Origin of the sequence: Streptomyces sp. NPDC051136, assembly GCF_044455745.1 — a bacterium.
Taxonomy (GTDB): Bacteria; Actinomycetota; Actinomycetes; order Streptomycetales; family Streptomycetaceae; genus Streptomyces.
Genome location: NZ_JBITFE010000001.1, coordinates 568893 through 623760 on the forward strand (window position 1 = coordinate 568893; position 54868 = coordinate 623760).

General features: G+C 73.9%; 54 protein-coding genes and 1 riboswitch (2 of these 55 only partly in view). Of the genes, 19 read left to right on the forward strand and 35 right to left on the reverse strand.

The window, feature by feature from the left end; genetic code table 11:
* The 4 genes from ACIBCJ_RS02460 to ACIBCJ_RS02475 all read right to left on the reverse strand — a co-directional run.
* Positions 1 to 1705: the 5' portion of a xanthine dehydrogenase family protein molybdopterin-binding subunit gene (locus ACIBCJ_RS02460; protein WP_365978729.1), read on the reverse strand. 425 nt of this gene lie to the left of the window's left edge; the window shows 1705 of its 2130 coding nt (coding positions 1-1705); it begins with the start codon at positions 1703 to 1705; the stop codon falls past the left edge of the window.
* 29 nt (positions 1706 to 1734) lie between these two features.
* Positions 1735 to 2727 (reverse strand): xanthine dehydrogenase family protein subunit M, encoded by a 993-nt coding sequence (locus tag ACIBCJ_RS02465; protein ID WP_362092367.1) that lies wholly within the window; start codon positions 2725 to 2727, stop codon positions 1735 to 1737.
* Positions 2724 to 3287 (reverse strand): 2Fe-2S iron-sulfur cluster-binding protein, encoded by a 564-nt coding sequence (locus ACIBCJ_RS02470; protein ID WP_362092370.1) that lies wholly within the window; start codon positions 3285 to 3287, stop codon positions 2724 to 2726. The genes ACIBCJ_RS02465 and ACIBCJ_RS02470 overlap by 4 nt, the downstream gene beginning before the upstream one ends.
* A gap of 410 nt (positions 3288 to 3697) precedes the next feature.
* The gene (locus tag ACIBCJ_RS02475) at positions 3698 to 4903 is read right to left on the reverse strand and encodes a hypothetical protein (protein ID WP_365978728.1); all 1206 of its coding nucleotides are present in this window, start codon (positions 4901 to 4903) and stop codon (positions 3698 to 3700) included.
* A gap of 194 nt (positions 4904 to 5097) precedes the next feature.
* Here ACIBCJ_RS02475 and ACIBCJ_RS02480 point away from each other — a divergent pair, with 194 nt between their 5' ends.
* Positions 5098 to 5892: an SDR family oxidoreductase gene (locus tag ACIBCJ_RS02480; protein ID WP_362092376.1), complete on the forward strand. Its 795-nt coding sequence runs from the start codon at positions 5098 to 5100 to the stop codon at positions 5890 to 5892.
* 91 nt (positions 5893 to 5983) lie between these two features.
* On the opposite strand, the gene ACIBCJ_RS02485 is transcribed toward ACIBCJ_RS02480, so the two are convergent.
* On the reverse strand, positions 5984 to 7090 hold the full coding sequence (locus ACIBCJ_RS02485) for a YihY/virulence factor BrkB family protein (protein ID WP_365978727.1): 1107 nt from the start codon (positions 7088 to 7090) through the stop codon (positions 5984 to 5986).
* Positions 7091 to 7279: 189 nt separating this feature from the next.
* Between ACIBCJ_RS02485 and ACIBCJ_RS02490 the strand changes: the two genes are divergently transcribed.
* The 4 genes from ACIBCJ_RS02490 (at position 7280) to ACIBCJ_RS02505 (ending at position 9487) form a co-directional block, all read left to right on the forward strand.
* Positions 7280 to 7687 (forward strand): hypothetical protein, encoded by a 408-nt coding sequence (locus tag ACIBCJ_RS02490; RefSeq protein ID WP_362092381.1) that lies wholly within the window; start codon positions 7280 to 7282, stop codon positions 7685 to 7687.
* A complete protein-coding gene (locus ACIBCJ_RS02495; RefSeq protein WP_365978726.1) occupies positions 7684 to 8469 on the forward strand; it encodes a hypothetical protein in 786 nt (261 codons plus the stop codon). Before ACIBCJ_RS02490 ends, ACIBCJ_RS02495 begins: the two co-directional genes overlap by 4 nt.
* A gap of 38 nt (positions 8470 to 8507) precedes the next feature.
* Positions 8508 to 9029 carry a roadblock/LC7 domain-containing protein gene (locus ACIBCJ_RS02500; RefSeq protein WP_362092386.1) on the forward strand — a complete coding sequence of 174 codons (522 nt, stop codon included), beginning with the start codon at positions 8508 to 8510 and terminating at the stop codon, positions 9027 to 9029.
* An 83-nt stretch (positions 9030 to 9112) separates the two neighbouring features.
* On the forward strand, positions 9113 to 9487 hold the full coding sequence (locus ACIBCJ_RS02505) for a hypothetical protein (protein WP_362092389.1): 375 nt from the start codon (positions 9113 to 9115) through the stop codon (positions 9485 to 9487).
* A 113-nt stretch (positions 9488 to 9600) separates the two neighbouring features.
* Here the strand turns inward: ACIBCJ_RS02505 and ACIBCJ_RS02510 are convergent, their stop codons facing one another.
* The gene (locus ACIBCJ_RS02510; protein WP_365978725.1) at positions 9601 to 10965 is read right to left on the reverse strand and encodes an FAD-dependent oxidoreductase; all 1365 of its coding nucleotides are present in this window, start codon (positions 10963 to 10965) and stop codon (positions 9601 to 9603) included.
* A 274-nt stretch (positions 10966 to 11239) separates the two neighbouring features.
* Between ACIBCJ_RS02510 and ACIBCJ_RS02515 the strand changes: the two genes are divergently transcribed.
* The gene (locus tag ACIBCJ_RS02515; RefSeq protein WP_365978724.1) at positions 11240 to 12709 is read left to right on the forward strand and encodes an MFS transporter; all 1470 of its coding nucleotides are present in this window, start codon (positions 11240 to 11242) and stop codon (positions 12707 to 12709) included.
* 22 nt (positions 12710 to 12731) lie between these two features.
* Here ACIBCJ_RS02515 and ACIBCJ_RS02520 read toward each other — a convergent pair whose 3' ends face one another.
* Positions 12732 to 12878, reverse strand: a complete 147-nt coding sequence (locus ACIBCJ_RS02520) for a hypothetical protein (protein WP_166661525.1) — start codon at positions 12876 to 12878, stop codon at positions 12732 to 12734.
* A gap of 161 nt (positions 12879 to 13039) precedes the next feature.
* On the opposite strand from ACIBCJ_RS02520, the gene ACIBCJ_RS02525 reads away from it, so the two are divergent.
* Positions 13040 to 13213 (forward strand): CsbD family protein, encoded by a 174-nt coding sequence (locus ACIBCJ_RS02525; protein ID WP_133884855.1) that lies wholly within the window; start codon positions 13040 to 13042, stop codon positions 13211 to 13213.
* A 116-nt stretch (positions 13214 to 13329) separates the two neighbouring features.
* Here the strand turns inward: ACIBCJ_RS02525 and ACIBCJ_RS02530 are convergent, their stop codons facing one another.
* The 3 genes from ACIBCJ_RS02530 to ACIBCJ_RS02540 all read right to left on the reverse strand — a co-directional run bounded on the left by ACIBCJ_RS02530 (position 13330) and on the right by ACIBCJ_RS02540 (position 19755).
* Entirely contained in the window at positions 13330 to 14175 is an 846-nt protein-coding gene (locus tag ACIBCJ_RS02530) for a chitosanase (protein WP_365978723.1), read from the reverse strand.
* Between the two features lie 134 nt (positions 14176 to 14309).
* Entirely contained in the window at positions 14310 to 17057 is a 2748-nt protein-coding gene (locus tag ACIBCJ_RS02535) for a SpoIIE family protein phosphatase (RefSeq protein ID WP_365978722.1), read from the reverse strand.
* Between the two features lie 121 nt (positions 17058 to 17178).
* On the reverse strand, positions 17179 to 19755 hold the full coding sequence (locus ACIBCJ_RS02540) for a SpoIIE family protein phosphatase (protein WP_365978721.1): 2577 nt from the start codon (positions 19753 to 19755) through the stop codon (positions 17179 to 17181).
* Positions 19756 to 20014: 259 nt separating this feature from the next.
* Between ACIBCJ_RS02540 and ACIBCJ_RS02545 the strand changes: the two genes are divergently transcribed.
* Both ACIBCJ_RS02545 and ACIBCJ_RS02550 read left to right on the forward strand, forming a co-directional pair.
* Positions 20015 to 21367, forward strand: a complete 1353-nt coding sequence (locus tag ACIBCJ_RS02545; protein ID WP_365978720.1) for an endo-1,4-beta-xylanase — start codon at positions 20015 to 20017, stop codon at positions 21365 to 21367.
* Between the two features lie 221 nt (positions 21368 to 21588).
* A complete protein-coding gene (locus ACIBCJ_RS02550; protein WP_365978719.1) occupies positions 21589 to 22020 on the forward strand; it encodes an ATP-binding protein in 432 nt (143 codons plus the stop codon).
* A gap of 3 nt (positions 22021 to 22023) precedes the next feature.
* Here the strand turns inward: ACIBCJ_RS02550 and ACIBCJ_RS02555 are convergent, their stop codons facing one another.
* Positions 22024 to 22389: an STAS domain-containing protein gene (locus tag ACIBCJ_RS02555; protein ID WP_362092413.1), complete on the reverse strand. Its 366-nt coding sequence runs from the start codon at positions 22387 to 22389 to the stop codon at positions 22024 to 22026.
* Between the two features lie 175 nt (positions 22390 to 22564).
* Here ACIBCJ_RS02555 and ACIBCJ_RS02560 point away from each other — a divergent pair, with 175 nt between their 5' ends.
* Entirely contained in the window at positions 22565 to 22840 is a 276-nt protein-coding gene (locus ACIBCJ_RS02560; protein ID WP_362092596.1) for a hypothetical protein, read from the forward strand.
* 128 nt (positions 22841 to 22968) lie between these two features.
* Here ACIBCJ_RS02560 and ACIBCJ_RS02565 read toward each other — a convergent pair whose 3' ends face one another.
* Both ACIBCJ_RS02565 and ACIBCJ_RS02570 read right to left on the reverse strand, forming a co-directional pair.
* Positions 22969 to 24600, reverse strand: a complete 1632-nt coding sequence (locus tag ACIBCJ_RS02565; protein WP_362503542.1) for a glycerol-3-phosphate dehydrogenase/oxidase — start codon at positions 24598 to 24600, stop codon at positions 22969 to 22971.
* A complete protein-coding gene (locus ACIBCJ_RS02570) occupies positions 24597 to 25214 on the reverse strand; it encodes a TetR/AcrR family transcriptional regulator (RefSeq protein ID WP_365978718.1) in 618 nt (205 codons plus the stop codon). The genes ACIBCJ_RS02565 and ACIBCJ_RS02570 overlap by 4 nt, the downstream gene beginning before the upstream one ends.
* A 71-nt stretch (positions 25215 to 25285) precedes the next feature.
* Here ACIBCJ_RS02570 and ACIBCJ_RS02575 point away from each other — a divergent pair, with 71 nt between their 5' ends.
* Positions 25286 to 26884, forward strand: coding sequence for an FAD-binding oxidoreductase (locus ACIBCJ_RS02575; protein WP_365978717.1), 1599 nt, complete (start codon positions 25286 to 25288; stop codon positions 26882 to 26884).
* 72 nt (positions 26885 to 26956) lie between these two features.
* The gene (locus tag ACIBCJ_RS02580) at positions 26957 to 27838 is read left to right on the forward strand and encodes a YegS/Rv2252/BmrU family lipid kinase (protein WP_365978716.1); all 882 of its coding nucleotides are present in this window, start codon (positions 26957 to 26959) and stop codon (positions 27836 to 27838) included.
* Between the two features lie 54 nt (positions 27839 to 27892).
* On the opposite strand, the gene catB is transcribed toward ACIBCJ_RS02580, so the two are convergent.
* From catB to ACIBCJ_RS02685, 21 genes are all read right to left on the reverse strand, one after another.
* Positions 27893 to 30172 carry a catalase CatB gene (catB, locus tag ACIBCJ_RS02585; RefSeq protein WP_362092427.1) on the reverse strand — a complete coding sequence of 760 codons (2280 nt, stop codon included), beginning with the start codon at positions 30170 to 30172 and terminating at the stop codon, positions 27893 to 27895.
* Between the two features lie 130 nt (positions 30173 to 30302).
* Entirely contained in the window at positions 30303 to 30530 is a 228-nt protein-coding gene (locus ACIBCJ_RS02590; protein ID WP_362092430.1) for a hypothetical protein, read from the reverse strand.
* 163 nt (positions 30531 to 30693) lie between these two features.
* Positions 30694 to 32586, reverse strand: a complete 1893-nt coding sequence (locus ACIBCJ_RS02595) for a DUF2264 domain-containing protein (protein WP_365978715.1) — start codon at positions 32584 to 32586, stop codon at positions 30694 to 30696.
* Entirely contained in the window at positions 32583 to 33614 is a 1032-nt protein-coding gene (locus ACIBCJ_RS02600) for a hydroxyacid dehydrogenase (protein WP_365978714.1), read from the reverse strand. The genes ACIBCJ_RS02595 and ACIBCJ_RS02600 overlap by 4 nt, the downstream gene beginning before the upstream one ends.
* The gene (locus ACIBCJ_RS02605) at positions 33611 to 34474 is read right to left on the reverse strand and encodes a carbohydrate ABC transporter permease (protein ID WP_133884841.1); all 864 of its coding nucleotides are present in this window, start codon (positions 34472 to 34474) and stop codon (positions 33611 to 33613) included. Before ACIBCJ_RS02605 ends, ACIBCJ_RS02600 begins: the two co-directional genes overlap by 4 nt.
* Positions 34471 to 35457: a sugar ABC transporter permease gene (locus ACIBCJ_RS02610; protein ID WP_362092441.1), complete on the reverse strand. Its 987-nt coding sequence runs from the start codon at positions 35455 to 35457 to the stop codon at positions 34471 to 34473. Before ACIBCJ_RS02610 ends, ACIBCJ_RS02605 begins: the two co-directional genes overlap by 4 nt.
* 26 nt (positions 35458 to 35483) lie before the next feature.
* Positions 35484 to 36815, reverse strand: coding sequence for a sugar ABC transporter substrate-binding protein (locus ACIBCJ_RS02615; protein WP_365978713.1), 1332 nt, complete (start codon positions 36813 to 36815; stop codon positions 35484 to 35486).
* A gap of 126 nt (positions 36816 to 36941) precedes the next feature.
* Entirely contained in the window at positions 36942 to 38048 is a 1107-nt protein-coding gene (locus ACIBCJ_RS02620; protein WP_362092447.1) for a substrate-binding domain-containing protein, read from the reverse strand.
* A 159-nt stretch (positions 38049 to 38207) separates the two neighbouring features.
* On the reverse strand, positions 38208 to 38510 hold the full coding sequence (locus ACIBCJ_RS02625; RefSeq protein ID WP_365978712.1) for a gas vesicle protein K: 303 nt from the start codon (positions 38508 to 38510) through the stop codon (positions 38208 to 38210).
* Positions 38507 to 38755 carry a gas vesicle protein gene (locus tag ACIBCJ_RS02630; protein ID WP_362092453.1) on the reverse strand — a complete coding sequence of 83 codons (249 nt, stop codon included), beginning with the start codon at positions 38753 to 38755 and terminating at the stop codon, positions 38507 to 38509. The genes ACIBCJ_RS02625 and ACIBCJ_RS02630 overlap by 4 nt, the downstream gene beginning before the upstream one ends.
* The gene (locus tag ACIBCJ_RS02635; protein WP_365978711.1) at positions 38752 to 39591 is read right to left on the reverse strand and encodes a GvpL/GvpF family gas vesicle protein; all 840 of its coding nucleotides are present in this window, start codon (positions 39589 to 39591) and stop codon (positions 38752 to 38754) included. Before ACIBCJ_RS02635 ends, ACIBCJ_RS02630 begins: the two co-directional genes overlap by 4 nt.
* Complete coding sequence (locus ACIBCJ_RS02640; RefSeq protein WP_133884835.1) at positions 39588 to 39929, reverse strand: gas vesicle protein; 342 nt, start codon at positions 39927 to 39929, stop codon at positions 39588 to 39590. Before ACIBCJ_RS02640 ends, ACIBCJ_RS02635 begins: the two co-directional genes overlap by 4 nt.
* Before the next feature lie 24 nt (positions 39930 to 39953).
* Positions 39954 to 40964 carry an SRPBCC family protein gene (locus ACIBCJ_RS02645; protein WP_365978710.1) on the reverse strand — a complete coding sequence of 337 codons (1011 nt, stop codon included), beginning with the start codon at positions 40962 to 40964 and terminating at the stop codon, positions 39954 to 39956.
* Entirely contained in the window at positions 40961 to 41554 is a 594-nt protein-coding gene (locus ACIBCJ_RS02650) for a hypothetical protein (protein ID WP_365978709.1), read from the reverse strand. The genes ACIBCJ_RS02645 and ACIBCJ_RS02650 overlap by 4 nt, the downstream gene beginning before the upstream one ends.
* Positions 41551 to 41829, reverse strand: a complete 279-nt coding sequence (locus ACIBCJ_RS02655) for a gas vesicle protein GvpG (RefSeq protein ID WP_362092467.1) — start codon at positions 41827 to 41829, stop codon at positions 41551 to 41553. Before ACIBCJ_RS02655 ends, ACIBCJ_RS02650 begins: the two co-directional genes overlap by 4 nt.
* 4 nt (positions 41830 to 41833) lie before the next feature.
* On the reverse strand, positions 41834 to 42691 hold the full coding sequence (locus tag ACIBCJ_RS02660) for a GvpL/GvpF family gas vesicle protein (RefSeq protein WP_365978708.1): 858 nt from the start codon (positions 42689 to 42691) through the stop codon (positions 41834 to 41836).
* The gene (locus ACIBCJ_RS02665; RefSeq protein WP_362503510.1) at positions 42688 to 43215 is read right to left on the reverse strand and encodes a gas vesicle structural protein GvpA; all 528 of its coding nucleotides are present in this window, start codon (positions 43213 to 43215) and stop codon (positions 42688 to 42690) included. The genes ACIBCJ_RS02660 and ACIBCJ_RS02665 overlap by 4 nt, the downstream gene beginning before the upstream one ends.
* 36 nt (positions 43216 to 43251) lie before the next feature.
* Positions 43252 to 43569 carry a gas vesicle protein gene (locus ACIBCJ_RS02670; protein ID WP_133884829.1) on the reverse strand — a complete coding sequence of 106 codons (318 nt, stop codon included), beginning with the start codon at positions 43567 to 43569 and terminating at the stop codon, positions 43252 to 43254.
* Between the two features lie 42 nt (positions 43570 to 43611).
* Positions 43612 to 44265 (reverse strand): class I SAM-dependent methyltransferase, encoded by a 654-nt coding sequence (locus tag ACIBCJ_RS02675; protein WP_362092476.1) that lies wholly within the window; start codon positions 44263 to 44265, stop codon positions 43612 to 43614.
* 133 nt (positions 44266 to 44398) lie between these two features.
* Positions 44399 to 45208, reverse strand: a complete 810-nt coding sequence (locus ACIBCJ_RS02680; RefSeq protein ID WP_362092480.1) for an SDR family NAD(P)-dependent oxidoreductase — start codon at positions 45206 to 45208, stop codon at positions 44399 to 44401.
* A gap of 61 nt (positions 45209 to 45269) precedes the next feature.
* Complete coding sequence (locus ACIBCJ_RS02685) at positions 45270 to 45890, reverse strand: TetR/AcrR family transcriptional regulator (protein ID WP_365978707.1); 621 nt, start codon at positions 45888 to 45890, stop codon at positions 45270 to 45272.
* A gap of 113 nt (positions 45891 to 46003) precedes the next feature.
* Here ACIBCJ_RS02685 and ACIBCJ_RS02690 point away from each other — a divergent pair, with 113 nt between their 5' ends.
* The 3 genes from ACIBCJ_RS02690 to ACIBCJ_RS02700 all read left to right on the forward strand — a co-directional run bounded on the left by ACIBCJ_RS02690 (position 46004) and on the right by ACIBCJ_RS02700 (position 51149).
* Complete coding sequence (locus ACIBCJ_RS02690) at positions 46004 to 47017, forward strand: zinc-binding dehydrogenase (RefSeq protein ID WP_365978706.1); 1014 nt, start codon at positions 46004 to 46006, stop codon at positions 47015 to 47017.
* A 121-nt stretch (positions 47018 to 47138) separates the two neighbouring features.
* The gene (locus ACIBCJ_RS02695; RefSeq protein WP_365978705.1) at positions 47139 to 49298 is read left to right on the forward strand and encodes a DUF1996 domain-containing protein; all 2160 of its coding nucleotides are present in this window, start codon (positions 47139 to 47141) and stop codon (positions 49296 to 49298) included.
* Positions 49299 to 49451: 153 nt separating this feature from the next.
* On the forward strand, positions 49452 to 51149 hold the full coding sequence (locus ACIBCJ_RS02700; RefSeq protein WP_365978704.1) for a hypothetical protein: 1698 nt from the start codon (positions 49452 to 49454) through the stop codon (positions 51147 to 51149).
* A 77-nt stretch (positions 51150 to 51226) separates the two neighbouring features.
* Here ACIBCJ_RS02700 and ACIBCJ_RS02705 read toward each other — a convergent pair whose 3' ends face one another.
* Positions 51227 to 51802, reverse strand: coding sequence for a TerD family protein (locus tag ACIBCJ_RS02705; protein ID WP_362092493.1), 576 nt, complete (start codon positions 51800 to 51802; stop codon positions 51227 to 51229).
* 122 nt (positions 51803 to 51924) lie between these two features.
* Here ACIBCJ_RS02705 and ACIBCJ_RS02710 point away from each other — a divergent pair, with 122 nt between their 5' ends.
* The 4 genes from ACIBCJ_RS02710 to ACIBCJ_RS02725 form a co-directional block, all read left to right on the forward strand.
* Entirely contained in the window at positions 51925 to 52311 is a 387-nt protein-coding gene (locus ACIBCJ_RS02710; RefSeq protein ID WP_133884821.1) for a BlaI/MecI/CopY family transcriptional regulator, read from the forward strand.
* Positions 52312 to 52317: 6 nt separating this feature from the next.
* Positions 52318 to 53250 carry a M56 family metallopeptidase gene (locus ACIBCJ_RS02715; protein ID WP_362092498.1) on the forward strand — a complete coding sequence of 311 codons (933 nt, stop codon included), beginning with the start codon at positions 52318 to 52320 and terminating at the stop codon, positions 53248 to 53250.
* A 268-nt stretch (positions 53251 to 53518) separates the two neighbouring features.
* Positions 53519 to 53704, forward strand: a riboswitch (cobalamin riboswitch).
* 63 nt (positions 53705 to 53767) lie between these two features.
* Positions 53768 to 54835, forward strand: coding sequence for an ABC transporter substrate-binding protein (locus ACIBCJ_RS02720; RefSeq protein ID WP_362092501.1), 1068 nt, complete (start codon positions 53768 to 53770; stop codon positions 54833 to 54835).
* Positions 54836 to 54867: 32 nt separating this feature from the next.
* Position 54868, forward strand: a 1-nt sliver of a protein-coding gene (locus tag ACIBCJ_RS02725) for a FecCD family ABC transporter permease (RefSeq protein ID WP_399281855.1). The gene runs 1028 nt beyond the window's last position; only 1 of the gene's 1029 nt is visible here; the start codon is cut by the window's right edge — 1 of its three bases falls inside, at position 54868; its stop codon lies beyond the right edge, outside the window.

The window sequence follows — 54868 nt, forward strand, 5'->3', positions numbered from 1 at the left end:
CGGAGACGGTGTCCACGCTCACTTCGGCGAAGTGGGCACCGAAGGCGTGCCGGGCGTAGGGGCTCTCGGCGTCCACCGTGCCGGAGGTGTCGGCCTCCGCGGCGATCCCCTCGTCGGGCAGGGGGCCCGGGTGCTCCGCCAGCCGCCCGGCCAGCCGGACGCACGCCTCGTGCACGGCCGACCCCCAGGAGGCGGTGCCCGAGGAGCCACCGGCCATCGGGGCGAAGCCGATGCCGCTGTCGGCGACGTCGATCCGCACCCGGTCCAGCGGGGCACCGAGGGCGTCGGCCGCGACCTGCGCGAGGACCGTACGGGCTCCGGTTCCGATGTCGGTGGCGTTGACCCGCACCAGGAAACCGCCGTCGGGCAGCGCCCGGGCCGAGGCGACGCAGGGGGAGACCAGCACCGGGTAGGTGGCCGATGCCACCCCGCTGCCGATCAGCAGGGGGCCGTCCGCGCGGGACCGCGGGCGGGCGTCGCGCCCCTCCCAGCCGAAGCGCCGGGCGCCCTCGCGCAGGCACTCCACCAGGTGCCTGCTGCTGAAGGGCTTCCCGCTGTCGGGCTCGGTCTCCGGTTCGTTGCGGATCCTCAGTTCCACCGGGTCCAGACCGAGTTCGGCGGCCAGTTCGTCCATCGCCGACTCCAGGGCGTACATGCCGGGGCATTCGCCGGGGGCCCGCATCCAGGACGGAGTGGGCACGTCCAGCGCGGCCACGCGGTGCGCCGTACGCAGGGCGGGGGTGCCGTACATGACCCGGGCGGGGACCGCCGCCTGCTCCACGAACTCCTTGACCCGGGAGGTGTACGTCGTCACCTCGTGCACGAGGGAGGTGAGCCGGCCGCCGCTGTCCGCGCCCATCCGCAGCCGGTGCAGGGTGGGCGCCCGGTGCCCGACGACGGCGGGCAGGTAGCGGCGCGGCAGCGCGACGGTCACCTGCCGCCCGGTCTCGCGCGCCGCCATCGCGGCCAGCACCACCTCGGGACGCGGGGTGCCCTTCGAACCGAAGCCGCCGCCCACGTGCTCGGCCCGCACCGTGATCCGGTCCTCGGGCAGTGCGAACAGGCGCGCCAGTTCCTTCTGCACCGCCGTGGTGCCCTGGCTGGAGGAGAGCACGGTCAGCCGGTCGCCGTCCCAGTGCGCCGTACTGGTGTGCGGCTCCATGGGGTGGTTGTGCAGCGGCGGCACCGTGTACGCGACGTCGATCCGGGCCGCGGCCGAGGCGAGGCCGCCGTCCGGGTCCCCGTGCTCGGTGACGGCCGGGAAACCCCCGTTGGCCGACTCGGGGACGTACGCCTCGGGGTGCGAGGCGGTGAGCGTCACGTCGTGCGCCTCGGTCTCGTACGTGATCCGGACGGCGGCGGCGCCGGCACGGGCCGCCTCCAGCGTCTCGGCCACCACCACACCCACGAACCAGCCCCGGTGCGGGACCTGCGGGCCCTGCAACAGGGCCAGGGTCGGGTCGTCGGGATCGCCGAGCCGGGGTGCGTTCTCGTGCGTGAGCACCGCGAACACCCCGGGCAGCGCGAGCGCGGGGGCGGCGTCGACGCCGGTCACCCGCCCGCGTGCGATCGTCGCCGGGACGGGCCAGGCGTGGGCGCGACCCGGCGCGTCGACCTCGGCGGCGTACCGGGCGGTGCCGGTGACCTTCTCCCGCCCCTCCCGGCGCTCGACGGGAGCGCCCAGGACGGCGTCGGTTGCGGTCATGGGGGTCCTCCTCGTGGACGCGGGAGTCGTCAGGTCGTGGCGGGCGGTGCGAGCCGGCCCAGGACGTCCAGGGCCAGCCGGCGGGCCAGCGGCACCTTGTAGGCGTTGTCGCGCAGCGGCTCGGCCGCGGCCAGCTCCAGGTCGACGGCGTGCTCGAACGCCGCCGTGGTGGGCGCCGCCCCCACCAGCGCGTCCTCCGCCCGCCGGGCGCGCCAGGGCCGGTGCGCCAGCGCCCCGAAGGCGATCCCGGCCCGCTCCACCACTCCGTCCGCCACGTGCAGCACGACGGCGACGGAGGCCAGCGCGAAGGCGTACGACGCCCGGTCGCGGGCCTTGCGGTAGGCGGAGGGGAGCCCGGCGGTGGCCCCGGGCAGGACCACGCCGGTGATCAGCTCGCCCGGGTGGATCTCCGTGTCCCGTTCCGGGTGCATACCGGGGAGCCGGTGGAAGTCGGCGGCCGGCACGCTCCGGGTGCCCTCGGGGCCGTGCAGCTCCACGCGCGCGTCGAGGGCGGCCAGCGCGACCGCCATGTCGGACGGGTGGGTGGCGATGCACCGGTCGGAGTGGCCCAGCACGGCGTGGTCGCGGTGCACGCCCTCCAGCGCGCCGCAACCGGTGCCGGGCTCCCGCTTGTTGCAGGGCTTGGACACGTCCTGGAAGTACGGGCAGCGGGTGCGCTGGAGCAGATTGCCGCCGGTGGTGGCGGCGTTGCGCAACTGCCCGGAGGCCCCGGCCAGCAACGCCTGGGACAGCGCGGGGTAGCGGTCGCGCACGGCGGGGTGGGCCGCGAGGTCGCTGTTGCGGACCATCGCGCCGGCCCGCAGTCCGCCGTCGGGCAGTTCCTCCACGGTGTCCAGCGGCAGGCGGGTCACGTCGACGAGTGCGGCCGGCGTCTCCACGCCCAGCTTCATCAGGTCGACGAGGTTGGTGCCGCCGCCGAGGTAGCGGGCGCCGGGGTGGGCCGCGAAGGCGTCGGTGGCCTCCTCGACGCTGCCGGCGCGTACGTAGGCGAAGGGCTTCACGGGATCACGTCCTCGACCGCGTCGGCGATCCGCGGATAGGCGCCGCACCGGCACAGATTGCCGCTCAGCCGCTCCCGGATCTCCTCCCGGTCCAGCGCGACCGGCTCCCCGGAGGGCGCCGCCGGGTCGGTGACGTGGGACGGGTGTCCGGCCGCGGCCTCGGCGAGCGCGCCGACCGCGGAGCAGATCTGGCCCGGCGTGCAGTACCCGCACTGGAAGGCGTCGCGGTCCAGGAAGGCGCGCTGCAACGGGTGCAGTTCCTCGCCGTCCCCGGCGAGACCCTCCACGGTGGTGACGTCGCAGCCGTCCAGGGCGACCGCGAACAGCAGGCAGCTGTTGACCCGCCGCCCGTCGACCAGCACCGTGCAGGCGCCGCACTGACCGTGGTCGCAGCCCTTCTTGGCGCCCGCGAGACCGAGGTCCTCGCGCAGCAGGTCCAGCAGGACACGACGGTGGTCGACGGCGAGCGTGTGCGGTTTGCCGTTGACGCGGAGCGTGGTCTCCGAACGGGAGGACTCCGGTGGGCGGGAAGCGGGGGCGCTCTCGTGCTGGCTGTCCATGGCGTCGCTGACCTTCCGGGACGGGCCGAGTCGTGCCGTCCGCGTATCCACCTCACGCCGGATGACACGTGAGGCTGCCCTCAGCACGGGGTGGCCCCGGCCCCGTCACCCCGGATCCGGGCTACGGGGTTGCGCGCGGGTCCGGACCCCGCGTCCGGTCTGCGGGTTGTGCGCGGGTCGGCCGGCGCGGCGGCGCGGGCGAGCGGGTCGGCCGGTCCGCGTCCCGGGTCGCGATTCACCCTGCCGCCGGTCCACCGCCGGTCCACCGCTGGGAGGAACGGTCCGTCGGTGCTCCGGTCGCGCAGCGGCCGGGGGAGGTCGCCGGCCGGAGCGCCGGGCACTTCGGGGTGCCGGGTCCCGTACCGCGCCGCCGGGCTCGCGGCCGGGCGTGCACCGGCACCCCGCGGCCCTCAGTCGCCGGGGCGCGGGGCGGGGTCCGTGGTGTCCTGGCCGGTGGAGTCGTTCGCGGGTGTGTCCGGGCGGGGCGGCCTGGCGGGGTTGCGGAACCGGTCCAGTGTGCGGGTCAGGCTCCGCAGGGGGGACGGCGCCGGGGTCCGGGGCGGCGGGGGGCCGGCCGGTGCCGCTGCGGCGGACTCCCGGTACACGGCGAGGGCCTCGGCCGCCCGTTCCGCCGCCTCCCGGTACAGGTCGCGGGACTGGGTCATGGCTTCGAGGGCCTCGGCGTACATGGCCACCAGCCTGCGCTCGCGCTCCAGCTCCTCCTCCAGCGTCAGCAGCCGCCAGTCCTCCCGGAGCGACCCGAGGGCCGCCACCGCGTCGTCGGGCAGCGGCCTGGGCAGCGCGGCGAAGGACGTCACCGCCGCGATCAGCGCGGTGGGCTCGGAGCCGTCCAGGAACACGGTGCGCACGGAGAAGTCACCGGCCGCGTAGTCGGCCGGGGCCGGTGAGCCGGGCAGCACCACGGCGCCGCCGCGCGGCACCTGGACGCCGAAGTCCTCCAGGGCCCAGTTCACCGTCCGCAGCTGCTGCGGCGCGGCGCGGTGCTCGACCACCCGGTGCCGCAGGCCGGGCGGCAGCCGCCGCGCCAGGGGTACCCGGCCGCGGTGGTCCGGAGTCATCGCCTCGTGCACCACGACGTGGATGTTCCACGGACTGCGCCCGGCGTCCTTGAGCAGCCGCCGTACGGCCTTGTCGTCGTCCGGCAGTGTGTTGAGGCCCCGCAGCCGAAGGCCGGTGGCGACGTCCCGGTCCCAGGTGACGTCCGGATCGTCCGGCCAGAACATCGTGGCGGGGGAGGGCCAGCCCAGGTCCCAGGCCTCCTCGGCCTCCGCGAGCAGCGTCCACTCCTGCCCGCCCGCCGAGGCGGGCTCCAGGACCAGCCTCGCCCGCACGGTCACGTCCCCCGCTTCCCCGGGAACCTTCCAGCGCGCCTCGAAGGTCCGGCCGGCGGCGGTGCCGGCGGTGCCGGCGGTGCCGGTGGCCTCGGCGGGCGCCGGGTCGTCGGGCGGGTCCAGGAAGTCGTCCAGGACGTGGTCGTCCTTGAGCCGCTGCAGCCTCTTTCGGACGGCGTCCTCGGCGGCGGAGCCGACGTGGCGGCCGCGAGCGGCCCACAGCGTGGGCGGATGCGTGGGGCGGGCGGTGGCAGAGGTCGGCATGAGTCCATCGGGCAGCAGGGGCACGGACGTAGGCAAGTATTGTCGCCGCAGGTCAGCCGAGAGCACCGGGGGTCCGCCGACCGGGCGTGGCGCGGTGCGGCGTGCGGTGCGGGCGGCCGGGTCACGGGTGCGTCGTGAGCGAGGGTGGGCAGGAGCAACCCGACCGACCGTACGGCACGACAAGGAGCGAGACGATGAACCTGGACCTCGGCGGACGCACCGCACTGGTGACGGGCTCCTCGCAGGGCATCGGGGCGGCGATCGCCGCCGGGCTGGCCCGCGCCGGGGCCACCGTGGGCGTCAACGGGCGCGACGCCGGCCGCCTGGAGGAGAGCGTCCGCAAGCTGCGGGCCGACGTACCCGGCGGCACGTTCGTGCCGGTCGCGGCCGACCTCGGCACCGAGGAGGGCGCCGAGCAGGCCCTGGCGGCGCTGCCCGACGTGGACATCCTCGTGAACAACCTCGGCGTCTTCGGCGCCGCTCCCGCGCTGGAGATCAGCGACGACGAGTGGCGCCGGTACTTCGAGATCAACGTCCTCGCGGGCGTCAGGCTGACGCGCGCCCACCTCCCCCGGATGAGGGACCGCGGCTGGGGGCGGGTGCTGTACATCGCGAGCGACTCGGCCGTCGTCGTCCCGGCCGAGATGATCCACTACGGCGTCTCGAAGACGGCACTGCTCGCGGTCGGCCGGGGCTTCGCCAAGGAGGCGGCGGGCAGCGGCGTCACGGTGAACTGCGTCGTCGCGGGCCCCACCCACACGGAGGGCGTCGAGGACTTCGTGTACCAGCTGGTCGACCGCGACCTGCCCTGGGACGAGGCCCAGCGCGTCTTCATGCGCGAACACCGCCCGCAGTCCCTGCTCCAGAGGCTGATCGAGCCCGAGGAGATCGCCAACCTGGTGGTGTACCTCAGCTCCCCGCTCGCCTCCGCCACCACCGGCGCGGCCGTCCGCGTGGACGGCGGCTACGTCGACTCGATCCTGCCGTAGGGGGTGTCGTCCGGGTCTCGCCGACGGCCGCGACAGGGCGCCGTCGGCGAGACGCGACCTGATCCGAACGACGCCCCCTGGCCGCCCACCGTCAGCCGGCTCCGTCGTTCCCGGCTCCGTCCCCGCCCGCGCGCCGCCGGTCCGCGTCGTCCCAGGCCCTGGTGTCACGCGGTTCCACGTACGGCTCCTCCTCGGGCGGGTGGCCGCCGTCGATGACCCGCTGGCGGGCCAGCTCCGCGTCGAACTCCAGGCCGAGCAGGATCGCCAGGTTCGTCACCCACAGCCACACCAGGAAGATGATGACGCCGGCCAGGGTGCCGTACGTCTTGTTGTACGAGCCGAAGTTGGCGACGTAGAAGGCGAACCCGCCGGAGGCGAGCAGCCAGATCAGCAGCGCGACCAGACTTCCCGGGGAGATCCACTTGAAGCCCTTGACCCGGGCGTTGGGCGCGGCCCAGTACAGGATCGCGATCATGAAGGTGACGAGCAGGACCAGCACCGGCCACTTGGCGATCGACCACACCGTCAGCGCGGTGTCGCCGATCCCGAGGGCGGTGCCCGCCTGCCGGGCCAGGCTTCCCGTGAAGACCACGATGAGCGCGCTGACCACCGCGAGCACCAGCAGGACCACCGTCAGGATCACCCTCAGCGGCAGCACCTTCCACACCGGCCGCCCCTCGGGCACGTCGTAGACCGCGTTGGCGGCGCGGATGAACGCACCCACGTAGCCGGACGCCGACCAGACGGCACCGACCAGACCGACCACCGCCAGCACGGAGCCCAGACCCGCCTTGGCCTGAAGCTGCTCCACGGCGCTCGTGAGGACGTCCCGCGCGGAACCGGGCGCGAGCTTCTTCACGTTGTCCAGGACCTCCTGGGTGGCGGACTCCCCGGCGATGCCGAGCAGCGAGACCAGCACCAACAGGGCCGGGAACAGCGCCAGGATCCCGTAGTAGGTCAGGGCGGCGGCGCGGTCGGTCAGCTCGTCGTCCTGGAACTCGGCGACGACGCGCCGCACCAGCGCCCACCACGAGCGTTTGGGCAGTTCGGTGGGGGAGTCCGGGGCGGCGTCCTCGGTGGCGGCGTCCGGACCGTAGTCCTCGGGACCGTCGTTCTCCTGAGAGGGCCGGCCGTCCGGTCCGTCCGCAGGGACGTCTTTCGCGTGCTTCCCGCCGAAGGGGAGATGCAGTCGGGGCATGCCCCCCGGGTTGCCCGTCCCGGCGTCGGCACGCGCGCCCGTCCGCTCCCGGCACGGGCCGAACCCCGAAGTATCCCGCGGCGCGCGCACGTTCCTCTGGAAAATGCCAAAGCGCTCACCGGATGCGCGCACTTTCCGTAGTGTCGTCGTCACGTTCGCGGTACAGCCGTGCAGGGGAGGGGATCCGGCGTGCCCGGAATCGACGAGAGTCTGCTGGAAGCCATGCGACTGCCGGGCGCCCGCGGCGCGGCGCTGGTCGACTGGATCAGCGGGCTCGCGCTCGGCGCCGTCGGCGAGGCGCCGGGCGGCGACTGGGAGGCGACGGCCGCGGAGACGGCCGAGCTGGGCCGGCACGTCGCGGAGAGCGGCTCCCTGGCGGCGGGCGGTCCGGGGAGCGACGACGCCGGTACCGGCAAGGAACCCCCGGTGGAGGACCTGATCGCCACCACCGGCGACGCGTACCACCTGCTCAGGTTCGTCAGCACCCCGTTCGACAGCACCGTCTTCCTCCACCTGTGGCTCGGCCGTGACGACGGGAACCTCGCCCTGGCCCGCATCCGGCTGGCCGAGATGGCGGACCGGCTGGTGCTCGGATGACCCGGGTGACGACCACCTGGACCGCGCACGACACGACGTCGGACGCCCTGGGCGCCCTCGCGGCCGAAGGAGCGACCGGCGCCCTGTCGGGCGAGCGGGGCATCGTCTACCTCTCGGCGGGCCGGGTCGTGCACGTGGAATCGGCCTGCACCCCCGACCTCGGCGCCCTGCTCACCCGCAGCGGCGCGGTGCCGGCCGACGGCTGGTGGGACGCGGTCGACCGGGGCGGGACACAGCACCGGGTCGGCCACCGGCTCGTGGACAGCGGCAGGCTCGCCGCGGGCGCGCTGGAGGTCTGTCACCTGGGCGCGCTGTTCGACGCCGCCTACTTCGTCCTGGCCCACGACACGCGCGCGCAGCGTTTCCGGCCCGGCGCGGTGCACTGGCTCGGCGCCGTCCGCTCCGTGCCGGTCGAGGTCGTCGTGCGCGAGTCCGGACGCCGGCGCGCGCTGCTGGACCGGATATGGCCGGACCCCGCCATCGACACCGTCCCCCTGACCCGGGTGCCGGGCGCCGACGCCGCCGACCTGCCCGCGCGCCGGGGCCGCACCCTGACCCAGGTCGACGGCGTCCGTACCGCCGCACAGATCGCGTCGGCGCTCGCCTGTCGCACCTACCACACCCTCGTCGAACTGCGCCGCCTGGCCGCCGACGGCCTCGTCCGCGCCGCGCCGCCCGCGGTCCCGTCCGTCCCGGCCGACGCCGGGCCGCGGCCGGTGGTGTGGGACGACCCGGACACGGCCCTGCTGCGACGGCTCCGAGACGCCCTGGAGGCCCTGTGATCCGCGCGCGCCGCAGGCGCGACGAAAGGAGACTGCTCATGGCCGTCGAGAGCGACGTCCTGGACGAACTGCACCGGCTGCGCAACCGCGTGCCCCAGCTGACGGGATCGCTCGCGGCCACCGTGGACGGGCTCGTCCTCGCCCACGACGCGCCGGGCACCGAACCCGAAGGCCTCGCCGCGCTCACCGCGGCCGCCCTGGGGGTCGCGCACCGCATGGCGGACGCCACCGCGCGCGGCGGGTTCCGCGAACTGCTGCTGCGCGGGGCGGACGGCTACGTCGCCACCTACGCCGCCGGTCCCGCCGCCGTGCTCACCCTGCTCGCCGACGGGCGGGTCAACGTGGGACGGCTGCACCTGGAGGGCCGGCGCAGCGGCGCCCGGATCGGGGAGCTGGTCGCCGCCCGCATCGGGCCGGAACGCCGCGCCCCGGCAGCCGAGCACGCGGCGACGCTTCCCGCGGACGCCGGCCGGCCCATCGGCACCCTGCCGGTGCGCACGCCGCAGCGGCCCGCACACCAGCCCACCCCCCGGACCGGCGGCCATCACCGGTCCACCTGACACCGGTCGACCTGACACGGGTCCACCCGAAATCACCGATCGCGCACCGATCGCGCACCGATCACGTCCGGAAGGAAACCACCATGTCCAACCTGGAGACCTCGCTCAAGGAATGCCTCAGCGCCATCGACGGGGCCACCGCCGTCGCGCTGGTCGACTACACCAGCGGGATGGCGCTCGGCACGCTGGGCGGCGGCAAGGACTTCAACCTGGAGGTCGCCGCGGCAGGCAACACCGACGTCGTGCGGTCCAAACTGCGCACGATGGAGCTCCTCGGTCTGAAGGACGAGATCGAGGACATCCTGATCACGCTGAACACCCAGTACCACATGATCCGCCTGCTCAAGGGGCGCGGCGGCAACGGGCTGTTCCTCTACCTGGTGCTGGACGCGAGCCGTGCCAACCTGGCCATGGCCCGCCACCAGCTGCGCCGGATCGAGAACGACCTGGAGGTCTGAACCCGGCCGCGCGTCCGTCCGGGGCCGGGGGCCTTCGCCCCGGCGGACCGCACGCCGGATCCCGGCCGGCGCCGCCGCCCTCCGAGGAGGCGCCGGCCGCCGGCCGGGGCTGCTCAGGCGCCGCTCTCCCGGAGCATGTCCTCGCGCTCGACGTACTTCACGCGCTCGCGCCCGTGCGGCTCGCCCTGCGCCTTCTCCGCGGCGTCGAGCCGGTACCAGCCGTCCCAGGTGGTGAAGCGGACGTTGCGCTCGGCGAGGAAGGCGTCCACGCTCTCGGGAGCGGGCGAGGAAGGCGTCTGGAGACGGCCGTTCGCGTAGTCGTCGAGCAGGTTGGACACCGTCTCGTTGGCGTCGCCCTTGGTGTGCCCGATCAGACCGACCGGGCCGCGCCGGATCCAGCCCGTGACGTACGTCGACTGCAGGTGCTCGCCGGACTCCTGGACGATCCGGCCGCCCACGTCCGGGACCGTGCCGGTCTCCAGGTCCCAGGGCAGCTTGGGCAGCTGGTCGGACAGGTAGCCGACGGCCCGGTAGACGGCCTGCACGTCCCAGTCCTTGAACTCGCCGGTGCCCTTGACGTTGCCCGTGCCGTCCAGCTCGGTGCGCTCGGTGCGCAGGCCGACCACCTTGCCGTCCTCGCCGAGGATCTCCGAGGGCGACTCGAAGAAGTGCAGGAACAGCTTGTGCGGCCGGTCGCCGACGTCGCGGATCGCCCAGTTCTCCAGGGTCTTGGCGACCATGTCGGCCTGCTTGTTGCCACGCCGGGTGGCGATCGAGCCCTCGTCGTAGTCGATGTCCTCGGGGTCGACGATCACCTCGATGTTGGGGGAGTGGTCGAGCTCCCGCAGCTCCATCGGGCTGAACTTCGCCTGCGCGGGGCCGCGACGCCCGAAGACGTGGACCTCCAGCGCCTTGTTGGCCTTCAGGCCCTCGTACACGTTCGGCGGGATCTCGGTCGGCAGCAGCTCGTCCGCGGTCTTCGCGAGGACCCGGGCGATGTCCAGGGCGACGTTGCCGACGCCGAGGACGGCGACCTTCTCCGCCTCCAGCGGCCAGGTGCGCGGGAAGTCCGGGTGGCCGTCGTACCAGGCGACGAAGTCGGCCGCGCCGTACGAGCCGTCGAGGTCGATGCCGGGGACGGACAGGTCCCGGTCCGCCGTGGCTCCGGTGGCGAATATCACACCGTCGTAGAAGGCCCGCAGGTCGTCCAGACTGATGTCGGTGGGGTAGTTCACGTTGCCGAAGAGGCGGATCTGCGGCTTGTCGAGCACCTGGTGCAGGGCCGTGATGATGCCCTTGATCCGCGGGTGGTCGGGCGCGACGCCGTACCGGATGAGCCCGAACGGGGCGGGCATGCGCTCGAAGATGTCGATGGAAACACCGGGGTCGGCGGCCACCTCGGACTTCAGCAGGGCGTCAGCGGCGTAGATCCCGGCCGGGCCGGATCCGACGATGGCCACCCGCAGTGGGCGGGGCATGTTCAGGTTCCCTTCGAGCGGTGACAGATCGACTCACCGGGAAGCCTAAGCTAAGGCAAGCCTAAGTCGGTACGCGGGTCCGGTCTATGAGGTCATAAGCAGCTCTTATGGGAAGTCATGGTCCGGGTTTGGGTTCCGGTCCGGGCACCCGACCGTGCCGCGGCGCGGCGCTGGCCGGGCGAGGGCCGGGCGAGGGTTTGAAGCCCCGGTCACGGGTGACGCAGGGCGGGGGACGCGGTGGCACGTCCCGAGCCGTCTCGCGAGGGGAGCCCGAGTGCAGCGTCCGGACGACGAACTGGATCCCAACCGGTGGCGGGCCCTGTGGGTGACCCTGGTCGCCGGTTTCATGACCCTGCTGGACGTGACGATCGTCGCCGTCGCGCTGCCCTCCATGCAGCAGGGCCTGCACGCCTCGCCCGCCTCCGTGCAGTGGGTCGTCTCCGGCTACGCGCTCGCCTTCGCCCTGACCCTGGTGACCGCGGGCCGGATCGGCGACGCCTTCGGCCGGCGCCGTGTCTTCCTCGTCGCCCTGGCCGCCTTCGTGCTCTGCAGCGCCGCGGCGGGCGCAGCCCCCGGCATCGGCCTGCTGATCGTCGCCCGGCTCGCCCAGGGAGTCGCCGCGGGCAGCCTCGCACCGCAGAACTCGGCGCTCATCCAGCAGCTGTTCCGGGGCGCGGAACGCGGGCGGGCGTTCGGTCTCTTCGGCGCCACCGTCGGGGTCTCCAGCGCCGTGGGACCGGTCGTCGGCGGCCTGATCCTGGCGCTGGCGGGACCCGAGGGCTGGCGGTGGATCTTCTACGTCAACGTGCCGGTCGGCCTGCTCGCCCTGTTCCTCGGCTTCCGCCTGCTGCCCCGGGTGGCGCCCGGCGCCAAGGGGCGGCTCGACCCGGTGGGGGTGACGCTGCTCGGTGCGGGCATCCTGGCGCTGATGCTGCCGCTGGTCCTCGCCGAGGGCGGCGGGCTGGCCAAGGTGTGGTGGCTGTTCCCGTCGGGGGTGCTGGTCCTGGCCGCCTTCGCCCGGTGGGAGCGTCGCGTCGCCCGCCGGGGCGGCCAGCCCCTGCTGGAACCGGGGCTGCTCACCGAGACCCGCGGCTACGCGACCGGCGCGGGGCTGGCCGCCCTCTACTTCGTCGGATTCAGCGGGGTGTGGCTCGTCTTCGCGCTCTACTTCCAGAACGGGCTGAACTACTCACCGCTCGTGTCCGGCCTGGCGGTGACCCCGTTCGCCGTGGGCTCGGCCGTCGCCGCGGCCGTGGCGGGGCGGTTGGTGGAACGGCTCGGCCGGCTGCTGACGGTCTGGGGTCTGGTGGCCGTGATGGCGGGACTCGGCACGACCGCGCTGCTGTTCTGGCTCGCCCCCTCCGGCTCGGCCGCCTGGCTCGCCGCCCCGGCCCTCCTGGTCGGCGGACTCGGCAGCGGCTGCGTCATCTCCCCCAACATCACCATGACGTTGCGGGACGTGCCGGTGCGGATGGCGGGCGCGGCCGGGGGCGCCCTGCAGACCGGCCAGCGGCTGGGCGGCGCCGTCGGCACCGCCGCGCTGCCGGGGCTCTTCTACCTGACGCTGAACGCCACCCACGAGGACTACCACGACGCCGTGGCCCTCTCGGTGGGCACCGGTGTCGCCGCCATGCTCTGCGCGCTGACCGTCGCGGTCCGCGACTGGCGCCGGGACCGACCCGACGACGACCGGGACTGCCCGCCGGAGACGTCCCACAGCCACACCCACGCCGGCCAGGGCTGACCGGCCCTCACCACCCGCGGGCTCAGCGCCGCTTGCCGAACCTGCGCAGCATCTCCTGGGCCTGCGCGCGCCGCCGCGGGTCCGAGGCGGCCCGGCGCACCTGCTCGGCCGCCCGGCGACCCTGCGGGCTGCGGGCGAACTCCTTGATCCGGTTCATCACTCCGGCCATGACGTTCCTCGTTCCTCCGAGTCGACGACGTACTGCCTTGCCGTTGCTGTTACCCAGCGGCCTGCCGCACACCCCTGGCGGACATCCGCACGTTTGAGATCTCCGTTCCGGGCGACCCGCCGGACAGGACATCGCAAGCGAACGCCGAGAGGTGAAGCACTGTGGCCGCCAATGAGAAGTCCAAGGCGAAGACGGAGCAGGCCAAGGGCAAGGCCAAGGAAACGGTCGGCCGGGCCGTCGGCAACGAGAGGATGACGGCCGAGGGGCGCGCCGAGCAGTCCAAGGGCGACGCACGGCAGGCCAAGGAGAAGGGCAAGGACGTGTTCCGGCACTGACCCGGAACGCTTCGCACCCCGCGCGGGCCGCGGAGCCGGCAGACGGCCGGCTCCGCGGCCCGCGTCGTGCCGGGCGGCCCCGGAAGGGGCCGGCGGCCTCGCGGTGCCCGTAGGGATCAGCCGATGTGGTAGGCGTCCCCGTAGACGTGCCAGTCCAGCGGCGGATCCAGGTCCAGATTCCCCTCGTTCAGGAAGACGCGCTGCGCCGTGTCGACCCGGCTGGTGTCGCTGTGCGCCTCCTCCTGCCTCATGGCCCACACCCGCTCGTCGAGGAAGGCGTGCAGGTAGGCGACCTCGTCGCCGCCCTGGGCCGGCGGCCGGGCGCGGCCCAGGGCACGCTCGCGGATGCTGCCGAAGCTCAGCGGGTCGCCGCCGTCGCCGTGCATGACGAGCGCGTCGTAGTACGCGAACTGGCCCAGCGTGCGCAACCCGTCCTCCTTGCCGCGCCGCACCGCCGGATCGAAGTACACGCGGTCACGCTCGTCGTCCTGGGCCTGACGGAACCGCGGGTCGTCGTCCGCGGCCCGGCGCCAGTCGTCCGGGAAGGCGGGGTCGAGTCCCTCGTGGGAGTCCGAGCCGTCCACCCGGCGCAGCGCCGGCAGGTAGGGCGCGAGGACGTTCCCGGGGCTGCGCCGGGCGTACAGCTCGACCAGGTCGAGCATGTCGCCGGTGCCCGAGCAGAAGCCGACGACGCCGGCGGTGTAGCCGCGGCCGTCCCCGATGTCCTCGATGTACCGGTACTGCGCCTTCCAGTCGAGCGAGGAGTTCTCGGCGCTCGACACCAGCTGCATGGCGATCTCCTTCTTCGCCGGGTCGTCGAGTCCCGTCGCACGCGCGGACACCGCCGAGGCGCGCGAGGGGGTGAGCAGAGGGACCGTCGCCAGGGACACACAAGCCATGGCGAGCACGGTACGGCGCGAAGGACCTTCAGGGCGCGCCGGATCAGGGATGGGGTGCCGCACGGAATCTCCAGGAGTCGTGGGGGGTCGGGAGTGCCGGGCACTGATAGGAAGGTTTCCTATCAGACAATCGGCATACTGGGCACCCGCCTCGCACAAGATTGGTACGGACCGGCTCCCGCCCCGGCTCGCTCCCCTCAGGGCACCGGCTGCTCCGCCCAGATGACCTTGCCGGCCGGCGTGTAGCGGGTTCCCCACCGCTCCGCGAGCTGCGCGACCAGGAACAGTCCGCGCCCGCCCTCGTCCGTCATGGCCGCGTAGCGCAGATGGGGCGAGGTGCTGCTGCTGTCGAACACCTCGCAGATCAGGCTGCGGTCACGCACCACCCGCACGTGCACCGTCTCGCCCCCGTACCGGATCGCGTTGGTGACCAGCTCGCTGAGGATCAGCTCCGTGGTGAACGCCAGCTCGTCGAGGCCCCACTCGTCCAGCCGCCGGGTGACCTGGGAACGCACCTGGGCGACCGCCGCCGGATCGTTCGGCACGTCCCACTCGGCGACCTGGTCCGGGCCCAGCGTCCGGGTACGGGCCACCAGCAGGGCGATGTCGTCGCCCGGCCGGTCCGGCAGCCGGGCGTCCAGGACCGTCCGGCAGGTCTCCTCGGGAGTCTCACCGGCCGTCTCCAGCGCCCGGCGCAGCTGTTCCAGACCGACGTCGATGTCGTGCTCGCGGTCCTCGACCAGTCCGTCGGTGTACAGCACGAGGCGGCTGCCCTCGGCCAGCCGCAGTTCCGTCGTCTCGAAGGGCAGTCCGCCCAGGCCCAGCGGGGGCCCCGCGGGCACCTCGGGGAACTCCACGGTGCCGTCGGGCCGGATCAGAGCGGGCGGCGGATGGCCGGCCCGGGCGATCACACAGGAGCCGGCGACCGGGTCGTAGATCGCGTAGAGGCAGGTCGCGCCGGTCACCGGGGCGGTGCTGTCGTCGGCCGCCTCGTCCTGGTCGATGCGGCCGACCAGCTCGTCCAGCAGTCCGAGCAGCTCGTCGGGCGGCAGGTCCAGAGCGGTGAAGTTGTGCACCGCCGTCCGCAGCCGGCCCATGGTGGCCGCGGCGTGCAGCCCGTGCCCGACGACGTCGCCGACGACGAGCGCGACCCGGGCCCCGGACAGCGGCAGCACGTCGAACCAGTCCCCGCCCACCCCCGCCTGCGCGGGCAGGTAGCGGTAGGCGACGTCCAGGGCGTTCTGGTCGGGCAGCCTGCGGGGCAGCAGGCTGCGCTGGAGGGTGACCGCCATGCTGTGCTCGCGGGTGTAGCGGCGGGCGTTGTCGATGGATACGGCGGCCCGCGCGACCAGCTCCTCGGCCAGCGCCAGCTCGTCCTCGTCGAACGGCTCGGGCTTGACCGAACGCCAGAAGCACACCACCCCCAGCACCAGGGTCCCCGCACGCAGCGGGACGGTGATCAACGAGTGGACGCCGTACTCCACCACCTGCGCGGAGCGCTCGTGGTCCTGCGCCTGCCAGCCCGGGGCCTCGCCGAGCCGGGGCTCCAGCACGGCCCGGCCGGTGCGCAGCGTGTGCGCCTGGGGCGAGGAGTCCACGTAGCGGATCTGGTGTCCCACCGGATACAGCGGGACCTCCCCGGTGACGCCGCTGAGCGCGGTGCGGCGCAGCGGTGTCACGCCGCCCGGCTGACCGCCGGCCAGCACGGTGTCGAACAGGTCGACGGAGACGTAGTCCGCGAACCGGGGCACGGCCAGTTCGCCCAGTTCCTCGGCGGTGCGCGTGACGTCCAGACTGGTCCCGATGCCCACCCCGGCCGCGTAGAGGATGTCCAGTCGTTCCCGGGCGGTCTCGGCCCGGCCGGACAGGGCGCGCAGCTCGGTGGAGTCGCGCAGGGTGGCGACGCTGCCGGCCGGGCCGCCCCGCACGTCGGTGGGGCGCTGGTTGATGGCGAGCAGCCGGTCCTTGACCAGGTGCACCTCGTCGGTGGCGGCCTGACCGGAGGCCAGCAGCTCCGCCAGGTCCGACGGCAGTCCGAGCGCGCCGACCGGCCGCCCCTCGGCGTCGGCGGGCAGGTCGAGCAGCCGCCGGGCCTCGTCGTTGGAGAGCAGCAGCCTGCCCTCGGCGCCGACGATGAGCACGCCCTCGCGGACGCTGTGCAGGACGGCGTCGTGGTGTTCGTACATCCGGGTCATCTCGTGCGGCCCCAGGCCGTGCGTCTGCCGCAGCAGCCGCCGGCTGACCAGGGCCGTGCCCCCCGTCGCCAGGGCCAGTCCGACGGCGGCCGCGATCAGCACGAGGGGCAGCTGACGGTCGGCGACGCCGCCCACGTTCTCCGTCGTGATGCCCGCCGAGACCGTGCCCACCACTTTGCCGTCGGGGTCCTCGACGGGCACGATGGCCTGGACCAGTGGGCCGATCGTGCCCTCGATCTCCTCCGTCACCGTCTCCCCGGCCAGTGCGGGCTCGATGTTCCCGACGAACTTCTTGCCGATCCGGTCCGGCTTGGGATGGGTGTAGCGGATGCCCTCCGGGTTGGTGACAACCACGAAGTCGACGCCCGTGGCCTTGCGCACCGCCTCGGCGCGGGGCTGGAGCACCGCCGAGGGATCGGGGGCGCGCAGCGCCTCGCGGATGCCGGGGGAGTTGGCGAAGGTCGCGGCCACGGAAACGGAACGGTTTCGGGCCTCCACCGTGCTGTCGTGCCGCACCTGGAGCACCAGCGCCACCGCCGCGGCCACCACCAGCAGCAGCACGATGACCACGTTCATCACGAAGACCTGGCCGGCCACACTGCGTCCGGACAGTGCGGAGCGCAGTGCCGAGGCAGGCCGCCCCGCGGCCCCTCCCCGCCGTGACCGGTCCGCGTCCTGCCGGTGTCGGGCGTGCGGGCCGCCGGGACGACGGGGTGACCGCTCTCCCGATCGACCCATCAGTCGGACCATGTGCTCATGTCTACACTGCCGGGCCCCGGGAGGCGAGGGGCACCCCCTGGGGCAGGACGGACCGCCGCACCGGGCCCGCGCGGGTACGCCGCGCGAGGACGCGGACCGTGCGCCGCCGGCCTCACCCGGTGCTCCCGGGCCCGGCCCGGCGGGTGGCGAGCAGCAGGGCGATGTCGTCGGGGCGGTCCGTGGTGTGCCGGGCGGTCACCACGATGCGGTCCGCGACGCCCGCGAGCGAACGGTTCCCCGGCCGTGCGGCGGGCGCCCCGGCCCGGGCGAGGGCACGGCCCAGAGCGGCGATCCCGTCGTCGATGTCGGCGCCGGGCCGCTCCACGAGACCGTCCGTGTAGAGGGCGAGGACGGCACCGGGCTCCATCTCGAACTCGGTCAGCGGGTAGGGCGCGCCCGGGTCCACCCCGAGCACCATCCCGCCGGGCAGGTCGAGGGTCCCGGTGCGTCCGTCCGGGTGGCGCAGCAACGGCGGCGGATGCCCCGCGCGGGCGGCGCGGGCGCGTCCGGTGGCCGGGTCCAGCCGGATGTAGCAGCAGCTCGCGAACAGGCCCGGGTCCAGATCGGCCAGCAGGTGGTCGACCCCGCTCAGGACCTCGTCGGGCGGACGGTCGCCGAGGGCGAAGGCGCGCACGGCGCTGCGCAGTTGCCCCATGGTGGCCGCGGCCTGCACACCGTGGCCCTGCACGTCCCCGATGACCAGCGCCATGCCGTCCCCGGAGGCCACCACGTCGTACCAGTCGCCGCCCACCTCCATGCCCTGGGTACCGGGCAGATAGCGGCCCGCGGTCTCCAGCAGCGGGTGCGCGGGCAGCCGCCGGGGCAGCAGCACCTCCTGCAGCCCCCGGGCGAGCGCGGTCTCGGACTCGTAGCGCCGGGCCTTCTCCATGGCGTGGGCGATGAGCCCGGCGAGGGCGGTGAGCACCGAGCGCTCCTCGGCGCTGAAGCCCCGGGCCCGTTCGAAGCCGAGGATGCAGGAGCCGACCGGGCGCCCGGACGCGATCAGCGGCAGGAAGGCGCGGGCGCCCTCCGTGGCGTCCAGCGGGATGCCCGGGTACGCGGCGGCGAGCGCCTGCATCGTGTCGAAGAAGAGCGGCCTGCCACTGGTCAGCGTCTCCACGCCGGGCAGCCGGGCATCCAGCGGCACCCCTTCGAAGGGGGCGAGGAAGCCGGGCGGGAAGCCCGTCTCCCAGGCCAGGTGCAGATGGCGGTCCTGGAGCAGGTAGATGGCGAGGCGGCGGCCGCCGAACGCCGACAGCAGCTCCCGTACGACCACGGCGGACACCTGGCGGGCGGTGACCGCCTCGGTCAGGGCCACGGCCAGGACGATGGGGCGGTACTCCGGAGCCGTGGAGGCGACCGGCGGCGCGGGATCACCCGGGTCGGCCGCGGGGTCCGCCTCGGGCGCGCCGTGCTCGGGCGTGAGGCCGGCGGAGGCGTCGGCCACCCGGTTGGCCGGGCGGAGCGTGGCCGTCATGAAGTCGGGCCCGGGATACACGCTGACGGCGAGCCAGTCACCCTCGTAGGGCCGCGGCGCCGTGCGGTGGCCGGTGTCGGGCGGTCGCCGGACATGGAAGCGGACGGGTTCGGGGGAGAGCAGCGCACCGCGCAGGTGGTCCTCGTAGGCGGCCTGGTCCAGCCAGGGCACCGCCTCCCACAGCGAACGGCCGAGCAGCGCCGCCCGCGTCCCGCCCAGCAAGCCGGCGGCGCGGGGGTTCGCGTAGACGACGGTGCCGAGCCGGTCCACGCACAGGACACCCTCCGGCAGCAGATCCGCCGCGGCGTCGGCCACGGTGCCGGCGAAGAGGTCGCGCACGGTCCCCCGCACCGGCCCGCCGACGGGTGGCGCCGGCCGCGGCCGCCACAGCTCCACCAGGCGCGGCGCGCCGTCCCTGGTCCGCACGTGCAGGGGCAGTCCGGGCGGCCGCCCGGCGGCGGTGTCCCGCAGCGCCGCGGCGAGCCGGTGGCCGTCGCCGGGGACCAGGCCGTCGGTGAGCGTCCCGAGCGTGACCGGGGTCCCGGCCGCTTCGGCCGCGACACCCAGCAGGGCGCACAGCGGCTCGTCCGGAGTGAGTGCGCCGGAGTCCGGATCCCAGCCGAAACTTCCGGCGCGCTGCGGCAGCCGCCGCGAGGCGGGCGGCCGTACGCACAGGGGCTCGCCCTCCCAGGAGACCGGTGGCGCGTGCCGGTCGGCCTCCAGCCGCTCCAGTGCCGCGCCCAGGTCCTGCGCCAGGCCGGCCATCGCGTCCGCGCCCTCCAGCACGTCGGCGGCGTCGGGGGCGGGGGGACGCAGGACCGTCAGGACGCCGTAGGTCCGGCCGGCCGTGGCGACGGGCACGTACAGGGACCCGAAGGGAAACGGCAGACCGGCCGCGAACTGGGGATACCGGCGCATCGTCTCGGGGGCGTTGGGCAGCACCACGCGCACGCCCAGCCGGTAGGCGTCGGCGACCGGGAAGGGACTGTCGGCGTGCAGCCGCCACCAGGGGCGGAACAGCGGTCCCGGCAGCCCGGCGAGGACGGCCAGCCGCAGCAGGCCGGGGGTGGGGGAGCGCAGGTACACACCGCCCACATGGCCGCCGGCCGCGCCGATCGCCCGGGTGGAGGCGTCGATCAGCAGCGCCGTCAGCCGTCCGGGCATCCGGTCGGCGTTCTCGGTGTTCCCGGTCTTCCCGGCGCCCGTACTCATCGGCCCCACCTCGTCCGTGCGCCGCCGCGCGGGTGACACAGCAAGAATGCGCCACGACCCGCGGGGCGCGCACGCGGTCGGTGCGCACGGGTGACCGGGAGGTGACCGCGACGAGGGCGTTGACCTCGCGGACGGGAGTCCGTAATCTCCTCCGCGACATTCGGAAATCGCATCGAAACTTTCGACTCTCCCGGGTCGAGTTCGGCGACTTCCGCCCTTCCGAACGGCCCCCGCACACCGATTCGAGGAACGGGATGACATGCGCATGATGAGACGTCTGTCGAGGGCGGCCACCGCCGGTCTCGTGGCCGCGGCCGCGCTGACGGCCGCGGCCCACTCGGCCGAGGCCGCCGACACGCTCGGCTCCGCGGCGGCCGGCCAGGGCCGCTACTTCGGAACCGCCGTCGCGGCGAGCCACCTGGGCGAGGCCGACTACGCCGCCACGCTCGACCGCGAGTTCAGCTCGGTGACGCCCGAGAACGAGATGAAGTGGGACGCCACCGAGCCCAGCCGCGGCACCTTCACCTTCACCTCCGCCGACCGGATCGTGGACCACGCGCAGAGCCAGGGCATGGACGTGCGGGGACACACCCTCGTCTGGCACTCCCAACTGCCCTCCTGGGTGGGCTCGCTGGGCGCCTCCGACCTGCGCACCGCGATGAACAACCACATCAACGGCCTGATGGGCCACTACAAGGGAGAGATCCACAGCTGGGACGTCGTCAACGAGGCGTTCCAGGACGGCGGCAGCGGCGCCCGGCGCAGCTCGCCCTTCCAGGACAAGCTGGGCAACGGCTTCATCGAGGAGGCGTTCCGCACCGCCCGCGCCGCCGACCCGGCCGCCAAGCTCTGCTACAACGACTACAACACCGACGGCGTCAACGCGAAGAGCAATGCCGTCTACGCCATGGTCAAGGACTTCAAGTCCCGCGGCGTGCCCATCGACTGCGTCGGCTTCCAGTCCCACTTCAACCCCAACTCGCCGGTCCCCTCCGACTACCGGCAGAACCTCCAGCGCTTCGCCGACCTCGGCGTCGACGTGCAGATCACGGAGCTGGACATCGAGGGCTCCGGCTCGGCGCAGGCCGCCGACTACACCAAGGTCGTCGAGGCCTGCCTCGCGGTGTCCCGCTGCACCGGCCTCACGGTGTGGGGCATCACCGACAAGTACTCGTGGCGCAGCAGCGGCACCCCGCTGCTCTTCGACGGCAACTACACCGAGAAGCCGGCCTACGACGCCGTCCTGGCGGCCCTCGGCGGCTCCGGAGACCCGGGCGACCCGGACGACCCCGGCGAGCCGGGTGACGGCACCGAGAGCTGCACCGCCACGTACACCAGGACCGCCGACTGGAACAGCGGCTACAACGGTCAGGTCACCATCACCGCGGGCGGTGAGCCGATCAGCTCCTGGACCGCGACGGTCACCCTGCCCGCGCAGCAGACCGTCTCCTCCCTGTGGAACGGCACGCCCACCCGGAGCGGCAACGTCCTGACGGTGCGCCCGAGTTGGAACGGCACCCTGGCGGCCGGCGCGTCGACCAGCTTCGGGTTCACCGTGGCGAAGAACGGCAGCGACGCCGCTCCGACGGTCGGCGGGTGCACCGCCTCCTGACCCGCCGCGCCCTTCGGCCGCGTCCGGCGCCGTCCCGCCTCCTCCCGGGGGCGGGGCGGCGCCGGACGTGGCGGCACAGTGTGCGCCGGCCCGCTCAAAAGCCGGGGCGTCCGGCGGAAGTTGGGGCAAAGGGATCGTGGAGAGCGCCCTGGTGCGTATCGTGAGAGCCGGGGAACCTTCGCTCCCTCCACTCGGCCCCGGACCGGACGGTGAGGCTCGGTATGACCCCGGCGCACGGACCCGACACCGCGGGCTCCTCCTCCCTCGTGTCCTCGGTGGTGGAGTTCAGAGGCGGATCGGCGATGATCCCCGCCGCCAGGGACGTCGTGCACGGCTTCGTCGCGCGACTCGCCGAGCGGGACGTCGACCTGGCGGACACCTTCCCGGACGCCGCCCGTCTGGTGGCGAGCGAGCTGGTGACCAACGCGGTGCGGCACGCGCCCGGCCCCTGCCGACTGGAGCTGACCCTGGTGGGTGACGCCGTGGAGATCGCGGTGTCGGACACCGGAAACGCCTTTCCCACCTTCCTGCCCCGTGATCCCCTGCGGATCGGCCGGCACGGCCTGGAGATCGTGACGCGGCTGTGCGGCGAGGTCATCACCAAGCCGAACGCGACGGGTAAGACGGTCTCCGCGCGCCTGCCGCTCACCTGATACTCAGGCGGCCAGGGCCTGCTCCACACTCGGGTAGCAGGGGATGAGCGTGTCCACGCCCACCAGCCGCAGCACGCGTTCGACGGCGTCGCGCGGGGCGGCGAGCCGGAACCAGACGCCTCGCTCCTCGGCGGCCCGGTGTGCGGAGATGAGCACGTTGATGCCGCTGGAGTCCAGGAACCCCACCTCGCCGAAGTCCACCACCGTGCCCGGTGCCGACTCCACCGAGGCCAGCAGGACCTCGCGCAGCGGGGCGCTGCCGTCGAGGTCGACCTCTCCGGCGAGGATCACGAGGCTCACGCCGCCGCCGGCGGTGGTACGGGTGATCAGCAGCCGCTCCGGTACTGCCGCTCCCTCGGTCTCCGCCACGCTGATCTCGCCTCTCGTGTGGGCCGCATGCAGGCCGGCCGTCGTCGGTGGGTCGATGGTAAGGGTCTTCGGGGTCCGAGTGGACCACTTGGGCGGACCGGAGTGGAACGGCCGGACCCGGCCGCGGCGGGCTCGACGCGCGCGAAGGCGCTCCGCTGACTACCGTCGAGATGTGGTGGCACACACATTCGAGGAGCTCGTGCACAAGCGCCGCGCGGCGGACCTGGCACAGCACCGGGTCGAGGAGCTGCGCGACTCGTACGGGCCGCCCACGCAGCATCAGTGGACCCCGCGGCAGTCGGAGACCTACGAGACGGCCGTGCGGGCCTGGCGCGACCTGGACCGGGACGCGCGGACCGCGATGACCGAGTACGTCAAGGAGGGAGGTCAGTCCCGGCACAAGATCGAGGCGAGACTCCGCAGGGCCGTCCAGGAGGACGACCGCTCCTGACCGGGCGGGCGCCCGCCCCTCCGGGCGCCCGCCGCACCGGCCGGCTCCGCCCGGCCCGACCCGCCCGGCTCGACGCCCCAGCCCGCGAGCCGGGCGGGTCCGGTGCGGGCCGGATCCGGCGGCCGGCTTCAGCCGTGTCCCGCCGCGGCGGAGCCGGGGGCCGCCGCGTTCCCGCCGGCCCCAGCGGTGTCACCGTGCTCACCGACGAGGGCGCGTACGGCGCTCAGGGCCGCCGCCCGGTCCTCGGGGACCAGGCCGATGCGGGTGCGGCGGTCGAGCAGGTCGGCCTCGTCGAGGGCGCCCTCGTGGCGCAGCGCCCAGACCAGTTCGGCGCCGGTGACCGGGTGGCCGGGCAGGACGCGTTCGGCGAGGCGGGGATCCCGGGTGGCGAGTGCCTGGACGGCCGGGGCCTCGGTGCCGTAGAGGCGGATCAGGCGGCGCGGTGCCCGCAGCGCCGACAGGGCGGGCGGGGCGGCGGCGCCGACCAGGGGCAGCGCGGCGGTCGGGGACGGTCCGGCGGCCAGACCGCGGGCGGCGACGGCGGCGTCCACGGCGTCCTCGGCCATGCGCCGGTACGTGGTGAGCTTGCCGCCGACCACCGTGATCACACCCTCGGAGGAAGTGAGCACGGCGTGCCGGCGCGAGACGTCGGCCGTGCGGGGGGCGGCGCCGGGCCGGTCCGCCGGAGTGGTGTCGAGCAGCGGGCGCAGTCCCGCGAAGGCGCCCACCACGTCCTCGCGGCGGACCGGCACGTCCAGCACCGAGCCGAGCACGTCCAGCAGGAAGCCGATGTCGGTCTCGGGCACCTCCGGCACGTCCGGGACGTCCCCGTCCACCGGCTCGTCGGTGAGGCCGACGTAGACGCGGCCGTCGCCCTGGGGCAGGACGAGGACGAAGCGGTTGGTCTCCCCGGGGACCGGTACGTGCAGACCGGCCGGGAGCGGACCGAGGTGCTCGGAGCGCAGGACGAGGTGGGTGCCGCGGGAGGGGCGGACCCGGATGCCGTCCACGAGCCCGCCGGCCCACACCCCGGAGGCGTTGACCACCGCCCGGGCCCGGATCAGCCCCTCCTCGCCGGTCAGCTCGTCGCGCACCCGGGCACCCGACCCGGTCAGCTCCAGCGCCCGGACCCGGGTCAGGATCCGCGCGCCGCGGTGCGCCGCGGTCCGGGCGAGGGCGGTCACCAGCCGGGCGTCGTCGGTGAGCCGGCCGTCCCAGGAGAGCAGGCCGCCGCGCAGCCGGTCCGCGCGCAGTGCCGGGGCGAGGTGCCGGGTCTCGACGGCGGACAGGCGCCGCGGCGCGGGCAGTGTGGCCCGCGCGGTGCGCGCCGCGAGCCGCAGGGTGTCCCCGGCCCGGAACCCCGCCCACGCCAGTGCGCCCTGGGCGCGGGAGACCAAGGGGGTGAGCGGCAGCACGAACGGCTGTGCCCGCACCAGGTGGGGCGCGGTGCGCTCCATCAGCACACCGCGCTCCACCGCGCTCTCGTGGGCCACGTCGAGCTGGGCGGAGGCGAGATAGCGCAGGCCGCCGTGGATGAGCTTCGAGCTCCAGCGGGAGGTACCGAAGGCCAGGTCGTGGGCGTCCACGGCGGCCACGCTCAGACCCCGGGCGGCGGCGTCCAGGGCGGCGCCGGCGCCGGTCGCGCCGAGACCGACGACCAGGACGTCCACGACCGGGCCGCCGACGGTGCCGGTCAGCTCGCGCGAGCGCCGGGCGGCGGACAGGGAGGCCCCGGCGGCGGGGCTGCTGGTGGGGCTCATGGCGTGAGGGTCCTCTCCAGGACGGTGCGCAACTCGGCGAGGAGGGCGGCGGGGGACAGGTCGGCGTCCTCCTCTTCGGTCATGGTCCGCAGCGACAGGGCGAAGGACTGCACGACCAGCAGCACCGACCGGGCCTGGCGCCCGGTGTGCACCCGGCGGACCGACCCGTCGGCGTGGCCCTCCGCCAGCGCGTCGGCCAGCAGCCCCAGCAGGGCCTCCTGGCTGGCTCCGCGCCGGTCCAGGACGTAGGGCAGGAGCAGCTCCGGGTCGACGTCGACGATCTTGCGGAAGAGGGGGTGGGCGCGGAACGCCTCCACCCCGGCCACCAGCCCCTCGACGATGCGCGAGCGGGTGCCGGTGCCCTGCGCGGGAGCGGGCATCGCGCCGGTCGCCACCGCGATCCACTCCCGGGTCATCAGGTCGCCGACCAGGGACCGGACGTCCGGCCACCGCCGGTACAGCGTCATCCGGGAGACGCCGGCGCGGCGGGCGACGTCGGTCATCGTGGTGCGCCGCACCCCGACCGCCATCACGCAGTCGCGCACGGCGTCCAGCACCGTGTCGTTGTCCGAGGGGTTCTGCCTGCTCGCATGGTTGTGACGTTTAGGCGTCATGTGTAACAGTGTAACGCCCAGTGGGGCGGTGCGTACGGCATCCCTCGAAGCGACCGTGAGGACGACAGGCCATGGACATGCTGTGGAACGGCTGGGGCGACCCGGCCAGGGCGACGTCGCTGCCCGACACGGTGACCGGACTGCTGCGCGAGCTGCTCGGCGTCAAGCCCCGCGAGACCGCCGCCCTCCCGCTGGCGGGGATCGACGTGCCCGACTCGCCGCTGGACGCGCAGGCCCGCCGCGCGCTGGAGGCCGCCGTCGGGGACCGTGCCGGGGACGTGCGCACGGACGCGGAGAGCCGCATCCGGCACACCCGCGGCAAGTCCACCCCGGACCTGCTGCGGATGCGTACCGGTGACACCGCCGACACCCCCGCCGCCGTCGTCCTGCCGGACGGCCACGACGAGGTGCTGGCCGTCATGGCGGCCTGCGCGGAACACGGGCTGGCCCTCGTGCCGTTCGGCGGCGGCACCTCCGTCGTCGGCGGCCTCGCCCCCGAGCGCGACGGGACGTTCGTCGCCCTCGACCTGCGCCGCATGAACCGCCTGCTCGACCTCGACGAGGTCTCCCGCACCGCCACCCTCCAGCCCGGCCTGCGCGCTCCACAGGCGGAGGCACTGCTCGCCGAACACGGCTACACCCTCGGCCACTTCCCCCAGTCCTACGAGTGGGCCACCATCGGCGGCTTCGCCGCGACCCGCTCCAGCGGACAGGCCTCCGCCGGGTACGGCCGCTTCGACGAGATGGTCCTCGGCCTCACCCTCGCCACCCCCGCGGGCACCCTCGACACGGGCCGCGCCCCGCGCTCGGCCGCCGGACCCGACCTGCGCCAGCTCGTCCTCGGCTCGGAGGGCGCCTTCGGCGTCATCACCTCCGTCACCGTGCGCATCCGGCCGGTACCGGAGGTCCGCCGCTACGAGGGCTGGCGCTTCGGCTCCTTCGACGAGGGCGCCGCCGCGCTGCGCCGGCTCGCCCAGGACGGCCCCCGCCCCACCGTGCTGCGCCTGTCCGACGAGACCGAGACGCTGATCGGCCTCGCCCAGCCCGACGCCATCGGCGCCTCCCTCCAGCAGCAGGACGCCGGATGCCTCGCCGTCGTGGGCTTCGAGGGCACCGAGGAGGACACCGCGTACCGCCGCGAAGGGGCCGCCGCCGTCCTGCGCGAGAGCGGCGGCACCTTCGCGGGCGAGGAACCGGGTGAGCGCTGGGCCCACGGCCGCTACTCGGCGCCGTACCTGCGCGACGCCCTGCTCGACACCGGAGCCCTCGCCGAGACCCTGGAGACGGCCGCCCGCTGGTCGCACCTCCCCGCCCTGTACGCCGCCGTCCGCGAGGCGCTCACCGGCACGCTCACCGGGGCCGGCACCCCGCCCCTGGTCATGTGCCACATCTCGCACGTCTACGAGAACGGCGCCTCCCTGTACTTCACGGTCGTCTCCGCCCAGGGCGAGGACGCCGTGGCGCACTGGACCCGGGCCAAGCACGCCGCCAACGACGCGATCCTCGCCGCCGCCGGCACCATCACCCACCACCACGCGGTGGGCACCGACCACCGCGACTGGTACGTACGGGAGGCCGGCCCCCTCGGCGTCGAGGCCCTGCGCGCCGTCAAGCGGAGCCTGGACCCCGCCGGGCTGCTCAGCCCGGGCGTCCTGCTGCCCGCGGACTGACCCCGCCCGCCCGGCGCCCCCACCCCCGTGAGACAACAGTCCGGCACCACCCGTCAGCCCGGAGGCACATCGATGCGACAGTTCACCGCCGTCGTCAACCCCACCGCGGGCGGCGCCACCTCGGCCGCCGCACTGCTCGGGGTGGCCCGGCTGCTGCGGCAGGCGGGGGCCGCGCTGGAGACCGAGTACAGCCACAGCCTCGCGCACGCCCGCGCACTCGCCCGGGAGGCGGGGGAGCGGGGCCGGGTGGTGCTCGCCGTCGGCGGCGACGGCATGGCGGGCGGCATCGGCGGCGCCCTCAGCGGCACCGACGCCGTGCTCGGGCTCGTCCCGGCCGGGCGCGGCAACGACTTCGCCCGGGCGCTGGGGCTGCCCACCGAACCGGCCCCGCTGGCCGAGGTACTGCTGCACGGCGAGCCCCGCCCGGTCGACACCGTCGAGGTCACCTCCGCCGTCCACGACCGCACCGTCGTCCTCGGCAGCGTCTACGCCGGTGTGGACGCACTCGCCAACCGGCACGCCAACACCACGCGCCTGCTGCGGGGAGCCGCCTCCTACTACGCCGGGGCGGTCCGGGCCGTCGCGGGCTGGCGCGCCACGCGCTACCGGGTCACGGTCGACGGCGAGGAGCACGCCTTCACCGGCTACACGGTGGTGGCCGCCAACTCCGGCTACTACGGCTTCAACCGCCTCATAGCCCCCTCCGCGCGCGTGGACGACGGCCTGCTGGACGTGGTGATGATCCACCGGGCGCCGCGCCGGCTGTTCTTCGCCCTGATGAACGAACTGGCGACGGGCGCCCACGTCCGCCGTCCCCAAGTGCGCGTCCTGCGCGGCCGGGAGGTCCGCATCGAGGCGGACCGGGCGATCCCCTACGGCGCGGACGGCGAGGTCGAGGCCGTCGTGCCCGTCACGGCCAGGGTGCTGCCCGGCGCGCTGCGCGTCCTGTGCTGAACACACCGCGGGGCCGGACGCCCGTACTGGCGTCCGGCCCCGCGGCCCGGTGGATCAGCCCCGCGGCGTGGTGAAGCGTTCCCACACGCGGTGCGAGCCCATCAGCTCCGTCACCTGCTCCAGGGCGGCGGTGCCGGAGTCGGCGACGATCACACCCGGAGCGTCGGTGGGCACACCCGAGGCCTCCAGCGCCGGCGTGCCGCCCGCCCAGACGCCGATCGCCTTGCCGTGCCGGAACGCCTCCGACAGCAGCAGGCTCACCCGCGGGTCGACCGCCCCCGGCCCCGCGGGCGCCGGGCCCGCCTTGTAGTCCCGCGGAGTGTAGGCGTCACCGCCCATGTCGGGCGTCCCCGCGACCAGTACGGCGTCGAACTCGACGGACCGCGCGGTGACATAGCTGCGCTGCACGGTCAGCGCGGCGTCGCCGGAGCCGAGGGTCCCGCCGGTCGGCGCCACGATCAGCGGCACCATCCCGGCGTTCAGCACCGCCTCCCGTACCGCGCCCACGCCCTCCAGGTCGGCCCCGCCGGTCACGATGCCGACGACCCTGCCGTCCAGCGGCCAGACACCGCCCACCTGGGACAGCGCCGGGCTGGGCTCGACGTCGGCCAGGGGCACCGTCGGCCCCGGGGCGGGCAGGCCGAGGCCCTCGGCGACGCCCGCGCACAGCTCGGGGTCGATGTTGGCCAGGACCTGGAGCGTCCGTTCCCGGATGGCCTGCTCGTAGCACTTGCCCAACTCGAAGGTGTAGGCGCCGATGATGTGCTCGCGCTCCACCGGGCTCATGCTGAGCCAGAACCGGCGCGGCTGGCTGAAGTGGTCCGCGAACGACTCAGGAGCCTCCCGCACCTTCTTCGACTCCGGCACCCGCACGGGCGCCTCGACGAAGGCGCTCATGTCCGCGCCCGCGGTGAAGGGGCAGCCGCCGTCGAGGGAGTTGGGCCGGTAGGGCGCCACGCCCCGGTGCACGGCCGTCTGGTGCATGCCGTCGCGCAGCATGTCGTTGACCGGCGCCTGCGGCCGGTTGATCGGCAGCTGCGGGAAGTTGGGGCCGCCCAGACGCGTGATCTGCGTGTCCAGGTACGAGAACAGCCGCCCCGCGAGCAGCGGGTCGTCGGTGACGTCGATACCCGGCACCAGGTGCCCGACGTGGAACGCGACCTGCTCGGTCTCGGCGAAGAAGTTGGACGGGTTGCGGTTCAGCGTCAGCAGCCCGACCGGCTGCACCGGCGCCAGTTCCTCGGGCACGATGTTGGTCGGGTCGAGCAGGTCGATGCCCTCGAAGGTCTGCTCCGGGTTGTCGGGGAACGTCTGGATGCCCAGTTCCCACTGCGGGTACGCGCCCGCCTCGATCGCGTCCGCCAGGTCCCGGCGGTGGAAGTCGGGGTCGACGCCGTTGATGATCTGCGCCTCGTCCCAGACCAGCGAGTGCACGCCCAGCTTCGGCTTCCAGTGGAACTTCACCAGCGTCGTGGCGCCCTCCGCGTTCACCAGCCGGAAGGTGTGGACGCCGAAGCCCTCCATCATCCGGTAGGAGCGCGGGATGCCCCGGTCGCCCATGAAGAAGAGGGTGTGGTGGGTCGCCTCGGTGTGCAGCGAGACGAAGTCCCAGAAGGTGTCGTGGGCGCTCTGCGCCTGCGGGATCTCCCGGTCCGGGTGCGGCTTCGCGGCGTGCACCACGTCCGGGAACTTGATGGCGTCCTGGATGAAGAAGACCGGGATGTTGTTGCCGACCAGGTCGAAGACGCCCTCGCTGGTGTAGAACTTAGTCGCGAATCCGCGCGTGTCGCGGACGGTGTCCGCCGACCCGCGCGAGCCGACCACCGTGGAGAACCGCGTGAACACCGGCGTCTCCACGTCGGCGGCCAGGAACCCGGCCTTGGTCACCGACGCGGCCGTGCCGTAGCTCTGGAACACTCCGTGCGCGCCGGCGCCCCGGGCGTGCACCACGCGCTCCGGGATGCGCTCGTGGTCGAAGTGCATGATCTTCTCGCGCAGGTGATGGTCCTGCAGCAGGACGGGACCGCGCGGCCCCGCCTTCAGCGAGTGGTCGGTGTCGTACAGCCGCGTCCCCTGAGCGTCCGTCAGGTAGGCGCCGGACTGCGCCACCCGCGCCTGGTCGGCTCCCGTGGGCTGACCGGTCGGTGACACCGTGTCCGGACCGCTCTGGTCCGGCTTCGGGGGCAGCGGCTCGCGGGGCTCGGTGGGTTCGGCGACGGAAGGCGACTCGGGGCCGGGCCGGCCGGGGATCCCGTCCGGCGGTCCGCCGGCCTCGCCGTGCAGACCCTCCGTCACCTTGTGGACTGCTCGCTTGAGGGGATTGGCCTCGCTCATCGGCCTTTCTCCGTTTCTGGGCGGGCCGCTGCTCGCGCCCGATCGTGTTCGAGTACCGACTGCCGTGGTGGGGCCGTGACCGCGTACCCAGCGTTCGGGAGTCAAGGCATGGGAAAGGAGGGGGCCGGGCTCAGGTGATGGTCTGCCCGTCGTGGATGCCGCCCCGGCAGAGTTTCGTGAACGAGCCGGTTCCCTCCCCGTCCGCCGAGACGATGATCAGTCCGCCGCCCTGGATGCACTCGGCCGCCGTCACCTCGCCCGGGAGCCCGGGGGCGCGGAGCACCGCCGCATCCGCCCCGGCGGCGCACAGCATCCACACGGCGAGGGCCGCGATCACGGTGCAGGAGGTCTTGCGCATGGGAACGGCTCCTTCTCACGGGTGCCGTCCCAGCGTCACCGGCACGGGTGCGGCGCGCCACCGGGGGCGGGCGTGCGGGGGAGCGGCGCCGCCCGGGAGCGGACAGCGGGAAGGGCCCCGCCCGCGGCCACGGATCGGAGCCCTCCCGTCGCGGGGACGCCCCCTAGCCCTCCGTGTGCGTCACCCCCACCGGTCCGAACGAGACCCGGGTGCGGGCGCCGCCCGCCCAGACCACCTCGACGCCGTCCTCGCCGGGCACCACCTCCCTCACCGCGGCGGCGGCCGGGGCGCCCACCGGTTCCCCCGTCAGCGCGGCCAGGCCGACGTGCACGGTGGTGCCGCCCGCCGCGCCGGACAGCCGGGGCAGCTCCGCCCACGGCACGTACGCGGTGCCCTGCGGGGCACGCACGGTCTCCGTTTTGGGCTCCCAGCCGTACAGGCCGTGCAGCGTCGAGGTCAGCGGCTCCTCGGGGCCGGTGGCCCACCCGGTGTGCGTGACCCGCGCTCCGGCCGGCGCGCCGACCACCCGGTGCACCCGCAGCTCGTACGGTCCCCGGGCCACGGTCACGCTCTCCACCCGCAGCCCCGGCACCATGGGCGGCCCGTCCGTGAAGACGGGCCGGTGCCAGGACGCCGCCCAGCCCCAGCCGTCGCCCTGCCCCGCGCCCAGCGGCCGGACGCGGCGCCGCACACTGGACCGGCCGTTCACCTCGACCGACAGGTGGTTGTCGGCCACGTTGTGCCGGGCCGTGGGACCCGTCCGCGTCGAGTAGGCCTGCCGCCCGTAGTGCGGGTCGTCCTCGGCGGCCGACTCGCCCTCGTGCGGCCGGACGTGGTCGCTGCCGTGGTTGTGCAGCCGTACGATTCCGTCGCCGCTGGTCGCCTGCACCAGCAGCCCCGGCGCGGTCAGCGCCAGGACCCGGTCCGCCTCCTCCACTGGCGCGGCCTCCTCCGCCGCCGTCCACAGCGGGTGCTGCGCCGGGGCGAGGAGGGACACGAACGCCTTCGACGCCCAGTACGGGGAGGCCGGACCCGAGTACTCCTGCAGGGTCGCCTCGTGCGGGCCGTACCAGCCCAGGCTCAGCAGCCCCTCGTCCGTCAGCGCCCCGCGGTCCACGAAGTACCGCAGGCTGCCGCTCACCAGCCGCCGCGAGGCACCCGGCGTCAGCGGCGTGTGCCCGGTGAGGGCGCCCAGGCCCACGGCCGCCGACGCCGCGAAGCGGTAGGTGAGCGAGCGGCCGAAGTGCAGCGGTGCCCCGTCGGCCCCGAACATCAGGGCGAAGCCGTCGAGGTGGGCCCGCAGCCGGCCCCCGTACCGGGCGAGGGCGTCGGTGTCGCCGCCGAGGTGGGCGTCGAGCACCGGGTAGAGGTGCAGGGCCCACCCGTTGTAGTGGTCGAAGGCGCGTCCGTCGCCGTCGGCGTACCAGCCCTCGCCCCGGTACCAGCCCTCCATCAGCTCCAGCGCCCGCTCCCGGGCCGCGGCCGTCTCGGCGTCGCCCCGGCCGACGGACTCCAGGAACCCGGCGACCGTGTAGGGGAACAGGTACCAGTTGTTGGGCGCCGGCACGTGCCGCAGCGCACCGCGCAGCCACTCCTCCACCCGGTCCTGCACGCCGGAGTCGAGGTGCTTCCACAGCCACGGCGCGGTCAGCCGCAGCCCGAGCGCCACCGACGCCGACTCCACCATGGGCTGGCCCTGCACGTCGTGGTCGAGGATCACCGGCCAGGACTCGGTGTCGTCCCGGCCGGGGGTGAGGGTGCCGGCGGCGAGACCCTCCGCGTAACGGTCCAGCCAGCCGCGGGGGTCCGCGCCGCCCGCCCCGGCGACCCGGAAGCCCGCCGCGAGGAACGTCCGCGCGAACCCCTCCAGGCCGTCGGAGCGCACCCCCGAACGCGAGGGCCGGCCCGGCAGGTCCAGCAGCGCGCGGCCGGGGGTGCTCCAGCGCCACGCGGCCCACAGCAGCCCGTCCGCGACGGCCTCCCAGTGGGCGCGGGTGTAACCGGTGTACGAGCTCGACGCACGGTCCTCGGAGGGCAGTTCGAACGGGATGCTCATGCCAGGAACGCCAGCCTTTCGCGTCGTACGGGATGGAGAAAGCCGGAACCGGAGGCCCAGCGGGTCGTCTCGGCGAGGGCGAGGTCGGCCAGCCGGCGCCACTCGTTGCCCTCGGAACCGGCGAGGTGCGGGGTGATCAGGGCGTTCTCGCAGTCCCACAGCGGGTGGTCCGGCGGCAGCGCCTCGGGGTCGGTGACGTCCAGCACGGCCCGGATGCGGCCGGCCACGACGGCGTCGGTGAGCGCCTCCTGGTCGATCACCGCCCCCCGGGAGGTGTTGATCAGCACCGCGTCGGCGGGCATCGCGTCGATCAGCGGACGGCTCACCAGACCACGGGTCGTGGGCAGCAGCGGGGTGTGCACGCTGACGGTGTCGCAGCGCGCGAACAGCTCCGGCAGCCCCACCCCCTCGACGCCGAGGCCGGCCGCCTCCGCGTCGCTCACGAACGGGTCGTGCAGCAGGATCTCGACGTCGAGCGGCCGCAGCAGCTCGACGACCCGGCGGCCGATCAGCGAGGCGGACAGGACGCCCACCGTGCGGCGGTAGTTGCCGACGCCGCGCGAGGTGCGCAGCCAGTCGCCGCGCGTTCGGGACACCCGGTAGTCACGGGCCCGCTCCAGCACCCGCTTGCCGCTCAGCAGGATCATGCCGAGGGTGTACTCGGCCACCGGCAGCGCGTTGGCCGCGGCGGCCGAGGAGACCTCGATCCCCCGCTCCCAGCACGCGTCCGTGACGTGCCCGCGGACGCTGCCGGCCGTGTGCACCACGGCCCGCAGCCGGGGCGCCGACCGCAGCACCTCCGCGTCCAGCGGCGGACAGCCCCACCCGGTGATCAGCAGCTCCACGTCCGCCAGCACGGATCTCGCCCGCGCCGTGGTCAGGTCGTCGAGCACCGGGAACGGCGCCAGGTCGCACACCCGGCGGAACGCGGCCCGGGACTGGGGATCGAGGACGGCCGAGGCGGCGTCCGGGGACATGGCCACGGCGGCACGGGGCCGGCGGCCGGGTCCTGGGTCGTGCACGGTCACTTGACGGCTCCGGCGGTCAGGCCGCTGCGCCAGAAACGCTGGAGCAGCACGAAGGCGAGGATGAGCGGCAGTACGGCGAGCAGTGAGCCCATGATGACCACGGGGTAGTACTCGGGCGACACGGAGGCCGAGCTGTTCCACTGGTACAGGCCGAGACTGACGGGATACAGATCCTGGTCGGACAGCATCACCATGGGCAGGAAGAAGTTGTTCCAGATCGCGGTCAGCTGGAACAGGAAGACGGTGATCAGACCGGGTCCGAGCATCCTGAACGCCACCCGGGCGTAGGTGGTCAGCTCGCCGGCCCCGTCCACCCGGGCTGCCTCCAGCACCTCGTCGGGGACGTAGCCCCGGGCGAAGATCCGGCCGAGGTAGACACCGAACGGATTGAACAGGACCGGGATGAACACCGCCCAGAAGGTGTTGACCAGGCCCGCCTCGGACGCCATCAGGTACAGCGGCAGCGCGAGCACCGTCTGCGGCACCATCACCGCCGCCAGCACCAGGCCGAACAGCTTCTCCTTGTGCCGGAAGCGGTACTTGTCGAAGGCGTAGCCGCAGGCCACGCTCACCAGCGCGCCGACGGCGGCGCCGATCACCGCGTACAGCAGGCTGTTGACGTACCAGCGGCCGTACAGCCCGCCGTCCATGGCGAAGACGTCCCGGAGGTTCTGCAGGAGGGAGAAGTCGCTCAGGGACAGCAGGTCACTGCTGAACAGCGCGTCGCGGTTCTTGGCCGAGGCCAGCACCAGCCACAGCACCGGCAGCAGCGTGTAGAGGACGGAGACGGCGACGACGACGTTGACCGTTGCCCTCCCCAGCAGCCTCGGGCGGAGCAGGGAGCTGTCCGCGGCGCTCATCGGGCCTCCTCGGAGTCGGTGCGGCTGGTGAAGCGGGTGACGCCGTAGGACAGGGCGATGGTGCACACCAGCAGGACCACCGAGGCGGCCGCGGCGAGGCTGTAGTTGTTGCGCGTGAAGGCCGCGTCGTAGATGTACATGCTGGGGGAGAAGCGCGAGTTGATCATCGGCGAGGACTGGCTGAGCAGCATCGGCTCGGTGAACAGCTGGAGCGCCCAGATCAGGGTGAAGATCGAGACCATCACGAGGGAGGACCGCACCAGCGGCGTCTTGACCTGGAGCGCGGTGCGCACCGGCCCCGCGCCGTCCACGACGGACGCCTCGATCACCTCGCGGGGCACCGCCTGGAGGGCGGCGTAGAAGACCACCATGTTGTAGCCGAGGTTGCTCCACAGGGCGATGTTCACGATGGACGGGACGACCGTGTGCACGCCCAGGAAGTCGATCGTGATGTCGCCCTTGGCGAACAGCTCGATCACCGGACTGATGCCGGGCGTGTACAGGTAGAGCCAGATCAGCGCCGCGATGATGCCGGGCACCGCGTGCGGCAGGAACAGCCCGAGCTGGGCGAGGCCGCGCAGCCGGACCACGCCGGAGTCCAGGAGCAGGGCGAGGGCGAGTGCGCCGAGGACCATCAGCGGGATGTAGATCAGGCAGTACAGGGCGACCGTGCCCAGCCCGCCGAGGAAGGTGGGGTCGGTGAGGACGGCGGCGTAGGAACGCAGCCCGACGAAGACCGTGCGTTCGGGGCCGAAGCCGAGGCCGGGCTGGTCGTCGCTGAAGAAGCTGAGGTAGACGGCGGTGCCGACGGGGATCAGGAAGACGGTGACCAGCAGGGCGAAGAACGGCGTCATCAGGACGCCGGCGGCGGTCAGTTGACGGCGCTTGGCGGCTCTTCGGGCCCGCAGGCCCGCGGCCGAGGGGGCCGGGGAGGCGGCGCGGGCGGCGCCGGCCGGCACCCGTGAGTGGGTGGTCGTGGTCATGGGTGTGTCACCTGCCTTTCGTCGGCTCAGGTGCTGTGCTGGGTGGTGGACAGGCCGAGGGCCTTGAGGTCGGGCATGGTGCCCTCCTGGGCGGTGCGCAGCGACTCGACGAGGCTGCCCTGGCCGCCGCCGACGCGGGCGAAGGAGTCCTGCATGACCTTCTGGGTGGCGCTCATCCGCGGACCCCAGAGCCACTGGTCGCCGATCTTCGCGGCCTCCTGCTCGAACAGGCCGTAGATGTCCTGGCCGCCGTAGTACGAGCGGTCGAAGGCCTCGCGGCCCACCGCGACCAGGCCGGGGGCGGCCGGGTACTGGCTGCTGGTGCCGCTGGAGAGCCGGGCGCGCAGGGCGTCGGGGTGGGAGACCTGCCACTCGATGAACTCCATCGCGGCCTCCGGGTGCCTGCTGTCCTGGGTGATCGCGAAGGTGGAGCCGCCGTGGGTGCCGGCCGAGGGGCTGCCGGTGTCCCACTGCGGCAGCGGTGCGATCCGCCACCGGCCCTTCTGCCCGGGCCGCGCGTTCATCTGGGCCCCGGCGTCCCAGGCGCCGCTGAGCCGGGTGAGGACAAGCCCGTTGCCGATCTGTGCGTCGGACTGCCTGCTCTCGACGGCGTTCAGGAAGACGTCGTCGCGGTCGATCAGGTCCTGCCAGTACGCGGCGACGCGCCGGGAGGGCGCGTCGGCGAGGGAGACGTTCCAGGCGCCCTTCGAGGTGTCGAACCACTGGGCTCCCGCCTGCCAGGCGTAGCAGGCGAACTGCGTCATCCCGTCGGTCGGGAAGAGCACCAGCCTGCGGTCGGGCGCCTTGCGGCGCACGGTGGCGGCCTGCTCGGCGAACTCCTCCCAGGTGCGGGCGACTTCGAGGCCGTACTGGTCGAACAGGTCGGCGCGGTAGTGCATCACCATGGGTTCGACGTCCAGCGGCACGGCGAACACCCGGCGTTCGAAGGTGGTCAGGCCGAGCGCCTGCGGCAGCAGCTTGCGGCGCAGGCCGTCACTGACCAGGTCGGTGATGTCGCGGGCGACGCCGTCGATGGCGAACCCCGGGACCTGCGGGTACTCGAGGGTGGCGACGTCGGGCGCGTTCCCGGCCCGGGCCGCGTTGCTGAGCTTGGCGTAGCCGCCCTGTCCGCCGGAGGGGATCTGCTGGAACTCCACCTGGACGGTGCGGTGCGTGCGGTTGAACGCGTCGACCACTTCCTGGCTGCCGCGCAGGGCGGACCAGAAGGTGATGCGGGTGGTGGTGCCCGTGCGGGCCGACGATGCGCCGTTCCCCCCGCTGCAGGCGCTCGCGGCTCCTGTCAGGGGTAGGGCGGTCATCGCGGCGAGCACGGAGCGACGGCTGGGTCGTCCGGGCATGGCGCCTCCGCGGCTCCTGCGGGCGCGCACCAGGTGCGGACCCGACTCTTCGAGACACGGGAATCCTGAACGCCCCGACCCAAACGGTCAATAGATCGATCAGAAGAAAATGAAACGCTCAAACGCTCATTCGTCGAGCGGTTCGGGCAGCCGGTCCGTCGACCCTCGCACCACCAGCCGCGGCAGCAGTTCGATCCGCCGGCCCGGCTGCCCGCCGCCGCCCGCCTCGGCCAGCCGCTGGAGCAGCAGCTCCGCCGCCGCCTGCCCCACCTCCGCCTTCGGCGGCGCCACGGCCGTCAGCGGGGGCGAGGTCAACCCGGCCACCACGTCGTCGTACGCGACCACCGAGCAGTCGTCCGGCACCCGTACGCCCTCCTCGGCGAGCCGCTGGACCACCATCAGCGCGTCCACGTCGCCGTGCAGCACCATCGCGGTCGCGCCCGTCTCGCGCATCAGCGCGGGCAGCTCGGCGCTCTCGTCCGCCGGATACGGCCCGTCGGCCCCGGCCTCCGGTGCGATCAGCGTCCACGCCCAGCGCTCCACCAGGGGATGTGCCCCGGCGATCTCGGTGAGAGCGGCTCGCAGCGAGCGGGCGGTGGGGCTGTCGTGGCGGGTGGCGAACAGCAGACGCCGGTGGCCGAGCCCCACCAGGTGCTCGACCGCGAGGTGCGCCCCGTACCAGTGGTCCGAGCAGACCGAGTCCAGGGCGTGCAACGCGCTGCCGCGCCACGGGCGGCGCTCCATCAGCACCGTCGGCACGCCGACCCCGGCCAGCCACTCGTGGTCGGCCTCCTCGTCGGCCCGGCCGCGCCAGCGCGGGGCGATCAACAGCCCGTCCGCACCGTCCGACAGTGCCCGTTCCACCAGCGGGCGCTCGGCCCCGGACGCTCGCGGCGCGAGATGCAGGGCCATCCGCACCCCGGCGCGCTCCAGGACCGTGCGCGCCCCGTGCAGCGTCTCGGTCAGGTACGAGTGCCGGACGGGGACGACCACGGCCACCCGGTCCCCGCCCGCCGGGACCGGTTCGGGGGCCGTCTCCCGGGCCGGCAGCGTCGACCGCACCACCCCGTGGCCGCGGCTCAGCCTGCCCTCGCGTGTCAGCTCCTCCACGTCGCGGCGCACGGTGACGACCGAGACCTGCAACTCGTCGGCGAGGTCGCGCACCCGCGCGGTGCCGCGTGCCTGGACCGCCGCCAGTATCCGCTGGCGCCTGAGATCGACCGGCTCCCGCATCAGGTCTCCCCACCCGAGAATGTTCGTTTGAGCGATTCCGCGTCATCATAACGATCGCTCGTGCCGGGTGTCGGTGACCCCGCGGTTCCGTGCCCCTGCGGTTCTGTGCCCCTGCGGTCCCGTGCCCCTGCGGTCCCGAGTGCGTGACGTTCGCAGCCCCTACGGCTCCGGGTCCGCGAGGAGGGACCCCAGCGGGCCCAGGTCGAGGTTCAGGTCGGAGCGGCTCAGTCCGTGCCGGGCGCACAGGTCGTCCATGCGCTCGTCGAGCAGCATGAGCGCCGTGCCGAGCCGGTCCTCCTGCTCCGCGCTCAGGGTGCCCTCGTCGAAGCGGCGCACGGCCTGGCGCTCCATGAGCTGGCGCAGCAGCTCCACGACGGTCAGGACCAGGGCGGCCAGGTCGTTCGTCACCCGCTCCGGATCCAGGTCCAGGGTCTTGTCGGCCTCGGCCCGGGACGCGGTCACAGCGGCCCGCTGTCCGGCCAGGGAGCGGGCACCCGCTCGTTCACCGACGACAGCAGCGCGTGCAGGGAGATCCGCACCAGCGGGACGTCCGCGATGGCCAGCACCAGATCGCCGCTGACCACGACCCCGGTCGCCAGCACCCGGTCCAGCAGGTCCACCAGGGGCACACCGACCGGTGCGTACGGCTCCGGGCCGCCCCAGGGCACGGGGGCCGGGCCCGGCGTGCGGACGTCCGGGACGGTCATGGGCGGTCCTCCCGGTCCGGGCCCGCTTGCGGGTCCTCGTCCCAGCGGGCGAAGGAGTACGGGATCCACGGACCCGAGGCGTCGACCCGTACGGACGGACCGCGGCCCCCGGCGGTGAGACGCGCCAGCGCTTCGGTGAAGGCGGTGCGCCGCGCGTCGTCCACCAGGTAGGCCAGATTGAGCAGTTGCGGGCTCCTGCGGCCCGTGAGCCGCTCGCTCTGCGGGCGGTGGCGTGTCGTGTCGGCCGCGTACCGCCGCAGCTCGGCGTCGACCGCTTCCGCCTCGGCCAGTGCCTTCCCGTGCGCGCTCTGCCGATCACGCCGTCGTGCGCTGACCCGGCTCAGGTAGGCCCGTCCGCCGCCGGCGTCACCGGGGGTACCGGTGTCCGTGGCGGGCTCCGGCACGGTCTCGGCGGCGTGCACCTTCACCGCCCACTCCGTCCGGTCGCGGAGGCGGTCGAGCAGTGTGACCAGCGCCGGGCGCCGGGCGGCGACGGCCCGCGCCGCGGTCGGTTCGCCGCGGTACAGCGTCGCCATCGGCAGCGGCACGACGGCGCCGCGCCCGGCCGCGGCCACGACGCCCCGATGGTGGGCGCGTGCGCAGCGTTCCAGGTCGTCCGGCCGGTTGAGACGTTCGGTCAGCGCCTCCTCGTCGAACAGGGCCGCGGGGACGTCCTGGACGACGAGGCACAGGTCGCCGACGGTCAGGACACGCAGCGGACCGCCCTCCTCGTGTCCCCGTGCCTCCGCCAGACCGGCGGGGTCCGGCGGGGTGCGGGTGACGGCGAAGGCGCAGAGGAGGCCGGGGGCCGCCGGTCCGGCGCCGGCCGTGCTCATCGCACGGCTCCCGCCGCTTCCTCGGCGCCCTCCAGGGCGTCGAGACGTTCCCGCAGCCGTGCGTTCTCCTCGGCGAGCGCGTCCCGGGCGGCACGGGACGACAGCGCGGGGTCGGTCTCCCACCAGTCGATGCCGGCCTTCTTCGCGGTGTCCACGGAGGCGATGAACAGCCGCAACCGGATGGTCAGCAGCTCGATGTCGAGCAGATCGATCTTGATGTCCCCGGCGATGACGATGCCCTTGTCCAGGACGCGTTCGAGGAGGTCGGCGAGGCTGCCGGAGGGAGGCCCGTAGGGCTGTGCCTCCAGGTCCGGGTACCGGTGGTCGAGGTCGGTCACCGCGTGCTCCCCGCGGCGGCGGCGTCAACGGCGCCGGCGAGGACGCTCGTCTTCCTCGTCCTCGTCGTCTTCCTCGTCCTCATACGGCTCCTCCTCCTCGTCGTACTCGTCTTCCTCGTCGTCGTACTCGCCCTCGCCGTCGTCGTCCTCCGCGCCCTCGTCGTCGCCGTCGTTGTCGTCTTCGTCTTCGTCGGCGGACTCGTCCTCGGACCCGGGTTCCTCGGCGTTCTCCTCCTCCAGCGCTTCCTCGTGGCTCCTGACGACCTCGCCGTCGCGGATCTCACCGCGCCAGCCCTCGATCTCCTCTTCGTCCGCCAGGGTCACGTGCCGCACGAAGTGCTTCAGGTCCAGCCGCAGCCGGCGTCCCTGGGCGCGCCAGATGTTGGCGGTCTTCTCGAAGAAGCCCGCCGGGTAGTACTCGACCACCACGACGACGCGGGTCAGCCGGGGCGCCAGTTCGTGGAAGCTGACCACCCCGTTGGTGCTGCCCTTGGCGCCCTCGGAGGTCCAGACGATCCGCTGGTCGGGGATCTGCTCCTGAACGGTCGCCTTCCAACTGCGCGTCGAGAAGGCGATCTTCGCGGTCCAGTCAGAAGTCACCTCGTCGTTGGGGCTGACGCTCTGCACGCCCTTGGTGAAGCCGCTGAACTCCTGGAGCTGCGTCCACTGGTCGTAGACGGTGCGCAGGGGGACGCCGATGTCGACGGTCTCCATGATGTGCGTCGCCTTGACGCTGCCGCCGCCGCTCTTCCCGCCGCCGCCCTTGGAGCCGCCGCCGCTCTTGGACCCACCACCGTTGGACCCACCACCATTGGACCCACCACCATTGGATCCGCCGCCCTTGGACCCACCACCGTTCGTGGAGCCGCCGCCTCCGGAGCCGCCGCCGTCGGTCAGGCGGTCCGTCAGGGACCCGATCCGGTCCCCCGCCCTGCCGACGAGGCCGTGCCCCGCTGCGGAGAGGTAACCGCCCAGGGCGTCCTTGAGGTCGTCGAGGGGAGAGGGTCCGCCGTCGTCCTGCCGGTCGGGGGTCATGCTCGCCCACCTCCGCGCCTGCCGCCCCGGTCCGCCGTGCGCTTCGCCGGTGCCGATTTCTTGGCGGCCGTCTTCTTCGCGGCCTTCTTGGCCGTCTTCTTCGCCGGAGCCGCGGACTTGCGCGGCGGAGCCTTCCTGGCGGACTTCCGGGGCGGCGACGGCGCGGGCCGTCGGTCTTCCTCCCGGTCCTCCTCGTCGAAGTAGGCGTCCTCGTCCGGGGCGTCCTCGTCCCAGTCGTCGTCCCGGCCGTCCTCGTCCCGGCCGTCACCCCGCCGGCCCTCGCCGGCCAGTGCGTCGGTACGGTCGCGCAGCGCGTCCGCGAGTCCGGTGAGCCGGCGGTTCGCCGCGGCGGTGACGGCCGCGCGTCCGGCGGTCAGCAGCTCGTCCCGGATCTGGTCGCCCAACTCCTGGAACTGCGGCGCCCGTTGCAGGCTGCCCAGCCCCTGGCCGAGTACTTGGCCGGGGGAGAGGCCGACGCGTTTGCCCACGAGGTAGGAGCCGACGGCGAAGGCGAGCTTGGCCTTCTTCGTGCGCCCCAGTAGGTATCCGCCCGCCACAGCCGCCGCCATGGCCGCCTTCGTGTCGTTCATAGGTGTCGTCTCCGCGCTGGTTTCATGGTGGTCGTACGGCCGCTGGACCGGGCCGGGCGTTCCAGGAGGGTGAGCAGGCGCTCCTCCTCCCGTTCGAAGACCGCCTCGTCGACGGCGCCCTCGTCCAGGGCCCGGTTGAGTGCGGCCAGTCGTGCTTGCACGGCGCGTGGGTCGTGTGCCTGGCGCCGGGCCTCCTGGAGCAGGTGGTCGGCGATCCACGCCGTGCCGCGCACCGGTGCGAGGGGCAGCAGGAGGAGACCGCTCACGATGCCCATGCGGTCACCGACCGGCGGGTGTCGCGGGGCGCGGATCGACGAAGCTGTAGCAGGGCAGGGGTCCTGTCACGCTGAGGGCCAGCCGGTCCCCGCAGGCCCGGGCCCGCTCCGCCACCGCCTCCCTGAACCTCGCTTCGTCCCCCGACCGGACCAGGAACGAGGCGCTGAGCACCTGCTCGTCGTCGGTCGTGCCCTGGACGGTCCGTACGGCGAGCGGGGCCAGCCGGTCGACGACCTCCCGGGCCGCGCGCCGTGCCTCGCGGCGCACACTCAGGGCGATGGCTTCGCCCAGCCGGACGTTGGCCTCGTAGTCCGGCCGGCGTCGGGTCCGCAGGGCCAGGGCCCGCAGCTGGTCGTCCCGGCGCACCAGGTCGGCGAAGTGGCCGGGTACCACCGTCCCCTTGACGTTGAGTTCCACGCACCCCCGAACGCCTTCGAGCTGCTCCGTCAAGTGGGTCGCGTCGGCACGCAGTTGGGAGAGCAGGGTGTCGGTCCGCGGGCTGAGGACCGCGAACCGCATGGGCAGCACCGGTCCTTGGGCCGCCATGTCGTCCAAGACGGCCTGGTGGGCCTGCAGGTCACGGCGCCGGGGCCGCAGTCGCGGGGGCGCGTCGGACACCGCCGCGCACAGTCCCGACTCGCTCACCAGCCGCACCGGGGCGCCGTCGACGCCCGCGGAGCGGGGGGTGCGGATCCCGGCGGGGGCGATGCCGTAGACGTACAAAGCCTTCGGCGCGGTCGCCGGTTCCTCGGCGGTGACGGCGGCGACGGCGGGGGTGGTGGCAACCGCGGTGGCGGCGGTGTCAGTGGTGTACGGGGACTCGGTGGTGAACGGGGACTCGGTGGTGGCGGGCGCGGTCATTCGTCCTCCGTCTCGGGGCGCCGGCGCGGGCGGGAACGGGGGCGGTCGTCCTCGTCGCGGGAGCGGGCGGCGGGCCGGTTGCGGGGCCGCTGGGTGCTCCTCGCGCGCTCCGCGCGTTCGCGGGGACGGGCCCGCCTGTCCTCCGCCTCCGCCTCCTCCTGCTCGGACTCGGGGTCGGGCTCCGGGGCGAGGACGTCGCGCACCTTGTCGGTCAGGGAGCGCGCCGTCCGCTTGGCGCCGGCCTTGCCCACGGTCTTGGCCACCGGACTGCCGAACATCTCGGGGACGGTCTTGGAGCGCACGTCGTGCTCCAGGTCGAGGCGGTTGCAGGCCTCGGCGAACCGCAGATAGGTGTCGACGCTCGCGACCACGATGCGTGCGTCCACCTTGAGGATCTCGATGCCGACCAGGGAGACGCGCACGAAGACGTCGATCACCATGCCGCGGTCGAGGATGAGTTCGAGGACGTCGTAGAGGGTTCCGGCGCGAGGCGCGCAGACGACCTCGTCGTCGTAGGTGATCATGCGGTGGTCCTTCCGGATGCGGGCCTCACGACCCGCTCACTGGTCCTGGGCACCGCGCCGGTAGCGCGCGATCCTGCGGTACTGGATCAGGTCGCCCGGCGCGTCCAGCTCGACCTCGTAGGTGGCGAGCAGACTGGTGGTGTCCGGGATGCGTGCCACCTCCAGCACGTCCACGTTGACGATCCAGCCGCCGTCCTCGCTCCGGCGCACCGCGGAGACCCCTTCGAGGCGGTGCCGGATCAGTTCGGACAGCGCGTCGGCGGCGTGCCGGGCGGCGTCACGGGCGTCCCGCACGTCCCGCTCGCGCGTGGCCGTGGAAGTGGTGCGGCGCCGTCGCTCGCCAGGTTCTGTCATGCTGCCCACTCTGACCGCGGGCCCGGATCCGCGCGTGCGCAGTTACCCCATCCGGGGCTGCCCCGGACGCCGGCAGTGCAGGAAGAGGTGCGGCTCGGGCCGGGCGTCCGGATGGGCCGGGGTGAACATCGACGCCTCCTGCGCCAGCACCTCTAGGCCCGCCTCCTCGACCAGGGTGACCAGCTCCTGCGCGGGGAAGCTGGTGACGCGCACCGGCTGGCCCATGAAGACCGCGTCGACGTCCTCCACGTCGAGCGGCACGGTGGCCAGGACCAGGTAGCCCCCCGGCTTCGGCAACCGCGCCAGACGCCGCACGAGGTCCCGCTGCTCCCGCCGGTCCAGCTGGAGCAGTGAGAAGTACACGCAGACGGCGTCGAAGGAGGCGTCCTCCAGGGGCACGTCACGGATGTCGGCGCACTGGAAGGCGGCAGCCGGCACCTGCCGCGCGGCCAGCTCCACCATGACGGGGGAGACGTCGACGCCCAGCACCGCGTGCCCGGCGTCCACCAGGGTCTCGGCGGTGGGACGTCCCGTGCCGCTGCCCACGTCCAGCACCCGGCTGCCCGGCGCGAGTCGCGCCAGCAGCCACTCCAGCGAGCGGCGGTGCGTCCTCGACCCGGCGAACGCCTTCTCGTACTCGGCGCCCAGCGCGTCGAACGCGGCTGCGGCCCGCGGGCGTTCCCGGTCGTCGGTCACGGCGGTCCCTTCGGTGCGGTGAACCGGTGCCCGGGCATCGTTCCACCGCCGGTGAGCCGCCGACAAGAGGCCCTTCGGGTACGGCTCGGGACCGGACGCGGGCGGGACGGATGAACGGTCGCCGCGGGCGGTGCTAGCGCTCGTCGTGCTCGTCGTCGTGCCCCGCGGTCCCCGGCTCGGCCATCCGGCGGTGCACGGCGGCCTTGACGCGGTCCGGCAGCACCTTGTCCGCCACCCCCTGGGCCTTGGTCTTCGCCGAGCCGGTGACCAGCTTCCCGCGGCCCTTCATGACGGCGTCGAACGCCTGCCGGGCGACCTGCGCGGGATCGTCCTTCGGCATCGTGCCGACCTTGGTGTCCAGCATGCCGGCCCGCCGGAAGAAATCGGTCTCCGTCGGCCCCGGCATGAAGGAGGTGACCGTGACACCGGTGTCCCGGACCTCCTCCTGCAACGCCTGCGCGAAGGACTGGACGAACGACTTCGACGCGTTGTACACCGCCTGGAAGGAGCCCGGCATCGTCGCCGCGACCGAGGACGTGAACATCAGCCGCCCGACCCCGCGCGCCACCATGTCCCGCAGCAGGGGCTTGGTGAGCCGCACGGTCGACGTCACGTCGAGGTCGATGACGGACTGGTCGTCCGCCGGGTCGGTGTCGACGAAGGCGCCGCCCTGCCCCACCCCCGCGTTGAGGGCCGCCACGTCCACGGCGAGCCCGGTCAGGGCGGCGACCAGGTGGTCCACGCCCTCGGGACTCCTGAGGTCGGCGCGCACCGCCCGTACGTCCGCGCCGGTCTCCCGCAGCCGCTGGGCGGCGTGCTCCAGCCGCTCGTCCTCGGCGTTCACCACGAGGTCGTAGCCGTGCTCCGCGAACAGCGCGGCGAGTTCGTACCCGATTCCGCTGGACGCCCCGGTGACCAGGGCGAGCGGCCTGCTGCGGTCCATGGCTCCTCCGTCCTCGGCGCACCCGCGCCCGCGGAGCGCCGGGTTCCCACGATCCGGGCCTTCACCTCACCGCGGTCGAGCGCCGGGCGGGACCGCCGGGCCGGGGACTGGCCCCGCCGAGGGCCAGGTCCACCAGCCCCCGGACGAGTGCGTCGTCCAGCGGAGCCCCGCTGAGCAGCACCCGGACGAACAACGGACCGCTCACCGCCTCGATCAGCAGCCCGGGATCGGTGTCCGCGGCCAGCTCGCCCCGCTCGACGCCCCGCCGGACCATCACCACGGCGCGGCCGAGACGCTCCCCCCAGTAGGGGCCCCGCCGGTCCTCCAGGGTGTCGTCGTGCTCGACGCTCAGCCGCAGCAGCGCCCGGCCCTGCGGGGAGGCGAGCAGCCGGGCCAGGGCGGAGAAGAACGCCAGCAGGTCGTCCCGGACCCGTCCGGTGTCCGGAACCGGCAGCGCCGCGTCCAGCTCCGTGGTCAGCGCGTCCAGGATCAGGTTCTCGCGTGTGCCCCACCGCCGGTACACGGACGTCTCGTGCACCCCGGCCGCCCGGGCCACGGCGCCGACCGTCGTCCCCGCCAGGCCCTGGCTCGACAGCAGGTCCACGGCGGCGGCCAGCACCGCCCGCCGCATCCGCTCCCCACGGCGGCGCAGAGGTGGGGCGGCGGATTCCGGAGTGCTCATTCTGCCAGCGTAAAGCAAGTCGTCCTGCGTTGGGTGTACGGTCAAAGCAAGTCGACCTGCGATGGACCGCTGAGGACCACCCGGGGTCGCCGCCGCACCGAGGAGGTCCTGTCATGGCGCAGATGCTCGCCGCCCGCCTGCACGTCCCGAGCCGCACCCTGCGACTCGAAGAGGTGCCCCGCCCGCAGCCGGGCCCGGGGGAGGTGCTGGTCAAGGTCGAAGCGGCCGGCGTCTGCCTGTCCGACGTGCACCTCATCGACGGCACCCTCACCCCGCTGCTCCTCCGGGGGGACACCGTCACCCTCGGCCACGAGGTCTCCGGCACCGTCGCCGAGACCGGCGAGGGGGTCACCGACTGGTCCCCCGGACAGCGGGTCGTGCTCCATGCCGGCGAGACGCGCGACGGCGTCGTCCACACCCGCGGCGTCGACTACGACGGCGGCTGGGCCGAGTACGCCCTCTCCGCCGCCGACGCCATGACACCGCTGCCCGACGCCATCCCCTTCGAGCAGGGCGCGATCATCCCGGACGCCGTGTCCACCCCGTGGGGCGCGATCACCGAGAGCGGCGCGGTCCGGCCCGCCGAGGCGGTCGGCGTGTGGGGCGTCGGCGGCCTCGGCGTCCACGCCGTGCAGCTCCTCCGGGCGATCGGCGCCTGTCCCGTCGTCGCCGTCGACCCGAGCCCCGTCGCCCGCGAACGCGCCCTGGCCGCGGGCGCCGACCTCGCCCTGGACTCCGCCGACCCGGAGCTGCGCCGGACGGTCCGGGAAGCGACCGGCGGCCTCGGTCTCGCCGCCGCCTTCGACTTCGCGGGCGTGCCGCCCGTGCGGGAGCAGGCGGTCTCCGTCCTCGCCCCCAAGGGGCGGCTGGTCCTGGTGGGCCTGACCGACAAGCCGCTCACCGTCGCGGACGGGACCCGCTTCAGCTACCTCCAGCAGCGCATCCTCGGCCACTACGGCTCCGACATGCCGGTGGCGCTGCCGCAGCTCCTTCGGCTGATCCAGGGCGGACGGCTGGACTTCTCCGGGTCCGTCAGCGGGATCCTGCCCCTGAGCGAGGCCGCCGAGGCGGTCGCCCGTCTGGAGAAGAAGGAGGGCGACCCGATCCGGCTGGTCCTGCGCCCGTGAGGTGAGGGAAGGCTGAGAATTCCAGCGGCGGTTGAACGCTCCGGCCCCCGGTTCCGTATGGAGCCGGGGGCCTTTCACGTCGTAGTCCGTCACGACGTCCGTCACGACACAGGAGCACGCCTTGGGACACAACAGGCGCAGACGCCCGACCGGGGCGCGACGCGCGACCTTCGGAGCGGTGGCGCTGATATTGGGGGGCGGCGGTCTGGTGGCCGTCAACGTCTTCGCCTCCGCGACCGAGTCCGGTAACGCCGCCGTACCCCTGGGCAGTTCCGGAGTCGCGGCCACCGTGGACTGCCCCGACCCGGCCGAACGGCTCACGGCCGTCCCGGAGCAGGCCAGGCCCGAGGTCGACACCGAACTCGCCCACCTCGACGAGCAGGTCGCCGCCGCCTACCGCACGCTCCAGGAAGCCGCCCGCACCGCGGACGACGGCACCCTCGACGAGGGCGCGGTCCTCGACCCGCTGAAGAAGGAGCGGGCGGCGACGATCGAGCGCATCGCCGCCGCCATCGACAAGGCCGGTGGCAGCCCCGAGGGCCTGGACACCCTGGCCGAATGCACCCTGCGCCGCACCGAGATCGCGTCGGCGGACACGGGCAGCGGCAGCCCGGACCAACAGGGCGGGGGGCAGGGAGGGACAGACGCACCGGAGCAGGGGCAGCAGGGGGGCGAGGACGGCGAGTCCGGCGGCGAGCAGCAGCCCGGCAACGGCGGACAGGCGGGCAACGGCCCCGTGGCGGAGGACTACGCCGACATCAAGTCGGTCCAGCCGAACACCGCGCGGGCGGCCCGCCAGAAGCAGGCCTCGACCGGCTCCTTCGCCACCAGCTGCGGCGTCAACGCCGAGGGTCTGTTCAACTCGGACAACCTGATCGCTGCCCCGGGCGTGAGCAACGGCGCCCACCACTTCCACGACTACGTCGGCAACCAGGACAGCAACGCCTTCTCCAGCGACGAGGACCTGGCCGCCGCCGAGACCAGCTGCGCGGACCAGGGCGACAAGTCCTCGTACTACTGGCCCGTGGTCCGGCTCCAGAACGGCACCGCCGAACAGGACGCCCAGTCGCCGGGCGGAGGCGTCGAGGGCAACGCGGGCGAGATCGTCACGCCGGCCGAGGTGACGCTGACGTTCCAGGGCAACGAGCGCGGCAAGGTCACGGAGATGCCGCGCCTGCTGCGCATCATCACCGGTGACGCCAAGGCGTTCGTCAACGGCAACACCAACGCGAACGCCTCCTGGAGCTGCACCGGTTTCGAGGACCGGCAACTGAAGGACAAGTACCCGCTCTGCCCTTCGGGCAGTGACGTAGTGCGCACCTTCACCTTCCAGAGCTGCTGGGACGGCCGCAACATCGACAGTGCCAACCACCGCACCCACATGGCCTTCGCCGCCGCCGACGGCAGCTGCCCCGAGGGCTTCGTGCCCGTCCCGCGCCTGGTGCAGCGCGTCGTGTACGACGTGGCCGCGCCCAGCCTCGGCGACGGGGGCAGGACCGCTCCGCTGTTCGCCGTGGACTCCTTCCCCGAGCAGCTGCACAAGCCGGTCACCGACCACAGCGACTTCATCAACGTCTTCGACAAGGACCTGATGCGCGAGATGGTCGAGTGCATCAACTCCGGCCGGGAGTGCGGCCCGGAAACGCCGCCGGCGACCGACCCGGGCGAGGGCGGGGAACAGCCCGGTGACGACGGCGGCCAGAGCACCGAGCCGCCGGCCGAGCAGACAGCCACAGCCACCGCCACCGCCACCGCCTCCGCGCCCGCGGACGCCGGGCAGGGCGGACAGGACGGCCAGGACGAAGGGGGCGGCAAGGACGACGGGAACGCTCCCGGCCGGGACCACCACCAGGACGGGACGCAGAACCCGGGTGGCGAGGGCGGTCAGAAGGGCGGCCAGGAGAGCGGTCAGAAGGGCGGCCAGGAGACCGGCCGGGACGGGCAGGACGACGGCCGGAAGGACGCCCAGGCCGGTGGCGACGAGTCCACGCCCCCGGCCGCGGGCCGGGACGCCGGAGCCTCCGCGAGCGCCGAGCCCAGGGCCGCGACGACACCGGCCGACGCCCCGGACGCCGTGAGCAGCGCCGTGGCGGCACCCGGGAAGACCGGCAGCACCGGAGGCGCCGGCAGCGGCGACGACGCCGGGCCGGCCCCCGCACCGCAGGCACAGGGAGGCCTCGCCGAGACGGGTTCCGGCCTCGGTCTGTGGCCCGCGGCGGTGGGCGGCGTGCTGTTCGCCGGCGGATGTGTGCTGCTCGTCCGGTCCAGGCGGCGTGCGTGACGACCGGGCCGGCACCGGCATGACGGACGGGTGGGCGGGGCTCCCGCCCACCCGTCGCGGCGAGCGGATCGAACACGCCACCGCGCCGAGCGAACCGGCTCCTTCGGGGTGTTGCCCGTCCCCGCACCCGGGCGAGCCCGGTATATGTCCCTCATGGACTACTACGACCTGGGCGGCCACGGCCGTCCGGTGACGACCTCGTCGCCCGAGGCCCAGCGGTGGTTCGACCGCGGGCTGGTGTGGACGTACGCCTTCCACCACGAGGAGGCCGTCGAGTGCTTCGAGGCCGCCGCCGCGGCGGACCCGGAGTGCGCCATGGCCCACTGGGGCATCGCCTACGCACTCGGCCCCAACTACAACAAGCCGTGGGAGGCCTTCGACGCCGAGGAGCTGACCCGGGCCGTCGACCGCACCCACGCCGCCGTCGAACGTGCCCACGGTCTGGCCGGCCGGGCCTCCCCGGTCGAGCGCGCCCTGATCGGTGCCCTGCGCGCCCGGTACCCCCGGGCGAGCGCCGTCGAGGACTGCTCGGTGTGGAACGCGCCGTACGCGGACGGCATGCGCGCCGTCCACGAACTGGCCCCCGGTGACCTGGACGTGGCCGCTCTCTACGCCGACGCCCTGATGAACCTGACCCCCTGGCAGCTGTGGGACCTGTCCACGGGTCTGCCCGCCGAGGGCGCGCGCACGACGGCGGCGAAAGAGGTGCTGGAGCGGGCCCTGGCCGCCGACGGGGGGCGCGACCACCCCGGCGTCCTGCACCTCTACATCCACCTGATGGAGATGTCCCCCACTCCCGAGGCGGCCCTCACCGTCGCCGACCGGCTGCGCGACCTGGTGCCCGACGCGGGGCACCTCCAGCACATGCCGTCCCACCTCGAAGTGCTGTGCGGCGACTACCGCATGGTGGTGTCGGACAACGACGCCGCGATCGTCGCCGACGAGAAGTACCGCGCCCGGTCGGGTGCGATGAACTTCTACACCCTCTACCGCTCGCACAACTACCACTTCAAAATCTACGGCGCGATGTTCCTCGGCCGGTCCGAGACCGCCCTCGACACCGCGGCCCGGCTGGAGGCGTCGATCCCCGAGGAACTGCTGCGGGTGGAGAGCCCGCCGATGGCCGACTGGCTCGAAGGCTTCCTGGCCATGCGGGTGCACGTCCTGATCCGGTTCGGCCGCTGGACGGACATCCTCGCCCTGCCGCTGCCCGCCGACCCGCGCCTGTACTGCGTGACGACCGCGATGCTGCACTACGCCCGCGGCGTCGCCCTCTCGGCCACCGGACGGGTGACCGAGGCGGAGGCCGAGCGGGCCTCGTTCCGCGCGGCGGTCGCCCGGGTGCCCGAGTCCCGCACGCTGTTCAACAACACCTGCGCCGATCTCCTGGCCATCGCCTCGGCCATGCTCGACGGCGAGCTGGAGTACCGCAGGGGCGACCACGCCGCCGCCTTCGCCGCCCTGGAACGCTCGATCGAGCTGGACGACAGCCTGCCCTACGACGAACCCTGGGGCTGGATGCAGCCCACCCGGCACGCCTACGGCGCCCTGCTCCTGGAACAGGGCCGGATCGCCGAGGCCGAGGCGGTCTACCGCGCCGACCTGGGACTGGACGACACCCTGCCCCGTCCGCTCCAGCACCCGAACAACGTCTGGGCGCTGCACGGGCTCCACGAGTGCCTGGTGCGGCTGGGCAAGGCGGGGGAGGCGCGAATCGTGGCCCAGCAGCTGAGGCTCGCCGCCGCGCTGGCGGACGTGCCGGTCGAGGCGTCCTGCTTCTGCCGCCTCGACACCACCGGACCCGCCGCCCCGGCCGGCGGCGACGCCGGCTGCTGCACCACGGACCACTGACCACTGACCCGGCGGGCCGTGCCCCGTGCCCCGGCTCTCCGGACCCCGAGTCCGGGGCCCGGAGAGCCGGGACGGGATCAGACGTTGACGCCGAAGTCCGACGCGATGCCCGCGAGACCCGAGGCGTACCCCTGTCCGACCGCCCGGAACTTCCACTCCGCGCCGTGCCGGTACAGCTCGCCGAAGACCATCGCGGTCTCGGTCGAGGCGTCCTCGGACAGGTCGTAGCGAGCGATCTCCTGGTCGTTCGCCTGGTTGACGACCCGGATGAAGGCGTTGCGGACCTGGCCGAAGCTCTGGCCCCGGCTCTCCGCGTCGTGGATGGAGACCGGGAAGACGATGCGGTCCACCTCGGCCGGCACCGCGGCGAGGTTCACCTTGACCGCCTCGTCGTCGCCCTCGCCCTCACCGGTGAGGTTGTCACCGGTGTGCTCCACCGATCCGTCGGGGCTGGTGAGGTTGTTGTAGAAGACGAAGTGCCCGTCCGAGAGCACCTTGCCCGACGCGTCCAGGAGCAACGCGGAGGCGTCGAGGTCGTAGTCGGTGCCGGTCGTGGTGCGCACGTCCCAGCCCAGACCGACCAGCACGGCGGTCAGACCCGGCGCCTCCTTGCTGAGCGAGACGTTGCCGCCCTTGGCCAGGGAAACTCCCACTGCGTTCTCCTTCGTCGCGTTCGCCGTGTCACGGATGCCTGCCGCCAATCTACAGCAGTGTAGAAACCAGTCTTCTATACGATGGCGCTCCGGAAGACGACGGCGGCGGAAGGAGGCGGGCCGTGACGGATGACCGGCGTCCGCGGCGGCGGGGGCAGGGCGAACTCGAGGCGCTGGTGCTCTCCGCGCTGCGCGGGGCGGACGGCCCCGCGACGGCCGGCTGGGTGCAGGAGCGCCTCGGCGGCGACCTCGCCTACACCACCGTGATCACGATCCTGACCAGGCTGCTGGAGAAGGGCGCCGTCAGCCGTGAGCGCACGGGCCGGTCCTTCGCCTGGACGCCCGCCTCCGACCAGGCGGGCCTGGCCGCGCGGAAGATGCGCAAGGTGCTGGACGGCGAGAGCGACCGGGAAGCGGTGCTGGCCAGCTTCGTCACCGGCCTCGATCCCGACGACGAGCGACTGCTGCGCGCACTGCTGGGGCACGCCCGCGCCGCGGAGGACGACTGACGCCGCATGGGGGTCTTCGTCTTCCTGCCGCTGGTCCTGCCGCTGACGGCGTGGCCGATCGCCAGACTGGCCGAACAGCACCTGCACCCGCGGACCGCGACCAGGCTGCTCACCGCCGTCGCCGCCGTGATGGCCCTGTGCAGCACGGTGTGCCTGGCACTGGTGATGGTGGTCGGCACCGCCCAACTGCCCGGCAACCCTCTGCCCGACGGCTGGTCCGACCCCGAGGTGCGGGCGGCGGTGCCCTACGACGAGGTGGTCGGCAAGGCGGCCATCCCCGCCCTCTGCGCGGTGGTCGCGGCCTCGGCGCGGGCCCTGTGGCGGCACGGCAGGGTGCGCCGACGCGCCCACCGCGCGCTGGCCGGTCTCCCGGGCACCGGTGTCGCCGTACTGCCGGACGGTGTGCCCTATGCCTACGCGCTGCCCGGCGGCCGCCGGGACCGCGTGGTGGTCAGCACGGCCCTGCTCGACTGCCTCGATGCCGGTGAGAGGCGCGCGTTGTTCGCCCACGAGCGCGCTCACCTCGCCGCCCGGCACCACCGCTTCCTGCTCGCCGTCCGGCTCGCCGCGCTGGCCAACCCGTTCCTGCGTCCCCTGCGCACGACCGTGTCCTACACGACGGAGCGGTGGGCGGACGAGGCCGCCGCACGGGCCGTCGGCGACCGCCGCGCGGTGGCCACGGCGATCGGCAAGGCCGCCCTCGTCTCGCGCGGCACCCCCGCCCCCACCCTCGCCGGTCTCGCGTCGCCCGGCCCGGTCCCGCGCCGGGTGGCGGCCCTGCTGGGCCCCGCTCCCGCGGTCCGAGCCTGGCCCCCGGTCTTCACGTCGGTGGGCATGGCGGCGTGGGCCGCGGCCGCCGGAGCCGCCGTCTCGGCCATGTCGTCCGCGAACGCCGCCGTCACGATGTTCCTCATCCTGCGGGCCGCGACGCCACTCTGAGTGCCCCTCGCTCCTCGACCGACCGCCGCCGACCACCTCGGACTCGGACGGGCCCCGCACGGCCGACGGCTCCACCGGCGTGACCCGCGGTGACGCCGGGCGCCGCAACGTCGCGACCGCCCACGCAGGGAGCCGCGTCATCGGCAACAGTCTTGGAGCCCGCGGGTCCGTGAACCCACGGCCCGACGGACCCCCGGGCCGACGGGCCGACGGGCCGGGGGAGCGGCGGGGCGGGCGGCGGTCGCCCTCCGGCGCGGTGCCGACCCTGTGGTAGCTTGCGCAAGCCAGTCGAACCCACCTGGTGGGTCAGGGAATCCGGTGCGAATCCGGAACTGACGCGCAGCGGTGAGGGGGACGGGCGGGACACGGCCACTGGGCGGCGTACGCCACCCGGGAAGGCGTTCCGTCCGGTCGATCCCGAGTCCGAAGACCTGCTGGCACCCGCGCCGCGTGCGGCGCGGGCCGCACCGTACGGACGGGCTTCGCGCATGAGCCCTCGACGCCGGAGGACCCCTCCTTGCCCGCAGCACGCCCCGTCGGACCCCGACGGCACCTGCCCTCCCGTCGCGCCCTGAGCGCGACCGCCCTGCTCCTGGCAACGGTCCTGGCGGCCGCCGGCTGCGGTTCCGGCACGGCCACGGACGACCCGGCCGCCGCGGCGGGCCACCCGCGCACCGTCCACGACTGCGGACAGGACGTCCGGGTCGCCGCACCGCCCCGGCGGGCCGTCTCCCTCAATCAGGGCACCACGGAGATCCTGCTCTCGCTCGGCCTCGCCGACCGCATGGCGGGCACCGCCACCTGGACCGACCCGGTCATGAAGGGACTGGAGAAGGCGAACGCGGGCGTCCCCCGGCTCGCCGACGACAGACCCTCCTTCGAGACGGTCCTGGCCGCGGAACCCGACTTCGTCGCCGCCTCGTTCGCCTCGACGCTCGGGACCGGTGGCGTCGCCACCCGCGAGCGGTTCGCGCGACTCGGCGTACCGGCCTACCTGTCACCGTCCGACTGCCTGGGCAAGGACAACAGCGGCGGCGGTGACGGAGTCCGGGACGAGACCCTCACCATGGACACCGTCTACCGCGAAGTGCGCGACCTCGCCCGCCTCTTCGACGTCGAACGGCGCGGCGAGAAACTCGTCGCCGACCTCAGGTCCAGGATCGACCGGGCCACCGCCGGCATCGACGCCTCCGGTGTCACCCTCATGTACTGGTTCGCCAACTCCACCTCGCCCTACCTGGCGGGCTGCTGTGGCGCCCCCGGCGTCATCACCCGGGCCGTCGGCGCGGAGAACGCCATGGCCGACACCCACGAGGAGTGGCCGCAGGCCGGCTGGGAGACGGTCGCCGACCGGGACCCCGACGTCCTGGTCCTCGGCGACCTCACCCGCAGGTCGGAGACGGCCGAGACGGCGGCGAAGAAGATCGAGTTCCTGGAGTCGAACCCGGTCACCCGGAACATGACAGCCGTCCGCGAGAAGCGCTACGTGCTGCTCAGCGGGCAGGCCATGAACCCCACCATCCGTACTGTCGAGGGCGTGGAGCAGGTGGCCGCGGCACTGCGCGAGTTCGGGCTGGTCAAGTGACCTCCGTCGGCCGGGCGGGCTCCCTCTCCGGCA

What these genes read in the sequence shown, in the direction of transcription:
- ACIBCJ_RS02470 (WP_362092370.1), bottom strand. Translation starts at nt 3,287, where the DNA reads ATGGACAGCCAGCACGAGAGCGCCCCCGCTTCCCGCCCACCGGAGTCC.
- ACIBCJ_RS02475 (WP_365978728.1), bottom strand. Translation starts at nt 4,903, where the DNA reads ATGCCGACCTCTGCCACCGCCCGCCCCACGCATCCGCCCACGCTGTGG.
- ACIBCJ_RS02480 (WP_362092376.1), top strand. Translation starts at nt 5,098, where the DNA reads ATGAACCTGGACCTCGGCGGACGCACCGCACTGGTGACGGGCTCCTCG.
- ACIBCJ_RS02485 (WP_365978727.1), bottom strand. Translation starts at nt 7,090, where the DNA reads ATGCCCCGACTGCATCTCCCCTTCGGCGGGAAGCACGCGAAAGACGTC.
- ACIBCJ_RS02495 (WP_365978726.1), top strand. Translation starts at nt 7,684, where the DNA reads ATGACCCGGGTGACGACCACCTGGACCGCGCACGACACGACGTCGGAC.
- ACIBCJ_RS02500 (WP_362092386.1), top strand. Translation starts at nt 8,508, where the DNA reads ATGGCCGTCGAGAGCGACGTCCTGGACGAACTGCACCGGCTGCGCAAC.
- ACIBCJ_RS02505 (WP_362092389.1), top strand. Translation starts at nt 9,113, where the DNA reads ATGTCCAACCTGGAGACCTCGCTCAAGGAATGCCTCAGCGCCATCGAC.
- ACIBCJ_RS02510 (WP_365978725.1), bottom strand. Translation starts at nt 10,965, where the DNA reads ATGCCCCGCCCACTGCGGGTGGCCATCGTCGGATCCGGCCCGGCCGGG.
- ACIBCJ_RS02520 (WP_166661525.1), bottom strand. Translation starts at nt 12,878, where the DNA reads ATGGCCGGAGTGATGAACCGGATCAAGGAGTTCGCCCGCAGCCCGCAG.
- ACIBCJ_RS02535 (WP_365978722.1), bottom strand. Translation starts at nt 17,057, where the DNA reads ATGGTCCGACTGATGGGTCGATCGGGAGAGCGGTCACCCCGTCGTCCC.
- ACIBCJ_RS02540 (WP_365978721.1), bottom strand. Translation starts at nt 19,755, where the DNA reads ATGAGTACGGGCGCCGGGAAGACCGGGAACACCGAGAACGCCGACCGG.
- ACIBCJ_RS02545 (WP_365978720.1), top strand. Translation starts at nt 20,015, where the DNA reads ATGCGCATGATGAGACGTCTGTCGAGGGCGGCCACCGCCGGTCTCGTG.
- ACIBCJ_RS02550 (WP_365978719.1), top strand. Translation starts at nt 21,589, where the DNA reads ATGACCCCGGCGCACGGACCCGACACCGCGGGCTCCTCCTCCCTCGTG.
- ACIBCJ_RS02565 (WP_362503542.1), bottom strand. Translation starts at nt 24,600, where the DNA reads ATGAGCCCCACCAGCAGCCCCGCCGCCGGGGCCTCCCTGTCCGCCGCC.
- ACIBCJ_RS02570 (WP_365978718.1), bottom strand. Translation starts at nt 25,214, where the DNA reads ATGACGCCTAAACGTCACAACCATGCGAGCAGGCAGAACCCCTCGGAC.
- ACIBCJ_RS02575 (WP_365978717.1), top strand. Translation starts at nt 25,286, where the DNA reads ATGGACATGCTGTGGAACGGCTGGGGCGACCCGGCCAGGGCGACGTCG.
- ACIBCJ_RS02580 (WP_365978716.1), top strand. Translation starts at nt 26,957, where the DNA reads ATGCGACAGTTCACCGCCGTCGTCAACCCCACCGCGGGCGGCGCCACC.
- catB (WP_362092427.1), bottom strand. Translation starts at nt 30,172, where the DNA reads ATGAGCGAGGCCAATCCCCTCAAGCGAGCAGTCCACAAGGTGACGGAG.
- ACIBCJ_RS02590 (WP_362092430.1), bottom strand. Translation starts at nt 30,530, where the DNA reads ATGCGCAAGACCTCCTGCACCGTGATCGCGGCCCTCGCCGTGTGGATG.
- ACIBCJ_RS02595 (WP_365978715.1), bottom strand. Translation starts at nt 32,586, where the DNA reads ATGAGCATCCCGTTCGAACTGCCCTCCGAGGACCGTGCGTCGAGCTCG.
- ACIBCJ_RS02605 (WP_133884841.1), bottom strand. Translation starts at nt 34,474, where the DNA reads ATGAGCGCCGCGGACAGCTCCCTGCTCCGCCCGAGGCTGCTGGGGAGG.
- ACIBCJ_RS02610 (WP_362092441.1), bottom strand. Translation starts at nt 35,457, where the DNA reads ATGACCACGACCACCCACTCACGGGTGCCGGCCGGCGCCGCCCGCGCC.
- ACIBCJ_RS02615 (WP_365978713.1), bottom strand. Translation starts at nt 36,815, where the DNA reads ATGCCCGGACGACCCAGCCGTCGCTCCGTGCTCGCCGCGATGACCGCC.
- ACIBCJ_RS02620 (WP_362092447.1), bottom strand. Translation starts at nt 38,048, where the DNA reads ATGCGGGAGCCGGTCGATCTCAGGCGCCAGCGGATACTGGCGGCGGTC.
- ACIBCJ_RS02630 (WP_362092453.1), bottom strand. Translation starts at nt 38,755, where the DNA reads ATGACCGTCCCGGACGTCCGCACGCCGGGCCCGGCCCCCGTGCCCTGG.
- ACIBCJ_RS02635 (WP_365978711.1), bottom strand. Translation starts at nt 39,591, where the DNA reads ATGAGCACGGCCGGCGCCGGACCGGCGGCCCCCGGCCTCCTCTGCGCC.
- ACIBCJ_RS02645 (WP_365978710.1), bottom strand. Translation starts at nt 40,964, where the DNA reads ATGACCCCCGACCGGCAGGACGACGGCGGACCCTCTCCCCTCGACGAC.
- ACIBCJ_RS02650 (WP_365978709.1), bottom strand. Translation starts at nt 41,554, where the DNA reads ATGAACGACACGAAGGCGGCCATGGCGGCGGCTGTGGCGGGCGGATAC.
- ACIBCJ_RS02655 (WP_362092467.1), bottom strand. Translation starts at nt 41,829, where the DNA reads ATGGGCATCGTGAGCGGTCTCCTCCTGCTGCCCCTCGCACCGGTGCGC.
- ACIBCJ_RS02660 (WP_365978708.1), bottom strand. Translation starts at nt 42,691, where the DNA reads ATGACCGCGCCCGCCACCACCGAGTCCCCGTTCACCACCGAGTCCCCG.
- ACIBCJ_RS02665 (WP_362503510.1), bottom strand. Translation starts at nt 43,215, where the DNA reads ATGATCACCTACGACGACGAGGTCGTCTGCGCGCCTCGCGCCGGAACC.
- ACIBCJ_RS02670 (WP_133884829.1), bottom strand. Translation starts at nt 43,569, where the DNA reads ATGACAGAACCTGGCGAGCGACGGCGCCGCACCACTTCCACGGCCACG.
- ACIBCJ_RS02680 (WP_362092480.1), bottom strand. Translation starts at nt 45,208, where the DNA reads ATGGACCGCAGCAGGCCGCTCGCCCTGGTCACCGGGGCGTCCAGCGGA.
- ACIBCJ_RS02685 (WP_365978707.1), bottom strand. Translation starts at nt 45,890, where the DNA reads ATGAGCACTCCGGAATCCGCCGCCCCACCTCTGCGCCGCCGTGGGGAG.
- ACIBCJ_RS02690 (WP_365978706.1), top strand. Translation starts at nt 46,004, where the DNA reads ATGGCGCAGATGCTCGCCGCCCGCCTGCACGTCCCGAGCCGCACCCTG.
- ACIBCJ_RS02700 (WP_365978704.1), top strand. Translation starts at nt 49,452, where the DNA reads ATGGACTACTACGACCTGGGCGGCCACGGCCGTCCGGTGACGACCTCG.
- ACIBCJ_RS02715 (WP_362092498.1), top strand. Translation starts at nt 52,318, where the DNA reads ATGGGGGTCTTCGTCTTCCTGCCGCTGGTCCTGCCGCTGACGGCGTGG.